Origin of the sequence: Streptomyces laurentii, assembly GCF_040635425.1 — a bacterium.
Taxonomy (GTDB): domain Bacteria; phylum Actinomycetota; class Actinomycetes; order Streptomycetales; family Streptomycetaceae; genus Streptomyces; species Streptomyces laurentii.
Genome location: NZ_JBEYHT010000007.1, coordinates 110068 through 165629, shown reverse-complemented (window position 1 = coordinate 165629; position 55562 = coordinate 110068). Strand labels below are relative to the sequence as shown.

Here is a 55562-nt window from a genome sequence, read left to right as displayed (position 1 = left end):
CGGTTCCGGCGGCGCGGAGTTCGTCGTGCTCGACGTACGTGGCGGGGGTGTCCGGGCCGAGGAGGGCGTGGACGGCGGGCGGCACGTCGTGTTCCTCGCCGTCCGTCGTGACCTCGGCCTCGACGGCCTGGCTCAGCCGGCGGACCTGGAAGAGTTCCGCCAGGTCGGCCGCCCGGTCCGGGGCGACCGGGAGGAGGGGCAGCCCGGCGGTGAGGGGCAGCAGGTCGGGGGCGTCGGCGACGAGGGCGTCCGCCGCGTCGACGACGACCAGGGTGCCGTCGACGACCGCGCGCAGCTCGTCGGGCAGGGTGACCTGCTCCGGGTCGAGGTCCGCCAGCGCGGTGTAGAGGGCGTGCAGTTGGGCGCCGGTGACCTCGCGGCCGGGGTCGGCGAGGCGGGCCAGGAGTTCGGCGGCGCCGCCCGGCTCGTCGAGGAGGGCGGCCACGGAGGTACGGACGCCGAGGGCCCGCAGCACCTGCTCGTCGTCAAAACCGGTGGCGTCGGCCGCGTCGTACAGGCCGGCGAGCAGCGGGTCCGTGCCGGCCGCGCGCAGTCCGGCGGGCCGGCGGCCGTCGAGGACCGGGTGGTCGCGCAGCCACCAGGCGGTGTACGACCGTACGGTCTCGGTCGTGCCGTCCGGCAGCAGGACCCGTACGGGCTGGGTCAGGGCGTCCCGCAGCGGCGGCCGGGCGAGCAGGGCGAGGGCCTGCGGCCAGGCGTCGTCGTCGACGAGGTCGAGGTCCCGTACGGCGACGATCTCCGTGGCGACCGGCGGCACCGGGGTGTCGGGCAGCCGGTCGAGCACGTCCTCGCACCACACGTCCACGGCGTCGAGCAGTCCGGCGTCGTCAGGCTCCGCGAAGTCGCCCTCACGGGGCTCCAGTTCGTCTGGGTCGAGGACCAGGTCGGCGGCGCGTACCAGCTGGAAGCCGGCGAGCACCCCGCAGGCGGCGAGCGGCTGTTCGCCCCACCGCTCGGCCAGTTCCGCCTCCACGAGCGGCAGTTCGTCCTCGCGCATCACGGAGGCGAACGCCGATCCGGGCATCACCAGTTCGCCCGCCGGGGCCAGTTCACCGTCCTCGTCGGGCAGCGCGAGGGCGCCAAGCCAGGGCTCTTCGCCGGGTGCGAGGTCCGCGTCCCGGACGAGGGCGAGGACGGTCTCGGCGAGTTCGTCCGCGTCGAGCGTGTCGGCGTCCTCGTCCCAGATCTCGCCCGCGTCGAGCGAGGCCGCGACCGCGGCCCGTACCTGCGGCGTGGTCAGCACGGCGCGCGGGGTCGCCGGGACGGCGCCCAGCTTCTCCAGGATCGGGTGGGCGGCGTCCGGGTGGGCGACCTTCAGGCCGAGCCGGGTCAGGTCGGCGGAGGTGTGGTCCTGCGGCAGCAGGACCTGGCGGGGGCCGATGGTGGTACGGATCCGGGCACCCATCGGCACCTCGGCGTCCCCCTCGATGGGATCGACGGCCGGTTCCGTCGCCGGCTCCTCCGCCGGGCCCTGCAGTGGCACGGGCAGGCCCGTCAGCCGCTCCGGGTCGACGCCCGCCAGCGAGTCGTACAGCCGCCACCACCACTCCGGCGCCCGGTGCACGCCCGTGAGCCGGTCCACGGCCTCCGTCAGCGGCAGCCGGCCCACGCCCAGCGTGCGCAGCTCCACGCGCCGCTCCAGACCGGCGGGCAGCAGCGTCGGGAACACCTCGGCGAGCACGGCTACCGTCTCGGCGCCCGCGCCCTCCACGACCTCGGCCTCGATCGGCCGCAGCGCGGGCAGTTCCTCGGAGGGGACGGCCGGGGCCAGGAACGCGATCCTCGGCAGCCGGTCCAGGATCGCCGCGCGCAGGGCCCCGTCGAGCGCGCCCTTGCCGAGCGGGCCGGGGACGAGGTCGAGGGTGCCGGTGGTCACCGGCTGCCAGTCCGCGAGCAGTTCGGCATATGCCTCACCGGCGCGGTCCACCAGGAAGTCGGTCAGCGGTCCCGGCGCCGGGTGGCGGCGCGCGGTGTCCAGCGGGAACGAGGCGATGAGCAGGCCGGGGATGCCCAGCGGCTCGTCGGTGGGGGTGGGGGCGTGCACCACCGGAGTGGTCTGCGGGTAGCGGGGCGCGCCGTCCTCGTCCACGGGGACGGCCCAGGTGACCGACCAGTGCGGGCGGAGGCGTTCCTCGACCGGCCGGTCCTTCAGGAGCGCCGGGTCGAGCGGGCCGCCGTGGCTGACGGTACGCCAGCGGTGGGCGCCGGTCGTGGAGTCCTGGATGTGGACGTATCCGTCGCGCTCGGCGCGGGCGAGGGTGCGGACGCCCTCGGCGGTCTCGACGACGACCTCGGTCAGGCCGGGCAGGGTGAGCAGCAGGGCGTCGTCGACGGCGGCGAGCAGCCGTTCGGCGAGATCCACGGCGGCGGCGTCGCGCAGCGGCAGGACGACGACCGTGTCGTAGCCGTCGGGCGCGGTGCCCTCGGCGGGCAACGGGAGGCGCAGCAGCGGTACGTGGCCCTCGCGGCGGCGCAGTTCGTCACCGAGGCCGGGGCTGTGCCGGGCGACGTCGGCGGTGAGCGCGCGGGCCTCGGCGAGGGACCAGCGGACGCCGCCGTGGCGGCCGAGGACGGCCGGTTCGTCGGAGACGGCGAGGACGGCGGCGAAGCCGACGCCGAAGCGGCCTACGGTGGCCGGGCCCGCGGCGGCGGTGTTGTCGCGCTCGGTGCGCTTGGCGGAGGCGCGCAGCGTCGACAGGGACTCGACGCCGGCGGCGTCGAGCGGGGCGCCGGTGTTGGCGGCGGCGAGGACGGCGGGACCGTCGGCGCCGGCCGGGTGCAGGGTGAGCCGGAGCCGGCCGGGGACGCCGGCGCGGCGGGCGGCGTCGGCCGCGTTCTGGGCGAGTTCGACGACGAGCCGGTCGCGGTAGCCGCCGAGAACCAGGTCCTCCTCGGCGTTGGCGTCCTCGCGGAACCGCGCCGGGCCGGCGGCCCACGCGTCGAGCACGCCTCTGCGAAGCCGTGCGGTACCGAAGGGGTCGGCTCCGTCGGTCGACGTCCTGACGCTGACGACGCTCACGTCTGACTCCACTCTGCGGGACGAGTCGGGGTGGGGGTGGAACGGGGCGGGCCGGCCCGGGTGCCGAGGTCCGGGGATCCGGATCCCGGTCACTGCCCTGGTCCGGCGGCCGGGCGGGGGCCCGGTGCCGATACCGGTGCCCGAAGGTACCGTGCCCGCGACCGCTCCGACGGCCGGGGCGCGTCCGCCCCTCAGGGGCGCACAAGGGCACGTACGCGCCCCTGACGGGAGAGACCTCGGCCGGGGCTCCGGAACGCGGGGACGTGGCGCCGAGAGGCGTACGGGGGCTGCGTCACGTACAGCAGTCCGGTGCACGTGTCCGGTACGCCCGTCCGGGACGTACGACCGCCCGCCCGCCCGGCACGAACGACGGCACGCCCCTCCGGCACGGACGCGGTGCGCGCTCCGGCGCGTGAGACGCCACGGCCCATGAGACGCCGCGGCCCGTACGACTCCTCAGGGTGTACGGGCCTGACGGCGGGGCGCCCCCTACGGGTTACGAGTGCCCCAGGTCCTCCGACGCGCCGTCCGGCTCCGTCGTCGAACCCGAGTCCTTGGCCGGGCGGAGCGGGAACACGTCGGCCGAGAACGAGTCGAGGACCGGCGCGGCCGGGCGCGGCGGCTTCGGCATGACGGCCGCCTCGGAGTGACCGCCGCAGCCGTACGCGAGCGACACGACGTGGCCGTCGGCCGGCGAGAACGCGTTGGCGCAGACGCCGAACGCCTGCTTCAGGGAGCCCGCCATCGGCACCAGGAAGGCGCAGGACACGCAGGTCGCCGGGGCGGCCTGGGCCATCGGCGTGTTCGGGCCGAAGGCCTCGTCCCAGCGGTCGGCCGCGAGGTGCAGCCCGTACCGGGACAGCACCCGGGCGCGGCGCATGCCCAGCTCGTCGGCGACGGCCGCGATGGCGCCGCGCGACGGCACGCGCCCGGTGATCTCGGCGTCCTCGGCGTCGAGGTGGTCCGCCATCTCCTCCGAGACGACGGAGTCCGGCGGCGGCACGTCCTCGCCCGAGTAGCCGGGATCCAGGCGCGGGTCGTCCTGCTCGGTCGGGAGCAGGTCGCCGGGGCCCATGTCGCCCGGGCGCAGCCGCTCGCTCCACGGCACCCACTCGGGGGCGAGGAGCGCGTCGGGGCCGGGCAGCAGGACGGCCTCGTCGAGGGTGACGTTCTTCGCGCGGGAGGCCCGGGTCACGGTGACGGCCCAGCGCCAGCCGCGGTAGCCCGGCTCCTTGGCCCGGAAGAAGTGCGTGACGACCCGGTCGCCCTCGGCGACGGCCTCCACGTGTTCTCCGACCACCCCGGGCGCGGCCGCCTCCTCGGCGGCCTCCCTGGCGAGGTCTACCGCCTCGGCGCAGAGGCGGTCCGGGGTACGCGCCGCTCGCGGGGTACGCGGGGCTCGCTGGGTACGGCTTCGCGTCGTCGCAGCACTCACAGGTCTCGCTTCTCTCCTACGCCGTCTCACGGGTGCGCCGGCCGAGGAGCGGGAGCGACGTTCCGGACAGTGGGCGGAGCGGACCTGAGGGCCGCATCGACGTCCACGCCCGGCGATCTCTCGCGTGTCTCGGGCACACCTATCGTCATCCATTCTGCGGGATGCCGAAGAGGCGCGCGGCCGAGCACATCCGCCGGTGGCGCGCTACGCACGCTACCCCGTTCGCCGCGCTCAGCCCACCTGCGCGCCTCAAGTAGCCCGCATGCCGGACGCTCCGCGGACCCCCGGAGCCCCTCCTGGGGCACTATGGCGACGTGGCAGCCGCACGGTCTCCCGCACGATCACACGATCATGCCGGACCGCTCAGCCGAGCGGGCCGGAGGGTCGGGCGCGCCTTGCACCGGCCACTCACCGGCACCGCGAAGGGCATTCGTCGCGCCACGCACGCGCACGGCGCGGGCGAGACCGGTCTGGGCAAACTGATCGAACTGCACGCCGTGAACGGCGCCGGCGACGTGATGATCACCGTCGCCCTCGCCTCCACCGTCTTCTTCGCCGTCCCGACGGACGAGGCGCGCGGCCGGGTCGCCCTCTACCTCGCCATCACGATGGCCCCGTTCACCCTTCTCGCGCCGGTGATCGGCCCGCTGCTGGACCGGCTTCCGCACGGCCGCCGCGCGGCCATGGCGGCGTCCATGCTGGCCCGGGCGATGCTCGCGGTCGCCCTGTCCGCCACGATCGCGCACGGCGGCATCCAGATGTATCCGGTGGCGCTGGGCGTGCTCGTCGCGTCGAAGGCGTACGGGGTGGTGCGCAGCGCCGTCGTGCCGCGGCTGCTGCCGCCGGACTTCTCACTGGTACGGGCGAACTCGCGGGTGACGCTCGCCGGCCTGCTCGCCACCGGAGCCGCCGCGCCGGTCGCGGCGGGGCTCCAGCTGGTGGGGCCGGGCTGGCCGCTGTACGGGGCGTGCGCCGTGTTCCTGCTCGGCGGGTACTGGGCGCTGCGGCTGCCGCCGGGCGTGGACTCGGCGAAGGGGGAACGGCGCGCGCTGCTGCTCGCGCCGGGAGCCGGAGCGTCGTCGGCCGGGGCGTCGTCAGCCGGGGCGTCGCCGAGCGGACCCGGCCGGGCACGCGGCGGGGGGACACGTGGCAGGGGGACGCGCGGCGAGCGCACAGCCCGCGAGCCGAAGCCGAATCTGCGGACGGTCGGCCCGGCCGTCCTGCACGGCCTCCAGGCGAACGCGGCCCAGCGCATGCTCGGCGGCTTCCTGATCTTCTTCCTGGCCTTCCTGCTGCGCGTGCACCCGCTGCCGGGCCAGACCGCGGCCGTGTCGCTCGGCATCGTGGGCGTGGCGGCGGGCGTCGGCAACGCCTGCGGCACGGCGATCGGCTCGCTCCTGCGCGGCCACCGCGGGCGCCCCGAGGTGATCATCGCCACCATGCTGTCGGCCGTACTGGCCACCACGGTCTGTGCGGCGGTGTTCTTCGGCGGCCTGATGGTCGCCGTGCTCGGCGCGATGGCCGGCCTGACCCAGGCCCTGTCCAAGCTGGGGCTCGACGCGCTGATCCAGCGGGACGTGCCGGAGTCGGTCCGTACGTCGGCGTTCGCCCGTTCGGAGACGGCGCTCCAGATGGCGTGGGTGGTGGGCGGCGGCATCGGGATCGCGCTGCCGCTGAACGGCACGCTGGGCATGTCGGTGGCCGCGGGCATCCTGGCCCTGGGCGCGCTGCTGTCCGTACGGGGACTGATCGCGGAGGCCCGGCGGCACGGGCCGCAGGGGAACACGAGACGGGCGCGGGTGGCGTAGCGCGGACCGTGTCGATCGGCCCGGCCGGGGATCCTCCGCGTACCTGCCGAGGTTTGTGCGGTACATGACGGTTCGTAGGGAAGAGTCGCCCGCGGTACGGCTGGAGGCGGCCTGCGCCGCGCCGACACGCGGGGAGCGCCGGGGCGCCGTCGAGCGGGGCGAGGCGGGGGTCTATAAGGCGGCACGCCGTACCCCCGCGTGTCGTGGACGCGGCGGCCCGATAGCCTTCGGGCCATGACCGTTGCGTTCCTCACCCCCAAGCGCCGCCGAGCCGCCGTGGCCCTCGGGGCCGTCTCCGCGGGGCTCCTCCTCCTGTCCGCCTGCGAAAAGCCGACCCCGCTCGCGACCGTGACGGTCGGGTCCTCGTCGGTGAACACCGAGGCTGCCTGCTACAACGACGGCAAGCCACTCCCGGACAAGGACATCCCGGGCTGCCTCAACAAGAAGCCGACCCAGTCCATCTCCGTGGACCCCGCCATGGACCAGATCCGCTTCGGCGTGGACCCGAAGATCGCCGAGCTCGGCTGGACGATCTTCCTCGGGGGCCGCAACGCGGAGCCGGAGCCCTTCAAGGGCACCTACCGGACCATCCCGGCCAGCGCCTTCTTCTCCAGCCAGATGGGCCCCGCCCCGGAGAAGACCCAGGTCACCATCGTCGCGAACTCCGGCAAGAACGTGGCCGGGATCTGGCACTTCGAGCTCAAGAAGAAGTCCTGACCCTGGCCCCTCGCATTCTGGTCGTGACGGCCGTGGCGGCGGAGGCGGACTCCGTCGCCACGGGCCTCGGCCACCCTGCGAACTCCGGGGATCTCGCGAACCCCGGGGACCCCGCACGCCCCGTAGGCTCCGCTGACACCGCGGATCCGGCCGAGGGCGCCGTCCGGCTGCCCGGTGGCCTGGTGGTACGCCGCCACACCGCCCCCGGATTCACCGTCGACATCCTCGCCGCCGGTGTGGGCCCCGCCGCAGCCGCCGCCGCGACCGCCACGGCTCTCGCCGTCGCCTCCGGCTCCAGGTCTGACTCCGCCTCCGGCCCCGCCTCCGGCTCCCCGGACGCTCTCTCCCCCGACGCGCCCGCCTCAGGCCGCCCGTACGACCTGGTGGTCTCCGCCGGGATCGCCGGCGGTTTCGCGCCGCGCGCGCCCCTCGGGAGTGTCGTCGTCGCGGACAGCGTCGTCGCGGCCGATCTGGGCGCCCAGACGCCCGACGGCTATCTCGCCGTCGAGGAACTCGGTTTCGGACGGTCCACGCACCCCGTCGCGCCCGCGCTCGCCACCCGGATCGCCCGCGCCCTCGCGGACGGCGGCCGGCCGGCCGTCGTCGGCCCGGTGCTCACCGTCTCGACCGTCACCGGCACCGCCGCACGCGCCGCCGAGCTGGCGGGACGTCATCCGGGCGCCGCGGCCGAGGCCATGGAGGGCTTCGGGGTGGCGGAGGCCGCCGCCGCGTACGGCGTGCCCGTCGCCGAGATCCGCGCGGTGTCCAACGCCGTCGGCCCTCGCGACCGCGCCGCCTGGCGGATCGGCGAGGCCCTGGCCGCGCTGCGCGACGCCTTCCGGCTGCTCGGCAGCACCGTATTCGTGGACCCCGAGGGAATCCCGCAGTGAACCTGAAGATCGCCTACTCGCCCTGCCCCAACGACACCTTCGTCTTCGACGCCTGGGCGCACGGCCGCGTCCCCGGCGCCCCGCACCTCGACGTCACCTTCGCCGACATCGACCTCACCAACGGGTGGGCGGAGCGCGGCGACGGGGCATATGACGTCCTGAAGGTCTCGTACGCCGTCCTGCCGTGGATCCTCGACGAGTACGCGCTGCTGCCCTGCGGCGGCGCCCTGGGCCGCGGCTGCGGGCCGCTCGTCCTCGCGCGCGAGGCGCACGACCCGGCGGAGCTGGCGGGCAAGACGGTCGCCGTGCCGAGCGAGCGGTCGACCGCGTACCTGCTGTTCCGGCTGTGGGCCGCCGACATGATCCCGGGCGGCGTCGGCGAGATCGTGGTGCTGCCGTTCCACGAGATCATGCCGGCGGTGCGGGACGGCAAGGTGGACGCCGGACTCGTCATCCACGAGGCCCGGTTCACCTATCAGGATTACGGGCTGCGCGCGCTGGCCGACATGGGCGAGCACTGGGAGCGCACCACCGGCCTGCCGATCCCGCTCGGCGCGATCGTGGCCCGGCGCTCGCTGGGCGAGGACACCCTGCGGCTGCTCGCCGACGCGGCGCGGGCTTCGGTCCGGATGGCCTGGGACGACCCGTCCGTCTCCCTGCCGTACGTACTGGAGAACGCGCAGGAGATGGACCCGAAGGTCGTCGATCAGCACATCGGCCTCTACGTCAACGAGTTCACCGCCGACCTGGGCGAGGACGGTTACGCGGCCGTCCGCGGGCTGCTCACGCGCGCGGCGGCCGAGGGCCTCGTCCCGGCGCTCGCCCCGGACTCGCTCCGATTCCCGTAGGGGACGGCGATACGGGACGGCAAAGGGGCGCGCACCCGTAGGTGCGCGCCCCTGACACCGTCGGAACGGCCGGTCAGCCGCTCACACGTCGAGCTGGTCGGCGACCGCCCGCAGCAGTCCGGCGATCTTCTTGCCGTGCGCCTTGTCGGGGTAGCGGCCCCGCTCCAGCATCGGCGTGATGTTCTCCAGGAGCGTGGTCAGGTCCTGGACGATGGACGCCAGTTCGTCGGGCTTACGGCGCTGCGCCGCGGCGACGGACGGGGCCGGGTCGAGGACGACCACGGAGAGCGCCTGGTCACCGCGCTGACCCGCGACGACACCGAATTCCACCCGCTGGCCCGGCTTCAGGGCGTCGACTCCGGCGGGGAGCACCGACGAGTGCACGAAGACGTCGCCGCCGTCGTCACGGGAGAGAAAGCCGAAGCCCTTCTCGCTGTTGAACCATTTGACCTTGCCGGTAGGCACGTCCGTCCTCGTCCTCGATGGGGGCGCCGGGAGCCCGGCTCTGCGGAAAAGCTCTGGTGAAAGACAGAGAGCGGGTCGCGAAACCGACCCGCCGGGTCCAAGGCTAGTGGGCTCCGGCCCGCTGACAAGACGCCACCGGCCCGTTCCACCCGGCCGGGGAACTACCCTGGCCGAATGCGTAGTGAAACCCCCTCGGCCCCGGCTCCGGCCCCGGCGGACGACAGTGCCGCCGGCGACGGTCTGATCCGCGCCGGTGTGATCGTCTTCATCGTGGGCGCGGTCGCGACCCTGGTCACGGTGGCGCCGCTGCTGCTCGGCACCGACCCGTTTCCGACGATCGCGTACCTCGTCTCCATGCTGATGGGCGTCGGTTTCCTGGTGGCCGCGGCCGGCGTGCTGCGCTCGGTCGCCGTGCAGCGCCGCCGGGCGCGGGCCGTCCAGACCGCCGCGGCTCAGCCCCGGTAGTCCTCCCACCAGGGACGGAAGTCCGTCAGGTCACTGAGCACGACATGCGCGCCGGCGGCCTGCAGTTCCTCGGCGGCGCACGGTCCGGTGGTCACCGCGACCGACAGCGCGCCGGCGGTCGCCGCGCCGCGCACGTCGCCGGTGTGGTCGCCCACGTACACCTTGGCGCCGTGCGCGCGCAGGGCCTCCGCCTTGCCCTCGGCCCACAGCCCGCCGACGACCTCGTCCGCCTCGATGCCGAGGTGGGTCAGGTGCAGACGCGCGTGGGGCGCGTTCTTGGCGGTGACGACTATCGTCCGGCCGCCCGCCTCGCGAACGGCTTGAATCGCATCCTTCGCGCCGGGCAGCGCGAGGCTCGCCTCGATGGCGTGCTCCGGGTAGAGCGCGCGGTAACGGTCCACCATCTCCGGCACCCGCTCGGCCGGGAACCAGTTGGCCATCTCCTGCTCCAGCGGCGGCCCGAGCCGGGAAACCACCAGGTCGGCGTCGATCGGGACGCCGGTCTCGGCGGCGATGGCGAGGTAGATCGCCTTGATGCCGGGGCGGGAGTCGATGAGCGTCATGTCGAGGTCGAAGCCGACGGTGGGTGCGGCGGGTGTGCTCTCCAGGGTGGTCATGGGGGCCATTGTGCCGGGGGGTTCAAGAGGGCGGGGGTCTAGACTTAGCCAAGCCTTACCAAACCTCGCCCCCGCGGCGACCCCCTCATGTCCGCCGTCCGCCGTCCGCCGTCCGCCGACCGTCGCACCGCCAGTCCCGCGGTCCCGAGCCTTTGATGGGTGTCCGTGCCCGCCATGCCCGCCACCTCCACCCCCGCCCCGCCCGCCCCGCCGCCCGTCATACGCACCCGGCGCGCGCCGCGGCGCGTCCTCGCGACCACGGCGGCGGTCGTCGCCCTGCTGCTCGCGGTCGTCCTCAGTCTCGCGGTGGGCGCCCGCGCCATCGCGCCCTCGACCGTGTTCGACGCCCTGACCCACGGCGGCGGTGCCGCGCTGAGCCCGGACGCCGAGGTCGTACGGCAGCTGCGGCTGCCCCGTACGCTCATCGGCCTGATGGTCGGCGCGGCCCTCGCGCTCGCCGGCACCGCGCTCCAGGGCATCACCCGCAACCCGATCGCCGACCCCGGCATCCTCGGCATCAGCCAGGGCGCGTCGGTCGGCGTCGTGCTCGCGATCGCCTTCGCCGGGGTGCACACCCTGACGGGGTACGTGTGGTTCGCCTTCGCGGGCGCCGCGCTCGCCTCCGTCGCCGTCTACGCCATCGCGGCCGCCGGGCGCGGCGGCGCCACGCCGGTGAAACTGGCGCTCGGCGGGGCGGCCGTCAACGCGCTCCTCCTTTCGGTGACGACCGGCGTCCTGACGACGAAGGCGTCCGCGCTGGACGAGTTCCGGTTCTGGCAGATCGGCTCGCTGGACGGCCGGGACGCCCAGATCGTCGGCCAGGTCTGGCCGTTCCTGCTGATCGGCGCGGTCCTGGTGATGTCGGTGGCGCGCGGGCTCGACGCGCTCGCGCTCGGCGAGGACGTCGCCCGCGGCCTCGGGCAGCGGGTCGCGACGGTGCGGATCGTGGGCGGGCTCGGCGCGACCGTGCTGACCGGCGCGGGGGTCGCGGCGGCCGGACCGATCGCGTTCGTCGGGCTCGCCGTCCCGCACATCGCGCGCGCGGTCGTCGGCTCCGACCACCGCTGGGTGCTGCCGATGGCGGCGCTCATCGGCCCGGTGATGCTGCTGGTGTCGGACGTCGTCGGCCGGGTCCTGTTCCCGCCGGGCGAGGTGCCGGCCGGCGTGATGACGGCGCTGATCGGCGTGCCGTTCCTGGTGACGCTGGTGCGGCGCAAGGCGGTGCCCGCGTGACCGCCACCGAACGGGCCGGGGTCCGGGTACGCCCCTCCGGGTACGCGCTGGTGCGCGCCGGCCGCGTCTCCTTCCTCCTCCACCGCCGCTCCGTCCTCGTCGTGGCGGGCCTGCTGCTCCTGCTGGCCGCCGCCTCGGTCGCGTACCTCTGCGTCGGCGAACGGTTCACCGCCCCCGCCGACGTGCTGCGGGTGCTGCTGACCGACGAACGGCTCCCCGCCCGCTTCGCCGTCGAGGAGCTGCGGCTGCCGCGGCTCGTGACCGGGCTGATGGCGGGCGCCGCGTTCGGGGTCGCGGGCGCACTCGTCCAGACCGTCGCCCGCAACCCGCTCGCCAGCCCCGACGTCATCGGCATCAGCCAGGGCGCGGGCGCGGTGACGGTCGCCGCGATGACCTTCGGGCTCGTGTCGTACGACCTGATCCCGTACGTGTCCATCGCGGGCGGGCTGCTCGCCGCCGCGCTCGTCTACGTGTTCGCGTGGCGCGGCGGGCTGCACGCCACCCGCTTCGTGCTCATCGGCATCGGCTTCGCGATCGCGCTGCGCTCGCTGATCCACCTGTTCATGACGAAGGGCGACTACCTCGTCGCCCAGCAGGCCCAGATCTGGATGACCGGCTCCCTCAACGGGCGCGGCTGGGACGAGGCGGCGCCGCTGCGCTGGACGCTGCTCGCGCTGCTCCCGGCCCTCGCGTGGGCGGCGCGGGCGCAGCGGACGGTGTCGCTGGACGACGACACGGCGACCGCGCTGGGCGTACGGCTCGGCCGGGTCCGGCTCGGGCTCGTGGCCGTCGGCGTGACGCTCGCGTCCGTCGCGACGGGAGTGGCCGGACCGGTCGACTTCGTGGCGCTCCTCGCCCCGCAGATCGCCCGCCGCGTCACCCGTACCGCGCAGATCCCGCTGTTCGCGTCGGCGGTGCTCGGCGCGCTGATCGTGGTCCTCGCCGACCTGCTGGGCCGGCGTCTGTTGTCCCCCACCGAACTGCCGGTGGGTGTTCTGACGGCGGCGGTCGGCGCCCCGTACCTGATCTGGCTGATCGTGCGCGGCCGTGGAGTGGGAGGCAGGTCATGAGCGTGTCGACGGCGGGGACCGCGGAGACGGGGACGACGAGCAGGCTGGCGGCACGCGGGCTGACGCTCGCGTACGAGGAGCGCACGGTCGTCGAGGAGCTGGACCTGGCGATACCCGACGGCCGGGTGACGGTGATCGTCGGCCCGAACGCGTGCGGCAAGTCGACCACCCTGCGCGCGCTGGGCCGGCTGCTCCGGCCGCAGGGCGGGGCCGTCCTCCTCGACGGGGAGGAACTGGCGAAGCTCCCGACGAAGCGGATCGCCCGGTCCATCGGTCTGCTGCCGCAGACCCCGGTCGCGCCGGAGGCGATCACCGTCGCCGACCTGGTGGCGCGCGGCCGGCAGCCGCACCAGGCGTGGTGGAAGCAGTGGTCGGAGGAGGACGAGCGGGCCGTCGTCGACGCGATGGAGCGCACGGACGTGACCGCCCTCGCCGACCGCTCGGTGGACGAACTGTCCGGCGGCCAGCGCCAGCGGGTGTGGATCGCGATGGCCCTCGCCCAGGAGACCGACCTGCTCCTTCTTGACGAGCCCACCACCTACCTGGACATCAGCCACCAGGTCGAGGTCCTGGACCTGGTCCGCCGCCTCAACCGCGTCCGGGGCCGCACGGTGGTCGTGGTCCTGCACGACCTCAACCAGGCCGCCCGGTACGCCGACCACCTGGTCGCCATGAAGGCGGGCCACGTCGTCGCGGAGGGCACGCCGTCCGAGGTCGTCACGGCGGAGCTGGTACGGGAGGTCTTCGGCCTGGAATCGGTCGTCGTCCCGGACCCGGTGACGGGCTCGCCGCTGGTGGTCCCGGGCGCGCCGTGGGCAGCCGAGGACGAGGGCGAGGCCTGATGCGCGGCCTTTCGGCGTCGGATGAAGGCCGCCAGGCATATGCCTGGCGGCCTTCGTCATGAAGGGCTGAGAGCCTGAGGGTCCGCGCTCCGGAAGGGCCTATGCCACCTTCAGGAGGAGCTTGCCCGTGCTGGTGCGGGAGCCCAGCAGGCGGTGGGCCTCAGCCGCGTCCGCGAGCGGGAACTCGGCGGTGACGGGGAGGACGACCGTACCGTCCACGACCTTGGCGAAGGCCGCTTCGGCGAGGGCGCGCAGGGCGTCCGGCGCGGTCTGGGAAAGGGTGAGGATCGAGAAGCCGGAGACGGAGATGCCGGTCGGGTAGAGCTCGGGCTGGCCGACCTGCCAGGGTGCGGCGGAGCTCGCGTTGCCGAAGGAGACCAGGCGGCCGAAGACCGCGAGGGAGGCGAGCCCGGCCTCGAACAGCGGGCCGCCGACCGGGTCCAGGACCAGGTCCACGCCGCGTCCGCCGGTCGCCGCGCGGACCGCCTTCTCCAGGGCGCCCGGGTCGTGCGCGAAGTCGCCGGTGAACAGCTCGTCGTAGCCGTGTTCGCGCGCGTAGGCGGCCTTGGCGGACGAGGACACCGTCCCGTACACCGCGCCCGCGCCCGCCGCCTTCGCGAGCCGGCCGACGACCGTGCCGATGCCGCCCGCGGCGCCGTGCACGAGGACGGTCTCGCCGGGCTGCAGCCGGCCGACCGCGTGGACCAGGGCCTGGGCGGTGGGCAGCACGGTGGGCAGGGTCGCGGCGGTCCGCAGGCCGAGGCCGACCGGGACCGGGAAGACGGTCGCCGCGTCGGCGACGGCCACTTCCGCGTACCCCCCGCCGCTGGTCAGGGCCGCCACCTCCTGGCCGACGGCGAGGCCGGTGACGCCCGCGCCGAGGGCGCGGACCCTGCCGGAGACCTCCAGGCCGAGGCGGGCGGGCAGCGCGTCGACGCGGTAGCCCTCGGCGCGGGCCTTGAGGTCGGCGAAGTTCACCCCCGCATATGCCACGTCGATGCTCACCTGCCCGGCGGCGGGCTCGGGAACGTCGACGTCCACCGCCTTCAGGACCTCCGGGCCGCCGTACTCCCCCAGCTCGATCGCGCGCACACCGCACCTCCGGTCTCCGGTCCGGCGGTGGGCAGGACGGAGCCCGACCGCCGTCCCAACTGTTCAATGGAAAGCGAACACCCGTGACTGTATGATCGCCATCGAACACTCCGCAACCCCCGCACCCCCGTAATCCCCGCACCCTCATCGACCCTCTTCGGTCACCTCGGTCACCTCGACCACCTCGACGCGCATGGGAGGACAGCGTGACGACGAGCAGTCACCGGGCCGCGCCCGAGCACACCCACCCCGACGACGTCCCGCTCCTCACCGCCCTCGCGGCGCTCGCCGACCCCGTACGGCTCACCCTCGTGCGCGCGCTCGCGGACTCGGAGGAGTGGACGCGGACCTGCGGCAGCTTCGACGTACCCGTCGGCAAGGCGGCACTCAGCCACCACTTCGGGGTGCTGCGCGCGGCGGGGCTCGTCGAACAGCGCGACCAGGGGGCCCGGCGGGTCAACCGGCTGCGACGCGCCGAGTTCGAGGCCCGGTTCCCGGGCCTGCTGCCCCTGGTCCTGCGCGACGAGGACCCCTCGGCTCCTCAGGCGTAGAACCTCGCCGCATCCCGCCGTACCCCGCCGCCCACCCCTTCAGCCCCGGCGGCGGGCCCGCCAGAGCAGGAACAGGCCCGAGGCGATCGCGGCGGCCCGCAGGATCCACGGCCAGGAGTCGCCGATCGCCGTGCTCAGCCCGGCGTCCCGCGCGTCGGCCGCGCCCTGGGCGAGCGGTTCGCCCCAGCGGCCCATCGCGCGGCCCCACAGCCAGACGAGGCCGGCGGTCACGACCACGCCGGGGACGACGAGGGCGGCGGCCTTGCGTTCGCGGGAGAGGTACGCGAGGACCCAGCCGGCGGCGAGCGGGATGAGCGAGCCGAGGGCGGCGCCCACCAGGAGCAGGGCGGCGGCGAAGAGCAGGAGCAGATTGCCCGGGGCGAAGCCGCGCCACGCGCGGCGGCGTTCCGGAGCCTCTACTTCCGTTTCCTCTGGGACCTCCTGCCCCTCGGCGGCCTCCGGGACCTCCGGAGCCTCCCGTCCGTCCTCCTCCGCCTCGTCCTCGGACGGCGGAGGCTTCAGCACGTCGGCGATCTCGATGCCGCCGACGAAGCCCGGCACCTCGCCCGTGTCCCGGGCCCCGAACATGGCGTCCTCACGCCACCACCCGCCCCCCGCCCGCTCCGCCGCGCGCGGCGGCGGAACGGACGCCGGCGGCGACGATGACGGCGCGGACGCGCCGGGAGGCGGCTCGGAGGCGCGCGGCCGGGGCAGCTCCACCGGGGGCGCCGCATCGGGCTCCGGCTCCGCGCTCCCCGGCCCCGTAACCGAGCCCCGCGCCGGGGCGACCCGCCCGACCACCGCGTCCGGTTCCCCCAGCGCGCGCAGGATGCGGGGCACCGCCTCGCCCTTCACCTCGCGCCGCCGCTCGATCTCGTCGCGCAGCCCGGACACGAGCTCGCGGCGCTCGGCCGCCGGCACCTGCCGCTGCTGCGCCACGTCGCCGACGCGGCTCAGATAGTCGAAGACCAACCGGTCGTTCTCGATCCCCTCGTTCCCCACGGCACGACGGTAGCGCCTGCGCAGGGGCTAACGTGGTGCGGATGGGGATCGGTGAGCTCGACCGGGAGGCGCACGTGCCCGAGGGAACAGACGGCGGTACGGGCGGGGGTACGGACCGGAGCCCGGGCGGGACTCGGGGGAGGACCCCGGGCGGGACTCCGGGCGGGACCCCGGGCGGGACTCCGGGCGGGACTCCGGGCGGCGCGCACCCGTCCGGCCAGGTCCCGCGCACCCTCGCGGAGTCCTTGCGCGCCGGAGGCGACGGCGCGCTCACAGCGCTGCTGCGCGCCCGCCCGGACCTCCTCGCGCCGGTCCCGAACGACCTGACCCAGCTGGCCACCCGGGCCGGCACGCGCGCGTCGGTCGTCCGCGCCCTCGAACGCCTCGACCGGTTCGCGCTGCAGACCGCCGAGGCGCTGGCGGTGGCGCCGGACCCCGCCCCGTACCCCGTCCTTCTCGCCCTCCTCACCGGCGACACGCCCGACCCCGCCATCGAACGGGCGTTGCCGCGCGCGGTCGGCGTGCTGCGCGCGCAGGCGCTGGTGTGGGGCGACGACGAGCGGCTGCGGCTGGTGCGGACCGCGCGCGAACTCCTCGCTCCCTCCCCGCAGCACCCCTCCCCCACCGGCCTCGGCCCGACGGTCGCGGAGGCCACGTCCGGCATGTCGCCGGGCCGGCTCCAGGAGATCATCGCGACGGCCGGGCTGCCCGCGACACACGATCCGGTGTCGGCGGTGGCGGGGCTGACGGAGCTGTTCACGGACCGTACGAGGATGGCGGCGCTGCTCGACACCGCGCCGCCCGAGGCGCTCGCGGTCCTCGACCGGCTGGTCTGGGGCCCGCCGTACGGCGAGGTCACGGCCTCTCCCACGCCGCCGGTGCGCTGGCTGCGCGACCGGGGTCTGCTGCTGCCCGCCTCGACCCGCACCGTGGTCCTGCCGCGCGAGGCGGCGCTGCATCTGCGCGGCGGACGGGCGCACCGGGTGCCGGAGCCGGCCGCGCCGAAGGTGGAGACGGCGCGCGAATACCGTCCACAGGTGGTGGACGACGCGGCGGCCGGGCAGGCATATGCGGCACTCGACACCGTCGCCGAGCTGCTGAAGTCCTGGGACCAGGGCGGTCCGCCGGTGCTGCGCGCGGGCGGTCTCGCGGTCCGCGACCTCAAGCGGACGGCGGCGGCGCTCGACGTGCCGGAGCGGTTCGCGTCGTTCTGGCTGGAGCTGGCGTACGGGGCGGGGCTGCTCGCCACGGACGGCGAGGCGGACGAAAAGTACGCGCCGACGCCCGCGTACGACTCCTGGCTCGACCAGCCGCCGGCCGAACGCTGGGCCGCGATCGCCGGCACCTGGCTGGCCGCCACCCGTACCGCCGCGCTGGTCGGCGGGCAGGACGCCAAGGGGCGGACGCTGGCCGCGCTGGGGCCGGGCCTGGACCGTTCGGCCGCGCCCGAGGTACGCCACCGGGTCCTCAGGCTCCTCGCCACCCTGCCGCCGGGGGCCGCCGCCGACCCGGAGACGGTGCTCGCGCGGCTGCGCTGGGACCGCCCGCCGAGGGCCGGGGTGGACGGCTCCCTCGACCCGCGGGAACAGCTCGCCCGCTGGACCCTGGAGGAGGCCGAACTCCTCGGCGTCACCGGCCGCGGCGCGCTCGCCGCGCCCGCCCGCGCGCTGCTCAACCTGCCGCTCGCCGAGGCCGCGCCCGATGTCGCCTCGGATGCCGCGCCGGACACCCTGACCGGCCTGACCGGCCCGGCCGGGCCGCACGCCTGCGAACCGTCCGTCGCCGCCTCGCGCGCCGCCACCCTCCTCGCGCCGCTCCTCCCGGAGGCCGTCGACCACGTCCTGCTCCAGGCGGACCTGACCGCCGTCGCGCCGGGGCCGCTGCTGCGCCCGCTCGCCGACCTGCTGTCCGTGCTCGCGGACGTCGAGTCCAAGGGCGGGGCGACCGTCTACCGCTTCACGCCCGGTTCCGTACGCCGTGCCCTCGACGCCGGCCGTACCGCCTCCGACCTGCACGCCTTCCTCACCACGCACTCCCGCACCCCGGTGCCGCAGCCGCTCTCGTACCTGATCGACGACGTCGCGCGGCGGCACGGCCATCTGCGGGTCGGCACCGCCTCGTCCTATGTCCGCTGCGACGACGACGCCGTGCTAGGCGAGATCCTGGCCGACCGGCGCGCGGCCCCGCTGCGGCTGCGCCGGCTCGCGCCGACGGTGCTCGCCGCGCAGGCGGACCCGACGGCGCTGCTCGACGGGCTGCGGGGGATGGGGTACGCGCCGGCGGCCGAGTCCGCCGAGGGCGACGTCCTGATCGCCCGCGCCGACGCCCGCCGCACCCCGCCCCGCACCGCCCCGGCCCCCGTCCCCGAGGGCCCGCCCACACCGGACGCGACGCTGCTGTCGGCGGCGGTACGGGCGATCCTCGCGGGCGACCGGGCCGCGACCGTCGCCCGCAAGGAGCCCACCGCACCCACGGACACGACCGGCCCGCGCACGAACGGCACCCTGCCCCGTACCTCCGCCGCCGAGACCCTGGCCACGGTCCAGGCGGCGGCGATGACGGGCTCGGCGGTCTGGATCGGCTACGTCAACGCGGAGGGCGCGGCCAGCCAGCGCGTGATCGCCCCGGTCCGGGTCGAGGGCGGCTTCGTGACGGGCTACGACCACACGGCCGACGAGGTCCGCACGTACCCCCTGCACCGCATCACGGGCGTGGCGGAACTGGCGGACGACGAGGTCTAGGGCAGGTCCGGCCGCTTGCGACGTGGGCTGACGAGCCGGCTCGGGTCGACCTTGAGCGGGAACGGCGCCTCGACGGCCGTCTCCCGCCCCGCCTCGGCCACCACGCGCTCGACGTACCGCCCACCGCTCAGCTCCGAGACGATCAGCGCGGGCACGGGTTCGAGCTCCAGGCGCCACAGGTGCTCGATGCCCGCTTCGGCGTAGTACGGCGGCTTGAGCAGCCGGTCGGTGCGGCGGCCGGAGGACGACGGCGAGACGATCTCGACGACGAGAAGGACCGCGTCGGAGTCGAAGGCGATGGGGTCCTCGGCGGCGGCCGATGCCTCGACCACCGCGATGTCGGGGATGAACAGCCCATCGGGGAGGATGACGTTCACCGCTTCGAGCACCTCGGCGGACGCCCCGGACTGCTGTACGGCGCTGTCCAGCAGCTGCCACAGCCGCGACGACGCCCGCTGGTGCTTCGCACCCGGAGCTGGTGACATCAAGAGCGCTTCCCCCATCAATTCACGACGCTGACCACGGTCCTCCTCCAGAGCAAGTACCTGCTCTATCGTCCAGGGCCCGTAGTGCGGATCGTGCGCGACGCTCATCTCGCCACCTCCCTCTCCGAGGTCTGTCACGTTCAGTCTGGCAGAGCTCACCGACATCGGATCGGTCATCGACCGACCCCGCCCCGCACTCGCCGCGCATCAGGCAAACTGGATGTTTGGCCGCGTTCGGCCGCGTGGAAGGGATGCACGACACGTGAACGGTCCACTCATCGTCCAGAGTGACAAAACGCTTCTGCTGGAGGTCGACCACGAGCGGTCGGCCGACTGCCGGCGTGCCATCGCCGCGTTCGCCGAGCTGGAGCGGGCGCCCGAGCACATCCACACGTACCGCGTGACGCCCCTCGGCCTGTGGAACGCGCGTGCCGCCGGGCACGACGCCGAGCAGGTCGTGGACGCGCTCGTGGAGTTCTCGCGCTACCCCGTCCCGCACGCGCTCCTCGTCGACATCGCCGAGACGATGGCGCGGTACGGGCGGCTCACCCTGTCCAAGCACCCCACCCACGGGCTCGTGCTGACGACCACCGACCGGCCCGTCCTGGAGGAGGTGCTCCGGTCGAAGAAGGTCCAGCCGCTGGTCGGCGAACGGATCGACCCGGACACCGTGGCCGTGCACCCGTCCGAGCGCGGGCAGATCAAGCAGACGCTGCTCAAGCTGGGCTGGCCGGCCGAGGACCTCGCCGGTTACGTGGACGGCGAGGCGCACCGTATCGACCTCGCCGAGGACGGCTGGTCCCTGCGCGCGTACCAGCAGCAGGCCGTCGAGGGCTTCTGGCACGGCGGCTCCGGTGTCGTCGTGCTGCCCTGTGGCGCGGGAAAGACGCTGGTCGGCGCGGGTGCGATGGCCAAGGCGAAGGCCACGACGCTGATCCTCGTCACCAACACCGTCTCCGCCCGGCAGTGGAAGCACGAGCTGGTGAAGCGGACGTCGCTGACCGAGGACGAGATCGGCGAGTACAGCGGCGCGAAGAAGGAGATCCGGCCGGTCACCATCGCCACGTACCAGGTCCTCACGACGAAGCGGAAGGGCGTCTACCCGCACCTGGAGCTGTTCGACTCCCGGGACTGGGGCCTGATCGTGTACGACGAGGTGCACCTGCTGCCCGCGCCCGTCTTCAAGTTCACCGCCGACCTCCAGGCCCGCCGCCGGCTCGGGCTGACCGCGACGCTCGTACGGGAGGACGGACGCGAGTCCGACGTCTTCTCGCTCATCGGGCCGAAGCGCTTCGACGCGCCGTGGAAGGAGATCGAGGCGCAGGGCTACATCGCGCCCGCCGACTGCGTCGAGGTGCGGGTCGACCTCACGGACGGGGAGCGGCTGGCGTACGCGACGGCCGAGGCGGAGGAGAAGTACCGGTTCTGCGCGACGACGGCGACCAAGCGCAAGGTCACCGAGGCGCTGGTGAAGAAGTTCGCCGGGCAGCAGATCCTGGTCATCGGGCAGTACATCGACCAGCTCGACGAACTCGGCGCGCACCTCGACGCCCCGGTGATCAAGGGCGAGACCTCGAACGCGCAGCGCGAGAAGCTGTTCGACGCCTTCCGCAGCGGTGAGATCAACGTCCTCGTCGTGTCGAAGGTCGCCAACTTCTCCATCGACCTGCCCGAGGCGACGGTCGCCATCCAGGTCTCCGGCACCTTCGGGTCCCGGCAGGAGGAGGCGCAGCGGCTCGGCCGGGTGCTGCGCCCCAAGGCCGACGGACACCAGGCGCACTTCTACTCGGTGGTCGCGCGCGACACCATCGACCAGGACTTCGCGGCCCACCGGCAGCGGTTCCTGGCCGAGCAGGGGTACGCGTACCGGATCGTCGACGCGAGCGAGCTGCTGAAGGGGGACGCCGCCCCCGAAACCCCGTAGGGGCCGTAGGGGTCCAGTCAGGCGGCTGCATACTCAACGTACAGAGGGCTGGCAACCATAGTCCGCACTATTGCCGAGCCCTCACCTGCGGAGAACGGTACCTCCAACCCGAATGTGACTCTTGCGTAGCCGGTGAAAAGGCCAGCAGCATGCGGCGGGAAACGTCCATCGAGCTGGTTCAGCAGATTGCCAAGCGCCTCCTCCAGCCTGGGATCCATGCCGAGCTGCATGCCGTACAGCAGGGACATGAAACCGAGGCCAAGACTAGGGGGAGCGGACAGGTCCGTGGGCCCGGAGGACGCGGCTGCTAAGCCCAGAAGATGCTCAGGGGAACCGTGGAGCACGAGTCGTGGCTTGGAGCTGGACCAGGGTTCCAACCGCGAGTGAGGCTCCCAGAACACGACAGCCTCCTGTCCAATCGGATGCTCCCTGAAGTGTTCTCCGTTGTCGTCCGAAGCGCGTATTGTCGGCCGCACAATCTGATAGTTCATGCGCGTCTTGAACTTCACCCACTGGCCAGCATCAGGTGACGCCTCGGAATACTCAGCAGGCTTCGGGGTCAAGGACTTGAGGTGCCGAAGTACTCGTTCCAGGTTCGGATGCCCTTGCGGGGCATCTGCCAATGTGAACTGCAGTTCCCCAAGCCCAAGGGGAGCAGTGGCCCCCAGTTCGCTGATACGCCGCCTCCATCGACGGCGGGGTCTTTCGTTCTCTCGGAACTGGGCCAGCTTGCTCTCGGACAAGTAGATCAGCTCACGCATGTCTTGAGACGTTACCCCCGGCGGCCAGGACTGACCATCCATTCATTTAAAGGGGCGTAAACGGTCCTTAAGGCCCCTACGGCCCGTAAGGGTTACGGAGAGGGCCGCCCGCCCCCGGTCCGCCCGGTCCGGCGGGGCTCAGTCCAGCAGGGCCAGCACCGGGGCGCCGAGCGCGAGGACGTACTGGGCGATCACCAGGCCCTTACGGGGCACGGCGAGGGCGGCCAGCCCGGCGACGCCGGACAGGGCCAGGGCCCAGAAGGCGGCGGTGGAGAAGCCGCTGCTGACGCCGTCGCCGCCGACGGCGTCGCCGAGTACGGCGGTCACGACGAAGAAGGCGCAGACGAGGAGGAGCGCGAGGCCGCAGCCGGCGACCATGCGCAGGCCCAGACGGTCGGCGGCGTCGGTCACGGTCTCGGGGGCTTCGGGCTCGGGCGTCGTCGTCATGCACTCATCACAGCAAGGTCGAACGAGTGCCCGAAGGCGTTGCCGTACTCAACCCGCACCCGCTCCCGTACTCAGCCTCTCCCGTTCCCTCTCCCGTTCCCTCCCCCTCCCCCCTCCCCCCTCACCCTCCAACTCGTTCGCCCGCACCCCCCACCCGGCGCTACACTCGCCAGCTTCCCCGCCTCCCGCCCGGTCCCGTTCGCGGACCGCCCGCGGAGCGCCGCCGTCCGGTCGGAAACCGGCGGCCACCTCGACGTGTCCGCACAGCCTGTACCCGTACTCCCGACCGGAGGCAGCACCCGTGTCCGTGTCCGTGTCCCCGACCGAATCCGACCCGCTTTCCGACCCGCTCGCCCGCGAGCGCGCCCATCTGTCCTCGTCCCGCTCCGCGCTGCGCGCGATGCGCGAGGAGGTGGAGTCGCTCGACATCCGCGACGTCAGCGCGAACTGGGTCAACTCGCTGATCCTCGGTCGCCAGATCGAGGACCGCATCAAGGCGCTCGCCGACCTCGCGGACACGCCGCTCTTCTTCGGCCGGCTCGACTATCTGCACACCACGCAGGAGGGGCAGCGCTTCTACATCGGCCGTCGCCATGTGCACGACGCGCAGGGCGACCCGATGGTGATCGACTGGCGTGCGCCGGTGTCGCAGCCGTTCTACCGGGCGTCGAAGAAGGACCCGCAGGACGTCGGGCTGCGCCGCCGGTTCGGTTACACGGGCGGCGACCTCACCGCGTACGAGGACGAGCATCTCTCCGACCCCGCCGAGCTGGAACAGACCAGCCGGCTGCTCCAGGCGGAGATCGAGCGGCCGCGTGTCGGTCCGATGCGCGACATCGTCGCCACGATCCAGCCCGAGCAGGACGAGATCGTCCGTTCCGACCTGTCGGGCACGGTGTGCGTGCAGGGTGGCCCCGGTACCGGAAAGACGGCCGTCGGCCTGCACCGTGTCGCGTTCCTCCTCTACGCGCACCGGGAGCGGCTGGCGCGGACGGGCACGCTCGTCATCGGGCCGAACCGTTCCTTCCTCCAGTACATCGAGCAGGTGCTGCCGGCGCTCGGCGAGCTGGAGGTGCGGCAGGCGACGGTGGACGACCTGGTCGCGCACGTCGAGGTGCGGGGCGCGGACGAGGCGGCGACCGCCGTCGTCAAGGGCGACGCCCGGATGGCGGAGGTGCTGCGGCGCGCGGTGTGGTCGCACGTGACGCCGCCCACGGAGCCGCTGATGGTGGTCCGCGGTTCGCGGCGCTGGCGCGTACCGGCGTACGAACTGGAGGAGATGGTCCGGGAGTTGACCGACCGCGACATCCGGTACGGGGCTGCCCGCGAGGCTCTGCCGCAGCGCATCGCGCACGCGGTCCTGGTCCGGATGGAGCAGGCGGGCGAGGCGCCCGACGACCGGGTGCAGAACGCGGTGGCCCGCAACACGGCGGTCAAGGCGGTCGTGAAGGAGTGCTGGCCGGCCGTCGATCCGGCGAAGCTGGTGCTGCGGCTGCTGAGCGAGCCCGCGTTCCTGGCCGAGCACGCGGACGGGATCCTCGAAGAGGACGAGCGGAAGGCGCTGCTGTGGGCGAAGCCCGCCCGCAGCGTGAAGACGGCCAAGTGGTCCGCCGCGGACGCCGTGTTGATCGACGAGGCGCGGGATCTGGTGGAGCGGACGCACTCGCTCGGCCATGTCGTCCTCGACGAGGCGCAGGACCTGTCGCCGATGCAGTACCGGGCGGTGGGCCGGCGCTGTTCGACGGGTTCGGCGACGGTCCTCGGCGACCTGGCGCAGGGCACCACCCCCTGGGCGACGGAGAGTTGGGCGCAGGCGCTGACGCATCTGGGCAAGCCGGAGGCGATCGTCGAGGAGCTGACGGCCGGTTTCCGTGTGCCGCGCGAGGTGATCGCGTACGCGTCGCGACTGCTGCCGCACATGTCGCCGGGGCTCGCGCCGGTGGAGTCGGTACGAGAGAACCCGGGCTCGCTGCTCGTACGGCGCGTCGACGCCGAGGAGCGGGACCGGGCGGTCGTGGCGGCGTGCGCCGAGGCACTGGAGCACGAGGGCTCGATCGGCCTGATCGCCGCCGACGCGCGGATCGCACCGCTCGCGGAGGCGCTGGAGGCGGCGGGGCACGCGTACCTCTCCCCCGGCGAGGAGACCACGGCCGAGTCGCGGCTCACGCTCGTACCGGCGTCGCTCGCGAAGGGCCTGGAGTACGACTACGTGGTCCTGGACGAGCCGGCGGCCGTCGTCGCCGGCGAACCGGACGAACGCACCGGCCTGCGCCGCCTGTACGTGGCCCTGACGCGAGCCGTGTCCGGCCTGACGATCCTCCATATGACCGATCTGCCCGAGCAGTTGGCGTAACCGCGCCTACCCTCTCAGCCCGCCGCCCGTGGCCCTGGCCGTGACCGTCTACCCGGCGGCGACGGTCACGGCGCGGGCTCTCCCGGCCAGTCGGCGCAGGTCGTGACCTCGAAGCCGCGGGCGGGGAAGACGGTGTCCATGAAGAAGTCGTGGACGGCCGGGTCGCCGTCGCCGCAGCCGTCGCGCAGGACGGTCACCCGGTAGTCGCGGTCCGCCGCGTCGTAGCAGGTCGCGGCCACCATGGCGCTGGTCGCGACGCCGGCGACGACGAGCGAGGTGACCCCGTTCGCCCGGAGTACGAGGTCGAGATCCGTACCGGCGAACGCGCTGGCCCGGCGCTTCGTCACGACGATGTCCTCGACCGCGACCGGCAGAGTGGGCTCCGTCCCGGGCGATCCCTCGTGGAAGGTGTCCCCGGCCGCGTGGAACATCCTGAACATCTCGTTGTCCGGCGGCAGATCGGCCCCGTTGCCCCGCAGCGCGAACCGCACGAACACGACCCGCACCCCCGCCACCCGGGCCCGCGGCAACAGCTCGGCGAGCGGCGCCACCACCCGATGCGCGAACGGGTAACTCCCCGTGATGCCCTGCTGGATGTCACCGATGATCAATGCCGTACTCACGTCGGACTCCCCTCCGGTCTCCCTTTCCCGCAGGCTACGGACCGCGCCCGCCCCCGTCACGTCTTTAGGCACCGTCCGGCAGATCATGCGATCACTAGGATCCAGCGGGGTTCGACCCCTGGTGGTAGCGCCGGGGGGGCTGGGGAATGGGGATCCGGTGCGTCCCGCAGCGGATGGCGAGTGGGGGGCCTGTGGGAAGTCGACGGCTGCACGGATGGGTCGGGGCGGCGGTGACTCTGCTTCTCGCGGTCTCCACCGCCGTGCTTCTGGGCAGGTCGTGGACCGCCTGTGACGTAGGTGTGAACAACGCCGCCAACAGCGGTTTCCTGCTGTGGCTGTTCATCCCGGCCCTCTGGACGGTCCTCCTGCTGGTCTGGGTCACGGTGGGAGCCCTTCTCGGGAATCGTCCCCTTCTTCATGCAGGGGGCCTCGCGGTCACGCTCCTCGGCGTTGTCTGGTGCGCCGTCTCCCTCTTCTGGGAGGGCTCTGCCACTCCACCGTGCCCCAGCGGCGCCCCGGAGTGGTGGCCGAGCCTCATTCCCGTCCCGGGATTCTGAGAGGCCGGCCCCGGTTCATCACGGCTCGGATGCCTCGTCCCCCCGACGGTCAGTAGGCGGCCTGGACGTTGTCGGCCGACGCCGTCCACTCGATGCCGTTCGCCGCGCGGATGTGCGCGACGCGCACAACCCTTCCGTCACTGTGTAGTTCGTGGGTGACGGCGGTCAGTTCGCCCTCGGCGCCGTTCGCGGTATCGCGGACCCGCGTACGGAGAAGCGGGTGCTGTTCGTAGCCGTCTGCCCCGACCGGGTAGGCCCCCTTCGCCCCGGCGTCGCGCATGAACCGCTCCCACCCGGCGGCGGCCCGCACCCGCAGCGCGCGGCTCGGCGTGCCCGGGGGCGGATCGAACCTGGTCATGGCATCGCTCCTCGTTCGGAAGGCCGGATTCGCACCGGCGGCAACGACCGGCGCGAGGATCACCTTGTCGGGCGGCGGGCGAGCGCATCCACCTCGCGGGCCTATAGAGCCGTCCTATATTTCGGGAATGGAGCCGGAGCCGAACGTCTGGGCACACCCCGAACTACGCGCCGCCGCCGCCGTCGAGGACTGGCCGCGCGTCCTGCGCATCTGGCGGACCCTGACCTGGAGCAGTCAGAGCAGACTCGGCGCGCTCGTCGGGCTGGCCCAGCCCGACGTGTCCGCGATCGAGAACCGGCGCCGGGCCGTGACCTCGGTCGAGGTACGGCAGCGAATCGTCGAGGGGCTGGGTGTCCCGGCCGATGTGCTCGGGCGGAACCGGCCCGAGCCGCCGCTGCCTTCCCTGGTACTCCCCGAGCTCGTCTCGGACGGCGCCGCGGACCGGCTGCGGCGGGTGCGGCAGGGCGGACTCCGGCTGGACACCGCCTCGTTGGACGAGATGGACCGCTTGCTGGCGGCGCACCGCCGCGCCGAGGACACTCTGGGCTCGCGGGTCATGAACGGTGTGGTCGCCGCGCAGTTCGACGCCGTCTACGGACTCTACGACCAGGCTCGCGGGCCGCTCGCCGACCGTCTGGTCCGACTGCTGGCCGAGTACGCGCAGTTCCTGGCGTGGATGTCCCACGACCAGGACAAGTCCCCGGCCGCACAGGGGTGGTTCGACCGTTCGTACGACTGGTCCCTGGAGGCTGGATACGGCGACATGGCGGCGACCACTCTCAGCATGCGGGCCCACACCGCCTGGTCGCACGGCCGGGGACGGCGCTGTGTCCGGCTCGCGGAGGCCGCCGCGACGACGCCGGGGGCGACCGCGACGACCAGGGCCATGGCGCTCCAGATGGCGGGGCGCGGTCATGCCCTCGAAGGGGACGCCCGGGCCGCGTACCACCGTCTCGACGAGGCCCAGCGCGTCATCACGACCGCCGTCGACGCCCCGCCCTGGCTCTACTTCTACGGCGAGTCCTGGTTCTCGGCCCAGCGCGGCATGGCCGACCTGCACCTGAACGCGTGGGAGCGGGCGGCGGAGAACCTGCGTGCCGGGCTCGCGGGCTTCGCCCCGTCGTACCGCCGGGACCGGGCCTGGTACGGGGCCTGCCTGGCGCACGCGTACGCGGGCACCGGGGAGCCCGGGGCGGCGCTGACGACGGCGCTGACCGTCGTCGGGGACGCCGCCGACGTCGGCAGACCGCACGCCTGGCACGAACTCCACAAGGTCGCCGGCCTCCTCCTGCGCCACCGGGCCGCCGAGGGGCGGGAGTTGTTCGACGCGCTGGCGACGCTCGACTGACACGGGGGAATGCGGGCTCCCGGGCGCGTGGGGGGGGCTACGTTGGGTCTGTTCGCACGCGACACCGGAGGTCACCGCATGGCAGACGACACCGCGTACGCCGAGGGCACAGCCGGCTTCATCTTCGAGATGGGCGTGCTCAAGAACGCCAAACGGACCGGATGGTGGTTCACCGGCAACAACAACCCCGAGTCGATCGCCGAGCATTCGTTCCGGGTCGGGGTCATCGGGGCCGTGCTGGCCATGATGGAAGGGGTGGATCCGGCGAAGGTCGCGCTGATGTGTCTGTTCCACGACACGCAGGAGACGCGGATCGGGGACATCCCGCACATCGGCCGCCGCTATCTCGACGCCGCCGCCAACGAGACCGTCACCGAGGATCAGGTGTCCGCCGCGCATCCGGCGGTGCGGGACGGGGTGCGGCGGGTGGTCGGGGAGTACGAGGCGAAGGAGACGCGCGAGTCGGTCGTCGCGCGGGACGCCGACAAGCTGGAGTGTCTGGTGCAGGCCGTGGAGTACCGGGCGCAGGGATACGCCCTGGTCCAGGACTGGATCGACACCTCGCTGAGCAGCCTGCGGACGGACTCCGCGCGGGAGTTGGCCGAGGCCGCTCTGACGATGTCGCCGCTGGAGTGGCGCAGGACTTTCCTGAATCGCTGAGCCCCGCCCCGGAGCGCACCAGGGGGCGCGCGAATACCGAGGAGGCGTGAAGGGTTGGCGTTCATGCGCTGAAGACCGCTTTCGCCGGTTGTGTGCGGGCCACCATCGGCGTCATGAAGAAGACTCTCACCGCTGTCTCCGCCGCCCTGGTCGCCCTGGGCCTGGCCGCACCCGCCGAGGCGGCCCCCCGGGACACCCCGGCGCTGATGTGTTCGCTGGGCACGGTCGACGTCCAGCACCCTCCGATCGGCTACGACGTCACCCCCATCTTCGAGTTGGCGCGACGGCTGGGCCTGGGCGATCCCGGTGCTGTCGGCCTGGGCTGCGACAAGGGCGTGCGGACCGACCCGTACTCCGAGGAGATCCAGCCCTACCCGGAGCGCGGGCCGGTCGTGCTCCGCTCCCAGGAACCGGGGAAGGGCTCGACCCAGCTGTACTGCACCGACTCGCGCGGCGGCTGGGGCAAGATGCACGGCCTGCCGGTGGAGGTGTTCTGGGTGGTCGGGACCGGCTGCGTCTCGGAAGCCAACCCGGTCGTCATTTAGCGGCGCAGGACGGGCACAGGGTCTCGTCGGCGGAGGGCCGAAACAGCATCGGCTGGGTGTGCCGACCGCTCTCGCATTCCCGCGCTCCGGCCAGCCGCGACGACAGGCGCGGGCCGGACGGGGGCGGCGGCGACGCGGGGTCCGTGGGCGGGACGTCGCGCAGCAGGTAGCGAACCAGGCCGCCCGGGCGGTGGACCGGGGTGCCGTTCTTGGGCAGGCCGCGCAGCAGGTGGGCGTGGATGTCGGCGGAACTGTGCCCAGCCGTCAGCCAGTCGGCGGCCAGCCGGGTCAGTTCGTCCCGCATGCCGGGCGGGATGTGGCGGAGCAGAGGCGAGAGCAGCGGCAGTGCGCCGACGAGGGCGCGGGCCGAGGCGCGTACGTCCGGCTCGGGGGCTTCCGCCACCGGCTCCCGCTCCGGCTCGGCCACCTGCTCCCGCTCCGGCTCCCGCTCCGGGGCGCCGTCCTCGGGCGGATGGTCGGAGGTGTCTACGACACGGTCTTGCTTTGGAGAACCGTCGGCCAGCGGACCCCTCGGCTCACCGACCGTCGGAATCCGGGGACCCGGCGCCGATGCGGCGACGACCACCGTCCCCGGCTCCCGGCCCATCAGCTTGGCCGCCTCCGCCTCGCTCAACGGCTGGTTGGAGAGCACGTGTTGGGTCGTCCACCGCCCCCGGGGACCTTGGCTCCGGCGCTCGTGGAGGAAGCCCTCCGCCAGCAGTTGACGCTTCGCCCGGGTGAACGCGCACGCCCCGATCCCGGCGCGTTCAGCCGTACGGGACAGCGACTCCTTCGCCCCCTCGGGGAGCGAGAGTTGCCAGGTCAGGATCCGCACCGCGTCCGAGTTGAGCCGCGGATGCCGGATGAGGCCGTGCGAGAACTGGGTGAAACCGCGCGCGGGCGCGATAAAGTGCCGATACATCACGGTGGAGCTCCGTCCACTAGTGGTCGAGGCCCTCGCCGATGGTTGCCGCCATCGCGGGGGCCGTTTTCACGCGCACCGTACCGCACATTCCGCGCCCGTCCGGACACGGTGCGTGAAAGTGACGGGACGTGGAGGCTCTCTGATCAGGTCGGGCAGCCGGCTGACCAACTGCCGCGCCCCACCTCGCCCGTCAGGCCCTCATCCCTTGCACGAGAGCTTGTCGATGAGTCCAGTGCTGGGCCGGTGCTCGTCCACCTTGTCCGGGTGTTCTTTCGCGAACGCGGGTAGCGACGCCCCGAAGTCCGTCGTCCATTGGCCGCCCCGGACGTAGTCTTTGACGATCTCCTTCAGGTCTTCGCAGTCTTTCTGATGACCCTTGGGCATGCCGATGCCATAGAACTGCGGCTCCCCGGCCTGGCCTGGGAAGATACGCAGGTCGACGCCGGGATTGGCCGCCTTGAATCCGTGGAGAATCATCTCGTCCATGAAGAAGGCATCCACCTCTTCGTCCAGCAGCTTCTTCATACACATGGAGGCATTCGCCACCTGTACGGGCTTGTTCAAGCCCCTGCCTTCCAGGTTTTCGACGGCGGTCGTGCTCGTCATGGTGCAGATGTTCTTCCCCACGAGCGCTTTCTCCGACCGGATCGGGTGGCCGGGGCCGGCCAGGACCATATAGCCCTGATTCGTCACGGCGTACGGGCCGACGAAGTCGACCTTGTCCTCGCGGTCCTCGGTGATCGAGTAGGTGGCGATCACCATGCCGGCCACACCATCGGTGATCTCGTTCTCGCGCACGTCGGAGGTGATCAGTTTGGGGATGTACTTGACCCCCAACCCCTTTGCGACATGGGCTCCTACGTACGCGTCGAAGCCCGAATACTTCGACCCATCCCAGAAGGAGGTGCCCGGCTGGTCGCCCTTGTGAGCGACCACGACCTGATCCCGGCCGAGGAACGTCGACCCTTCGCTGCACGCGGCAGCCGCCGCGAGAAGGGTCAGAACTCCGAGTCCCGCCGCCGCCCGCCTGGCAGTTCGCCACGCGCTCATCATGACTCCTCACCCGTACATGAGAACTTTGGTGACCCCGAGGTTCACCCGGCATCCGTTTTCCGTGTGAACGGTGAGCCGGACCCGGATCTCGCTTCCGCCGTCGAGCTGTAATACGGCGGTATTCCCGTCTCCGAGTTCCCTGTTGACGCGCTGCGCCCGCTCACCTTCGAGCGCCACACCGAGCCGAGTCGCCCTCGCGCAGGATCCTGCCTTCGAGTTGCGGTTCTTGATGGAGACCGTGACATTCATGCCGTCGCGCTCCATCCCGGCGGCGTCGACCACCAGGGTCGCCCCTTCGCCGTTCCCCACTTCGGTGGCATTCTCGATGCGGAAGTGCCGACCGGCGACATCCACTTCCCCGTGGTCCCGGAGATATTCCATCCACAGCAGTCCGGCCCCGGCGGCGACCAGGCACAACAATGCGGCGGGCAGCCTGAATCCGGACCGGAAGAAGTCGCCCCGGCCGGCCTGTTCTCCCGCGAGCATCGTCAGGAGTACGGATGCCAGCAGCGCGGCGCCCAGCAGCACGTACACCGGCGTGAACTGCCCTATGCGGCCTTCTGGTTGCCGTACCAGCGTGACGACGGCGATCAGCCCGACGAGCACCGTCGGGATGCTCCAGCCGGCGGCGCGCCCCCAGAAGTGCAGTGTGTAGACGCGGCTGTTGAAGTTGCTGCCGACGACGGTCCCGCTGATGGCCGTGCCGCCGTCATGCGCCCGCGCGGCGCCCGTCTCGGACGCGGATACCGTCGGGTCCTTGGGGTGGCCTTCGCCGTCGGTCACCGGATCAGACATCGGTGACTCCGGAGTTGGCGGTGCCGCCGCCCTCGGCGGTGGCGTCACCGGTCCGTTCGGCCCGCGCGGACGCGATGCCGCCCGCGTTCCCGCCCAGCCGTACACCGGTGTTCGCGGAGCTGCCGCCGTTCGCGACGGCTTTCCCGGTGTCGACGGCCTCAGCCCGCGGACCGGGGCGGTCCTGGCGGTCCGGCCGCCACAGCACGGGCAGGAGCAGCGCCGCGATTCCGGCCCCGGCCTGGACCGAGGCACCGACCAACTGTCCGGTGTCCGGATCACCCAGGAGCCAGAACAGCGGCGTCGAGACGGTGACCACCGACCCGGCCGTGACGAGCACAATCCTCTGCCAACGAGTCACGCCCTGCTCACACCCCCCCCATGAAGGATGGATGACAAGGCATCAGACATTAGCGCGCGGGAGCGGCCGCGGTCATGGCTTCGATCCAGCCGGTTGACGCCCGGTTGACGCCCGGCTGGCGCTCGAATGGGCCCCGGTTGACGCCCCGTTGGCACGTCGGCTCCCGCGCGTCGCTCCCTGCGCGTCGAGCACCTCCCCTACGCGTCGCTCCCTACGCGTCGATCGCCTCGCGCCACGTCCGTACCGACTTCTCCGCCACCGGTGCCGCCCAGCCGTTCGGGCGGGCCGCGCCGCCGATGTGGAAGGCGGTGAGGCCGGCCGCGCGCAGGCGCGGGAGGTGGTCGAGGCGGAGGCCGCCGCCGACCAGGATCGTCGGCTCGTAGCCCGGTTCGCCGGTCCGCGCGGCCTCGGCCGCGAGGACGTCCAGGCCGTCGTCGACCCCCGTGGCGGCGCCCGCTGTCAGGTACGTGTCGAGGCCCGGCATGTCCGCGAGCTGACGGCGCAGGTGGTCGCGGTCGGCGGCGCGGTCGATGGCGCGGTGGAAGGTCCAGTGGCAGCCGTCCAGGACGGCGATCAGGCGCTCGATCGCGACCAGGTCGGGCTGGCCATCCGGGGTGAGGAAGCCGAGCACGAACTCGTCGGCCCCGGCCGAGCGCAGCGCGACCGCGCGCCGTACGAGGTCGGCCACCTGCCGGGCGTCGCCCGCCGCGAAGCCGTCCGTCAGCCGGAGCATCACGCGCAGCGGGATGTCGACCGCCGCGCGGATCGCCGTGAAGGCGGCCTGGGACGGGGTGAGCCCGTCCGCCGCCATGTCGGTGACCAGTTCCAGGCGGTCCGCCCCACCGGCCTGGGCGGCGACCGCGTCCGCCTCGTCGAGCGCGATCACCTCCAGCACTGCACGGTCGCTCATCGAGCCCATTCCTCCACGGATCGCACGGCTACGGGTCTTACAGGTCTAGTCCAATGTCCCGTCACCAGACTAGCCGTGCGCGTGACCTCCCGCATCGTGCGAACGGCCCTCTTTACCGGGGCGGGGCGAGCCCGTCGCGATCCGGCCCGCCCAACATACCGACAGGGGTGTCGACAACATTGGATAAGATGCCGACACTTGAGTCGTCAACTTTAGGCAAAGCGCTGACGTGCTCGGTCGCCATGCCCCCATCACCCTCACCGCTCGGAGAATTCCGTGTTCCTCGCCCTACGCGATCTGCGCTTCGCCCGCGGTCGCTTCGCCCTGATGGGCGCGGTGGTCGCGCTCATCGCCGTGCTCGGCGTCCTGCTGTCGGGACTCGCCTCCGGCCTGGCGGACGCCGGAATCTCCGGTCTGCGCGCGCTGCCCGTGACCCATCTGGCCTTCGACGAGAAGGCGACCAGCGAGCAGTTCTCCCGCTCGACCGTGGACGAGGAGGACTGGCGGACGTGGGCCGGGGCCCCGGGGGTGGAGCGCGCGGAGCCCTTCGGGAACACCCTGGCCAACGCCCAGGTGACCCAGGGCGCCAAGAAGGGCGAGCAGGTCAACCTCGCCGTCTTCGGCATGGCCGCGGACTCCTCCCTGGCCCCGGCCCCCACCGAGGGCAGGAGCCTGAAGGAGGGCGGCGCGGGAGGCGTCGTGATCACCCGCGAGATCGCCGATCTCGGCGTGCGGATCGGCGACGTCCTGACCGCCGACCGGAGCGAGGTGCGGCTGAAGGTCGTGGGCCTGGTCGACGAGACCGTCTCCTACGGCCACATCGGCGTCGCCTACACCGACCTCGACACCTGGCGGCACCTGCACTACGGCCTCCCGGGGAACCTGCCGGAGGCAGCGAGCCGCGAGGCCACCGCCGTCGCCCTGACCCTGAAGCCGGGCGCCTCCGCCGCCGCGGTGGAGAAGGCGACCGGGACCCGCGCCGAGACCAGGGAAGCCACCTTCGACGCGTCCCCCGGCTATGCGGCCGAGTCGAGCACCATGGCCCTGATCAAGGGCTTCCTGTACGCCATCTCCGCCCTGGTCGTCGGCGCGTTCTTCACCGTCTGGACGGTCCAGCGCAAGGCCGAGATCGCCCTGCTGAAGGCGCTCGGCGCCCCCACCGGGTACATCCTGCGCGACGCGCTCGCCCAGGTCGTCGCCGTGCTCGTCGGCGCCACGGCGGCCGGCACCGCCGTCGGCCTGGCCCTGGGCAGCGTGATGATCGGCAAGGCTCCCTTCTCCCTCTCCGCCCCGGCCATCGCCACCTCCTCCGGCCTCCTCATCGCCCTCGGCACCGTGGGCGCCGTCGTCGCCGTCCGCCGCATCACCGCCGTCGACCCCCTGACCGCTCTGGGAGCCACCCGATGACCACCTCCGCCGCCTCCGCCGCCGGCCACCGGGCCGCCCCGGCCACCCCGGACGCCGCGGGCTCCGGCGGCCTGCGCCTGGACGACGTCACCCTCACCCTGGGGGACGGTGACGCCGCCGTCACCGCCCTCGACCACGTCAGCCTGCGCGTCGCCCCCGGCGAGTTCGTCGCCGTCGTCGGCCCCTCCGGATCCGGCAAGTCCAGCCTCCTCGCCGTCGCGGGCGGCCTCCAGCGCCCCACCTCCGGCGCCGTCCGGATCGCCGGCACCGAGCTGACCGCCCTGTCGGACAAGCAGCGCACCGAGGCCCGGCGCCACCACATCGGCTTCGTCTTCCAGCAGTCGAACCTGCTGGCCTCCCTCACCGTCCTGGAACAGCTCCTGCTCCCGCTGCACATCGACGGACGCCTCGACGCCGCAGCCCGCGTCCGGGCCGCCGAACTCATCGAAGCCGTCGGGCTCACCCACCGCACCGGCTCCCGGCCGCACCAGCTGTCCGGCGGCGAACGCCAGCGCGCGGGCCTGGCCCGCGCCCTGATGGCCTCCCCCGCCGTCCTGCTCGTGGACGAGCCCACCTCCGCGCTGGACCGGGTCCGCTCCGCCGAGGCGGTACGGCTGATCGCCGAGCAGACCCATGAACGCGGAACGGCGACGGTCATGGTCACTCACGACGCGGCGATAATGGACGCCGCAGACCGGGTGTACGAGATGGTCGACGGCCGCCTTTCCTGACCTTCGCCCGCACCCTCGCTCCCGGCCCCGTCCGCCACCCAGGAGTCCGCCCCGCATGCCGAAGATCAACGCCCCCACCGTCGCCGAGCATCGTGCCCAGCAACGCGAGGCGCTGATCGAGGCGGCGATCGACATCCTGGTCAACGAGGGCGCCACCGCCGTCACCCCCGCGGCGGTCGGCGCCCGCGCGGGCCTCGCCCGCTCCAGCGTGTACCAGTACTTCGACTCCTCCGCGGCCCTTCTGAGCACGATCACGGAGGAAGCCTTCCGGCGCTCCAATGAGGCGCTCGCCCGCGCCCTGGCCACCGCGGACAGCCCGCTGGAACGCGTCGAGGCGTTCTTCGGGGAAAGCCTCCGCCTCGGCGCCGAGGGGGCCCACCGGCCCGCCGCCGCCCTGATGGACGCCGGCCTTCCCCCCGCCTGCCTGCGACGGCTGAGGGAGCTCCATCTGGAGCAGGTCGAACCGTTCCGCGCCGCCGTCCGGCAGCTCGGCGTTCCCGAGCCCGCGCTCACGGCCGACCTGATCGCCGGAATGCTGCACACGGCCCTCTCCGCCGTCGAACAGGGCGCGCCCCTCGACACGGTCACCGAACGCGCTCTCGCGCTCGTACGCCGCTGCCTCACCCCGGCCGGCTCCACGGGGCGCGAAACGGGCCACGGCAGCGAAGCGGGATAGGGAACCGAAGCGGGGCAGGGCACCAGGCCTTACGACCCCGCGCGGACGGTGAACGCCGCCGTGCGCACCTTGCCCTCGTGCTGGAAGTCGAGGAAGAGGCGGTACGTGCCGGTGCTCGGCGCGGTCGCGGTGAAGGAGACGTCCGGGCCGGGGCCGCCCTCGTTCGGGTGGACGTGCAGGTAGGCGAGGTCGCCGTCGCGGAGCGCGACGAGGTGTCCGTACGCGCCGAGGTACGGCTCCAGGTCGGTGACGGGCTTGCCCGCCTTGCCGACGGTGAGTTTCAGCTCGCCCGCCTCGCCCGGGTCGAGCGTGCCGCCGAGGCGGACCTGGTAGCCGTCGACGCCGGCGGTGGTCGACACGGCCGGCATCGGCTTCGGGGTGTACGCGCCCGGCACCGAGAGGTCCGCGCCGAGGGTGATGTTCTTGGCGCCCGCGACGGCGGGCTTGAAGTCGGCGAACGCCTTGTACGCGCCGGCCGCCGGCAGGTCCGCGGCCGCCGTCCAGCTGCCGTCGGCGGCCTTCTCCGGGTGCAGGTGCTTGTACACGGTCAGGTCGCGGGAGGCGACGATGAAGTGCAGCTCCTTGTCGTGCTCCTTGGTGAAGGCGGTGACCTTCTTGCCGTCCGGGCCCTTGATCGAGAACTTCAGGGTGCTCTTGCCGGACTTCGCGGTCGGGGTGTCGAGCGCGAGGGTGTAGCCGTCCTCCGAGACCGTGAGGCCGCCGGCGGGATCGGCCGTGGCCTCCTCGTGCCCGGCGTGACCCGCGGAGGCGCCCGCGGGCTTCCCCGCCGTCTCGTGCCCCTCATGCCCGGCACCCGCGTTCGCGCCCGTGTCCGGCTTCTCCTCGCCCCCGGCCTTCGGCGCGTGGTTGCCGCCGTGCTCCGGCTTCGCGGGCTCGCCGATCGGGCCGACGCCCACGCCGACCCCGTACGCCGTCCCGAAGGTCGCGGCGAGCGCGGCGGCATAGGCAGTGATCTTCACTCCGGTGTTCATGGCTGCTCTCCCGTACTTGGACGCGTACGTGGACATATGGACGTACGTACCTGGGTGATGGCGCGGGCGCGCCGACCCTTCAGCGGCACTCCCGTTCCCTTCCTTGCACCTCACCATACCCCTGGGGGGTATCAAGTCAAGCCGGGTCCACACTTGCGTCCGATACCACCGGGGGGTATACATGGACTCGTAAGCCATACCCCCCGAGGGTATCTGACACGGAGGACGACATGGGTTCCTGCTGCACCCCCGACAACAGCTGCTCGACCAACGCCGAGGCCACCACGGCCACCGCGGTCGCCGACAGCACCAGCACCGTCTACGCGGTCACCGGCATGACCTGCGGTCACTGCCGCACCGCGATCACCAACTCCGTCAGCGCCCTTGACGGCGTCATCTCCGTGGACGTCGACGTGACCGCCGGCAAGGTGACCGTCGTCACCGGCGGCGAGCCCGACGACGCCGCGATCTCCGCGGCGGTCGACGACGCGGGTTACGAGCTGACCGGCCGCGCCTGACGGCCGGCCCGCACCATCCGGCCGCCGGGGCTCGCCCACACCACGCCCGGGCCCCGGCCCCCGCCCCCCGTCCGCACCCCGCTGCGGGCCGCTGAGGCACCGAGCCTCACAGAAAGAGGAGCAGTTTCATGACCACGACCACTCCGGGCACCGCCCAGGTCGAGCTCGCCATCGGCGGCATGACCTGCGCCTCGTGCGCGGCCCGTATCGAGAAGAAGCTCAACCGCATGGACGGGGTCGAGGCCACCGTCAACTACGCGACCGAGAAGGCGAAGGTCACCTTCTCCGCCGACATCCCGGTCGACGACCTGATCGCGACGGTCGAGGCCACCGGCTACACCGCCAAGGAGCCGCAGCCCGAGCGCCCGGCCGGCGCCGGCGGGGACGGCGGCGAGGGCCTGTCCGAGGAGGAAGAGGCGGACGCGGAGCTGCGCCCGCTGCGGCAGCGGCTGACCACCGCCGTCTGGCTGACCGTGCCGGTCATCGCCATGGCGATGGTGCCGCTCTTCCAGATCGACTACTGGCAGTGGCTGAGCCTCACGCTCGCCGCGCCGGTCGTCACGTACGCCGCCTGGCCGTTCCACAAGGCCGCGTGGACGAACCTCAAGCACGGCGCCGCCACGATGGACACGCTGATCTCGGTCGGCACCATCGCCGCGTTCCTGTGGTCGCTGTGGGCGCTGTTCCTCGGTACGGCCGGCACGCCCGGCATGACGCACCCCTTCGAGTTCACGATCGCCCGCACCGACGGCGCCGGGAACATCTACCTGGAGGCCGCGGCCGGCGTCACCACCTTCATCCTGGCCGGCCGCTACTTCGAGGCCCGCTCGAAGCGCAAGGCCGGTGCCGCGCTCAAGGCTCTGATGCAGCTGGGCGCCAAGGAGGTCACGGTCCTGCGGGACGGCCGCGAGGTCACCGTACCGACCGCCGAACTCCAGGTCGGCGACCGCTTCCTGGTCCGCCCGGGCGAGAAGATCGCGACCGACGGCACCGTCGTCGAGGGCTCCTCGGCCGTCGACGCCTCGATGCTCACCGGTGAGTCCGTGCCCGTCGAGGTCGGGGTCGGCGACTCCGTCACCGGCGCCACCCTGAACGCCGGCGGCCGCCTGGTCGTCGAGGCCACCCGCGTCGGCGCCGACACCCAGCTCGCCCGCATGGCCAAGCTCGTCGAGGACGCCCAGAACGGCAAGGCCGCCGCCCAGCGCCTGGCCGACAAGATCTCCGCCGTCTTCGTCCCCGTCGTCATCGCCCTCGCGCTCGGCACGCTCGGCTTCTGGCTCGGCTCCGGCGCCGGACTGACCGCCGCCTTCACCGCCGCCGTCGCCGTCCTGATCATCGCCTGCCCCTGCGCCCTGGGTCTGGCCACCCCGACCGCCCTCATGGTCGGCACCGGCCGCGGCGCCCAGCTCGGCATCCTCATCAAGGGCCCGGAGGTCCTGGAGACCACCCGCAAGGTCGACACCATCGTCCTGGACAAGACCGGCACCGTCACCACCGGCCGCATGACCCTGATCAAGGTGCACACCGCCGACGGTACGGACGAGACCGACGTCCTGCGCCTGGCCGGCGCCCTGGAGCACTCCTCCGAGCACCCGATCGCCCAGGCCGTCGCCACCGGCGCCGCCAACAAGGTCGGCACCCTGCCCACCCCCGAGGACTTCGCCAACATTCCCGGACTCGGTGTCCAGGGCATCGTCGAGGGCCACGCCGTCCTCGTCGGCCGCGAGAAGCTGCTCGAAGAGTGGGCGATGGAGCTGCCCGCCGGTCTCAAGGAGGCCAAGGCCACGGCCGAGAAGGCCGGCAAGACGGCCATCGCGGTCGCCTGGGACGGCAAGGCCCGCGCGGTCCTGGAGGTCGCCGACGCCATCAAGGAGACCAGCACCGAGGCCATCCGCCGGCTGCGCGCGCTCGGCCTGACCCCGATCCTGCTCACCGGTGACAACCAGGCGGTCGCCGAGTCCGTCGCCGCCGAGGTCGGCATCGACCAGGTCTTCGCCGAGGTCATGCCGCAGGACAAGGTCGACGTGGTCAAGCGCCTGCAGGCCGAGGGCCGTTCGGTCGCCATGGTCGGCGACGGTGTCAACGACGCCGCCGCGCTCGCCCAGGCCGACCTCGGTCTCGCGATGGGCACCGGTACGGACGCCGCCATCGAGGCCGGCGACCTGACCCTCGTACGAGGCGACCTGCGGGCCGCGGCGGACGCGATCCGGCTGTCCCGCAAGACGCTCGGCACCATCCGCTCGAACCTGTTCTGGGCCTTCGCCTACAACGTGGCCGCCCTGCCGCTCGCCGCGGCCGGACTGCTCAACCCGATGATCGCCGGTGCCGCGATGGCCTTCTCCTCGGTCTTCGTGGTCGGCAACAGCCTCCGCCTCCGCGGCTTCCAGGCCGCAGACAACAGCGCCAAGTAACCACCGCCACCGCCTGCTGTAACTGTTCCGACAAGGAGGCCGCCGTGGCCGGTTACGTACAGCACAAGGAAGACATCATCCGGCGTCTGCGCCGCATCGAGGGCCAGGTCCGGGGGGTGCAGCGGATGGTCGACGAGGACACCTACTGCATCGACGTCCTGACCCAGGTCTCGGCCATCAACGCGGCACTCCAGTCCTGTGCGGTGGCCCTCCTGGACGAGCATCTCAGCTGCTGCGTCACAGAGGCCATCGAGACCGGCGGAGACCAGGCCAAGGTCAAGGTCGGCGAAGCGTCCAAGGCGATCGCCCGCCTGATCAGAACCTGAACGACTCGACAACCGAACAACCGAACAACCGAACAGCCGGTAACCCCACCATAGTTGGAGACACCGGAACGCGAACGGGGCCGGGCCCTGACGGAACAGTCACCGTCAGGGCCCGGCCCCGATCCGGATCCGCCGCCGGATCCACCGCCGGATCCACCATCCGATCCGCCACCGGGCCGTCGAAGCGGCCGGGCGGCGGAACCCCGGACGGCTCCGGAGCCTCTCAAGCTCCGGAGCCGAAGATCCGACCGAACCGGACGAACAAACGAACAGAGTCTCAACGACCCTTGTGCGAGGGGCAGTCCGCCGCCAGCCTGACACTCAGCCGGAGACACAGGCCGAGCACCTGACGGAGGAGCACCAGCTCCACCGAACCGGGCAGACCGGGGACGCAGACCTTCGCACAAGGGCGTTGTTCCATGAGGGCCGTCATTCCCGGATCGTACCCCCAGGGGGTATACCTGGTCGGGTTCGGCGGCCCGTACGATGAGCCGCCCGTGAGCGGGAGCGGGGAGGGGATGCACGTGCGCCGGCTGGGAGACCTGGAGGCGGAGATCATGGACCGACTGTGGAGCTGGCAGCGGCCCGCCACAGTGCGGGAGGTCGTCGACGACATCAATCGGGGGCGCCGGGTGGCGTACACGACCGTGATGACCGTCGCCGACATCCTCCACCGCAAGGGCTGGCTGCGCCGCGAGAAGACCGGCCGGGCCTGGCTGTACGAACCGGTGCGCAGCCGCGAGGAGTACACCGCCGGGCTGATGCAGGACGCGCTCGGCGACAGCCTGGACCGGCCCGCGGCGCTGCTGCGGTTCGTGGAGACCATCTCCGACGAGGACATGGCCGCCCTCGACGCGGCCCTGCGCACCGCGCGGCGCGGCCCCGGCGGCGAGGAGCGATGAACCACCACGTCCTGCCCCCGCTCGCGCTCGCCCTGAGCACCGGATTCCTGGTGCCCTGGCTGCTCGTACGGGCCCGCTGGGCCCAGCAGGCGCCCCGCCTCGCGCTCACCGTGTGGGCCGCGAGCGGACTGCTGTTCGCCGGATCGGCGGCACTGCTCCCGGTGCAGCTGATCCTGCCGAGCGCGACCGGACACCGGCTGAGCGACGCGCTGTTCGCGCTTCGGTTCCCGCCACCCGGCACCGTCACGCAGCTCACCCCGCTGGAGGTGGTGGCGGCCTCGGTCGGGCTCGTCGCCCTGTGCGTGCCGGCGGCCGGCTTCGCCCGTACCCTCCTCAAGGCCCGCCGGAGCCGGCGCCGGCACGCGCGGACGCTCCATCTGGTCGGGCGGTACGACGTGAGGCTGCGCGCCACCGTCCTCGACCACGCGCGCCCGGCCGTCTACTGCCTGCCGGGCCGGGTGCGCCGGGTCGTCGTCTCCTCCGGCGCCCTCGACACGCTCACCGCACCGCAGTTGGACGCGGCGCTCGCGCACGAGCGGGCCCACATCACGGGGCGTCACCACGTACTCGTGGCCGCCGTCGAGTCGTTCGCGGCCATCTTCCCGCACCTGCCGCTCGCCCGGCACGGCCGGAACGCCGTGCCGTTGCTACTCGAAATGACCGCGGACGACCGGGCGTTGCGGCGTTGCTCGCGCGACGCCCTGGCGACCGCCCTCTACGCACTCGCCTCCGGGCGGGCGCCGACCGAGGCGTTCGGCGCGGGCGGACCCTCGGCGGCTTTGCGAATGCGCCGGATCCTCACCCCGCACAGCAACGGACATCCGGTCCTCTGGGGCCTGCTCACGATCTCGGCGGCGGCGCTCGCGGCGGCGCCACTGATCATCGCGTGCTGCGCCTTCCCGAATTAATACTAAGGGAATTCGTAGATTTCATAACGGTCACATCCGCCTGAATTCCCGGCTATTGTGGGTACGTTGACGTTCGGCTCGGCACGTCGAAGGGTACAAACCAATGCAGCTGGCTGACGTGCGGGCGGCAGAGGCCTCCGAAGCGACGAAGATATCCAGACTCCTCGCGGAGTCAATTCGGGACAGCTATACGGAAATACTCGGAGAAACCCCCACCCGGCGCCTGGTCTCCACACAATGCTCACTTCCCCGTATCAGGGCCGAAATTGAAATTCCCGGCGGCGCCCCCGGCTGGCTCGGCTGGCTGGTCGCCGCCGCCCCGGACGGCACCCTGCTCGGCGTGGCCGCCGGCGGCGTCCCCGTCCCCGGCGAGGGCGAGCTGTACGCCCTCGCGGTAACCCCGGAAGCCCGCTGCACCGGCGTCGGCGAAGCACTTCTCGCGGCGGCCACCGACCGCATGCGCGCCTTCGGCGCGACCGAACAGCGCGTCACCCTGGCCACTGAAAACGACCCGTCCCTCCCCTTCTACGTCCGCGCCGGCTTCGCCCCCTTGACCGGCACCCGCCTCGCCCGCGCGCTGTAGCGCCTCTCCGGCCACCCCGCACCCGCCCCCTCCCCCTGCCGATCGGGGGAGCGCCGTGGCGGGCCGCGCGCGCTCGGCCGCGTACGCACTCCCGCCCCGGAGGCCACCGCCCGGCCCGTCCGGCGCGCCCTGCTGATCACCGTCCCGGTCACCGCCGCCGCGCTCGCCGGCGTCCTCGCCTTCGGCGCGCTGACCCCCGGCACCGGACCGGACGGGGAGCCGGCTCCGGTGGAAGCGGCCGTCGTCCCGATCGAGGCGGGCAGCACCGTCCAGCTCGTCTCCACCGTCCAGCAGATCGCCACCGCCGCGACGAAGCAGCAGACCCCGGAGCCGAAGCCCGGCCAGTACATCTACGTCAAGAGCGAGGTCTCCTTCCAGTCCACCTCGAACAACGCCGACACCGGCGAGCGGAAGACCTGGGTGCAGCCGCTGCACCCGCGGCCGGTGAACGGCAAGGACATCCCCGGCAAGGCCCCGTCCCACCTGTCGTACGACTGGCTCAAGGCCCAGCCCACCAACCCCGGCGCGCTGCTGAAGTCGATCTACGCGACCACCGGGAACACGCGCGACCGCGACCAGCGGGCCTTCCAGGAGATCAAGTCGATCATCAACGAGCAGCTCGTCCCGGCCCGGACCGCCGCCGCGCTCTACCGCGCCGCCGCGAAGATCCCCGGCGTGGTCGTCGTCGAGAACTCCCAGGACGCCACGGGCCGCACCGGCCTGGCCCTCGCCCGCGTGGACGAGCGGTACGGCGAGCGCACCGAGCTGGTCTTCGACCGGACCACCTTCGCCTACCTCGGCAGCCGCGGCGTCCAGATCAAGGAGTACAACGGCGTCAAGCCCGGCACCGTCACCGAGCGCACCGCCATCCTGGAACGCGCCGTCGTCGACGCCCGGAAGACCCGCCCCACCACCCACGGCACCGCCTGACCCCACGCCTCTCCCCGCCCCTCGCGCACGATGGGCGGGGAGAGGCGCGCCCCACACCACCGCGCCCCACACCCGCGCACCCGCGCACCGCACAGCGCGACCCGCATCGCCCCGCGCCCCCCGCCGCCCCCCACGCGCCCCCGCGAGGCCCTGGCAGACACACGCCATCGCGTGTTCACGCCCCCGGATCCGCTGGAATCGCCCTTTACTCCCGGTCAGGATGGAGCACAGCGGCGCGGACCCGGCGGCACGGGTTCTCCCCGCTCGGACGGCATGGACCGGCGAGCCCCTGGAGGAGCGATGCACACATCGAGCGGCACGTCTCTGCCCGCCGTGCCCGCAGCGCTCGCGCCGGTCCTGCCGTCCCGATACGAACGTCCCCATTCCCCGGCGCACCCGCTGCGCCCGCCGCACCGCCCGGAACTCTCGGGCCACCTCGACCTGCCCGCCCCCGGCGCCGGCATCCGTCTCCGGTCCGACACCCTTCCGGGTCTGGAGACGGTCTCGCCCGGCGACGAGGACTCGGTCTGGCTGCACGACGCGCTCCTCGGCCCGCACAGCGCCGACATCGTCCGGTACCTCGGTCTCGCCCGGTCCACCGGCGGCCCCGTTCTCGATCTCGGCTCCGGCGCCGGACGGCTCGCCGTCCCCTTCGCCCGGCACGGCTACGCCGTGGAGGCCGTGGACCGGGACGGCCCTGCCCTGGAACGCCTCGAGAACTGGGCCCGGCGCATCGGCCCGCAGGTCGCCGAGCTGATCGTGACGCACCGGACCGACCTCACCGAGCTGCGGCTCGACGGCGACTACCGGCTCGCGCTGCTCGCGGGCGCGATGGTCTCCGCCGTTCCGCCCCACGCGCGGCCCCGGCTGCTGCGTGAGATCGCCTCGCACCTGGGGGCGGGCGGAGCGCTCGCGCTCGACTACACCTCGCATCTGCTGCCGGGGCTGATCGCCGAGCCGCAGCGGACCTGGGCGTTCCAGGTGCCGCGCTTCGACGGCATCGACGAATGGGTGGTGGCCCGGCAGGACTTCGACCTGCGGACGATGAGCGAGCGGATCACCTATTACGCGACGCGCACCGGGAAGCTGTCGACGGAACGCATCGTGCTGAGTACCGACAAATGGATCGTGGACGGCGAGCATCTGGCGGCGGAACTACATGCGGCCGGTCTCCATATCGAGGGCCGCAGGCGGCATCGGATCGACGAACGCACCGAGAGCGTCCTGCTCGTATGCCGGACGGACGACTGAAACACCCACTGACGGCCAGGACGGCCAAGAGGTACGATGCCCACAAAAGTTTGGGCCGACCAGGTGGCGGGCGGAGAAGATGGCAGTCGTGGAAGACCTGACGGGCCGCGAGGCGGTGATCCAGCGCCTGCGCGACGTCGGCCTGCGGGTCACCGGCCCGCGCCTGGAGGTTCTCGCGGTGCTCGCCGCCGGCGGCCATCTCGACGTCGAGGCGATCACCGCGACCGCCCGCGAACACCTGGGCACGCTGACCAGCCAGGCCGTCTACGAGATGCTCCGGCATTTCCAGGAGACCGGTCTCGTCAGCAAGTTCGACCGGCCGGGCCTCCCCGCCGTGTTCGAGATCTCCGGTCCGCCGCACCAGCACGCCCTCTGCCTGCACTGCGGCCGGGTGGAGAACGTGTCGGCGACCGCCCCCGCCCCACCCCGCGGCAGCCTGCCGAACTGGCGTGTCAGTGACGCCGAGGTGGTTTTCAAGGGCCTGTGCCCGGATTGCGACGACGAGACCCCCGCACGCTGAGACCATGTGAACACCGTGCGTCGCGTTCGAATATGTGGCAGGGTCTAGCGGGGCGTTTCAACGGGATCGACACGATCCGAGGGGAGTCTGCTGCGCCGTGTCCAAAACCTCCGCGGGTGCCCGCATGGGTGACGACCAGGCCCTCGCTCTCTACCAGGAACTACGGGGCACGCCGGGCGAGTCCTTCGACCGGGTCGCCGCCCGGCTGGAGCTGACGGAAGCCGAACGGGACAGCGCGCACGCCGAGTTGGTGGCGCTCGGCCTGATCGAGCCGGCCCCGGCCGCCGCGACCGCCACGGCCAGCGGGACGTCCACCACCGCCACCACCGCCGTCTGTCCGGACTCCGGTCGCGCGCCGGACTCCGCCTTCACGACATCCGGCACCACCGTGGTCGCCCCCGATGTCGCGCTGCTGCGGCTGCTCCAGCACGAACGCGACCGCCTGGAGAACCGGCTCGCCGAGACCAGCCGCGCCCAGACCACCCTGGAGACCCTGGCCGGCCCGTTCCTGCGCGCGGGTCTGGAGCCGGCCACCGACGTCGAGGTGGAGATCGTCGACGACGCGGACCGGATCCGCCGCGAACTGGCCGACGTGACGGCCTCCGTGCGCGGTTCCGTGCAGTCGATGCTGACCGGCTCGGTGCGCCGCGACGAGATGGCGGCGGCGCTGGAGCACGACCGCGAGCAGATCGCCCGCGGGGTCGCCGTCCAGGCCATGTACAGCCATCGGGTCGGTCAAGTCCCGGAGATGATCCAGTACTTGGCGGAGCGGGCGGCGCTCGGCGTGGAGATCCGGCTGTCGCCGGTGGTGCCGATGAACATGGTCCTCGCCGACGAGTGCTTCGCGCTGCTCCCGACCGACCCGCGCGACCCGGACTCGGCCGCGATCCTGGCCCGCGGGCCGGGCCTGGTCCGCTCGTACCGCGCGCTGTACGCGTACTGCTGGCAGGCGGCCACCCCGTATGGCCAGGAGGAGCCGCCCCAGAACGGCGGCGACGGGCTGACCGAGCAGCAGCGCGCCGCGCTGCGGATGCTGGCCTCCGGGGTCAAGGACGAGCAGGTCGCGCGCAATCTCGGGGTCTCGCTGCGCACGGTGAGCCGGCTGATCTCCGAGGTCATGCAGGAGCTCGGCGCCGCCAGCCGCTTCGAGGCGGGGGTGAAGGCCGCCCGGCTCGGCCTGCTCGACGGCGAGTCGCCCGACCAGCCGCCGGCCTGACCGCTCGCCCGCTCCCTTCCCAAGGCCCTTGGGCCGGCCCACGGTTCACATACCTCGGCGTACTCTGCGATCTCGACCACCAGGAACGGACCGATGACGAGGCGGGGGACATCGCCATGAGTACGACAGGTGAGGCCGGGGGGGCCGGCCGGGCGGACCACCGCCTGGTGCCCCTCTACCAGGAACTGCGCAGACGCGGGGTGTCGGACTTCGCGGAGGTGGTGGCCTCGTTCGGGTTCGCGCCCGAGGAGTACGAGGGCTGCCGCACCGAGCTGATCGCCCTCGGTCTGATCGTCCCCACCTCGGGCACCCACGCGGCCCAGGACGAACTCCAGGACGCCGCGTGGGTGCCGGACGGCAACACGGTCGCGTCGGTCGATCCGGAGATCGCGCTGCTGCGGGCCATCGACCGGGAGCGGGCCCGGCTGCGGGAGCATCTGGCCGAGGCGGACCGGACGTACAGCACACTGGAGACGCTGACGGCGACCCTGCTGCGGCCGGGCTCGCTGTCCGGCTCCGACGTCACCGTCGAGGCGATCACCGACTACCGCCGGATCCAGCAGGCCCTGGAGGACATCCTCGACGCCACGCAGGAGACCTCCTGCTCGATGTATCCGACCGGGCCGGCCCGGCAGAATCCCGAGCGGATCCTCCGGCGTGACCGCGGCAAGCTCGATCAGGGGATACGGATCCGCAGCCTCTACCGCAGCCAGGACGCCGGTGTTCCGGAGGCGGCGGAGGTCCTGCACATGCGCGCGGAGCTGGGTGTGGAGGTCCGCGTCGCGCCGGAGCTGCCGATCACGATGGTCATCGTCGACGACCAGTACGCGCTGCTGCCGCTGCGGCCGGACGCCCCGGGTGAGGGGGCGATCCTGGCCGGCGGTCCGCTGCTGGTCCGGGGCTTCCTGAGCCTGTACGAGCACTGCTGGCACACGGCGACGCCGTTCGGGGACGACATCGCGCCCGACCGGGGCGGCGACGGGCTCTCGGAGCAGCAGCGGAACGCGCTGCGGATGCTCGCCGACGGCATGAAGGACGAGAAGATCGCCCGCCACCTCGGCGTCTCGCTGCGCACGGTCAGCCGGCTGATCTCCGAGGTCATGCAGGAACTCGGCGCCACCAGCCGCTTCGAGGCGGGGGTGCGCGCGTTGCGGCTGGGCTGGCTCGACTGAACATCCGTCATGCGAACGGCATTTCAGAGTTCCGGATCACGGAATACAAAAGGACACGTGAATTCCCCGGGACCGTGGCAGGCCGGTCACGGGGAATTCACGCGTCGGAAGTCGGCGTCCGGGAAGGTCGGTCGACCGGGGAGACCGGGCGCGCGAGCGCGGTCGGGTCAGTTGACCGGGGAGACCGGCTTCATGATCGGAGCCGGCCAGTCGGTGGTCGTACCGGCCTGCTGCTGCGTCGCGGCGGTCGGGCCGTCGGTGGCGCTGACCAGGGCCGCACCGCCCGCGACGGCCAGACAGGCCACGAGCGCGAGGGCGAACTGGCGGACGGTCCGGCGGGTGGCCTGGGTCTGCTCAGCGGACATGATTCCTCCAGGAGTGGGGTGGGGACACACCTTCTTCCGGGGGCCCGTGCCGCCGGGCGCTCCCTGAAGACATCTCTATTCTGTCGGGGCTTCCCAAGCCGATCCAGGCATTCTCGGTGCGTGGACCCGCCATGGCGTGAGTGCGTCAATATGCCATCGGAATAGGGGAGTTGATAATTACGGGAAAGCGATCAAGGATGGGGCCGCGCCGCCGGGCCGGCGTCCCCCGGCCGCCTCGCGCGGGCTGCTCCTCGGCCAGGTTGACGCCGTAGCCTGTCGGTCCGGATCCGTCCGGGCGCGTTCCGGGCGGAAGGTCGATCGAGGACGAGGGGGTATCGCGCCATGAGCACGGCGGGCGGCGGCACACGAGACCGGGACGACGGCCGGCTGGTGGCCCTCTACCAGGAGTTGCGGGCGCGCGGGGTCTCGGGATTCGCCGAGGTCTGCGCGAAGTTGGAGATCGACCCGGCGGAGTACGAGAGGTGCCGGACGGAGCTGATATCCCTCGGGCTCATCGTGCCGACGGGCACCGCGCACGCCCCGATCACCGAACTGCGCGACGCGCGGTGGCAGCCGGACGGGGACACGGTGGCCGCCGTCGACCCGGAGATCGCCCTGCTCCGGCTGCTCGACCGGGAGCGGGAGCGGCTGCGCGCGCATCTGGCGGAGGCGGACCGGGCGTACGCGGCGCTCGAAACCCTGGCGGGCAGCTTCCTCAAGGGCGATGCGCTGCCCCGTTCCGAGGTCGCGTTCGAGGTGATCACCGACTACCGCCGGATCCAGCAGACACTGGAGGACTTCGCCGACATCACCCGGGAGCGTGCCTGCTCGATGTACCCGACCGGCCCCAGCCGGCAGGTGCCGGAACGGCTCCTGGAGCGGGACCGGCGCAGACGGGAGCACGGGGTCCAGATCCGGGTGATGTACCAGGCCGACAGCCTGGCGCAGCCGCGCACCGCCGACATCCTCAAGGGCCGGGCCGAGCTGGGGGTGGAGGTGCGGATCGCCCCGGCCATCCCGATGAACATGGTCATCGCCGACGATCAGTTCGCGCTCGTGCCGCTGCGTCCCGACAGTCCGCGCGAGGGCGCGATCCTGGCCCGCGGCCGGCATCTGGTGCGCTCGTTCCTCAACCTGTACGAGCACTGCTGGCACGCGGCGACCCCGTTCGGGGACGTGGTGGCGCCGGAGCGGGGCGGGGACGGGCTCTCGGAGCAGCAGCAGGCGGCGTTGCGCATGCTCGCCGACGGCATGAAGGACGAGAAGATCGCCCGCAGCCTCGGGGTGTCGCTGCGCACGGTGAGCCGTATGCTCTCCGAGCTCATGCAGGAGATGGGCGCGACGAGCCGCTTCGAGGCGGGGGTGCGGGCGGTCCGCATGGGCTGGGTGGACTGAACACGCCGCCGATCCGGGCGACATGCCGACCGAACGGTCGAATTGAATATGTCCGGACGGGTGTTACCGGATTCCGCGCGGACGAAAGAGCCCCGTGATCGCGGCAGTCGCGATCACGGGGCTCTTTCCTCGATTCTTCCGGCCCCTCCCCCGCGGTCGCGCGGAGAAAGCGGAACGGAGATCGGAAAGATCAGTTGGTGGGCGCGGGCGACTTGGTCGGGACCGGCCACTCGTCGCCGGCCACGGAGGGCTGGTGGCCCGCGGGGGCCGAGTCCTGGGCCGCGACCACCGCGGCGCCACCGGCGACGGCCAGGCAGGCGACCATGGCGAGGGCGAACTGGCGGACGGTCTTACGCGCACCCGTGACGGACTGGGCAGACATGATTCCTCCAGGATTTGGAATGTGGAATTCCTTGGCCTTCCGGGCCCCGTGCCGCCGGGGTGCTCCCTGAAGACATCTCTATTCTGTCCGCCCCCCTGAAGCGAATCCAGGGTTTCCCGCTGCGTGGACCCGCCATGGCGTGTGTGCGTCAATGCGCCACGGACCCAAGGGAATTGGGAACCATCCAGGCCCCCTCTAACCTTTGGTTGGACCAAAAGAGATGCTAGACTCGAACTACGGCCTTCTCGTTCCTCCAGGAGAGAGAGGCCGCCGGGGCAGGGGCGTGCCGCCGCCCTTGCCCCAACCCTTGCCCTGCCCCCCGCAGGGCCCGGTCTTCCCGCTCCGCCAGCGCGTTCTCGTAGACGTCGATCGTCCGCGCGGCGGAAGCCCGCCAGCTCATCCCCGACGCGTGCCGGACGGCCGCCGTCCCCATCGTCACCACCGCCTTCGGGTTCCGGGCCAGCCACAGCAGCCGGCGCGCGTAGTCCACCGGGTCGTGACCACGCACGAGCATCCCCGTCACCCCGTCCCACACCGCCGTCGGCAGCCCGCCCACCTCGGCCGCGAGCACCGGCGTCCCGCACGCCTGCGCCTCCAGCGCCACCAGGCCGAACGACTCCGAACGCGAGGGCACCACGAGCACATCCGCCGCCCGGTACCAGTCCGCGAGCCGGGCCTGCGGCACCGGCGGATACGGCCGCAGGACGTCGGTGACGTCCAGCTCCTCCGCGAGCTGCCACGCCGCGTCGGCCCGGCTCGCCCCCGAGTGGCCGCCCACCACCGGCACGATCAGCCGGCGGCGCAGGCCGGGCGCCATCCGCAGCAGCTCGGCGACCGCCCGCACCAGCACGTCGGGCCCCTTCAGCGGCTGGATGCGCCCCGCGTACAGCGGAATGAACGCGTCCTGCGGAAGGCCGAGCCGGGCCCGCGCCGCCGCCCGCCCGTCGGCCGGCGAGAAGGTGCCGAGCGCCACGCCCGGCCGCACCACCCGGGTGCGCGCCGTCTCCGCCCCGTACAGCGCGCCCAGCGCCTCCGCCTCGTCGGTGGTGTTGGCGATCAGCCGGTCCGCGTCGGCGGTCACCAGGCGCTCACCGCGTATCCGCGCCTCCGGCTCGGGGCGGTCGCCCGCCGCGAGGTGGGCGTTCTTCACCAGGGCGAGGGTGTGCGCGGTGTGCACCAGCGGGACGTCCCAGCCGAAGGCGGCGATCCGCCCCGCCTGCCCGGACAGCCAGTAGTGCGAGTGGACCAGGTCGTATCGGCGCCGCTCCTTGAGCAGGGCCAGCGAGAACTGCACCACGAGGTCGGGCATGGCCTCCTTGGGCAGCGCCTGGCGCGGACCCGCCGCGAGATGCCGGACCCGTACGCCGGGCTCCAGGTCGACCCGGTCCGGCAGGTCCTCGCCGCGGTGGCGGGTGAAGAGGTCGACCTCGACGCCGTGGGCGGCGAGGGCCCGGGAGAGTTCGACCATGTAGACGTTCATCCCGCCGGCGTCGCCGGTTCCGGGCTGGTGCAGCGGGGACGTGTGGACGCTCAGCATGGCGACGCGCAGCGGGTGCGGGCGGTGCGGGGAGCGCAGGGACACGGGGACTCCTGTGGGGAGGGCCGCGGGTCGCCGCGCGGAGCTGCGCGGACACGCGGCGGGGCTGGGGACCGGCGGCGGCGTGCGTACGGCGGAACAGGAGGTACGGGTGGTGCGCGGGCGGTACGGGCCTCCGGCACGGCTCCGGGCCGGAGGCTGTGAGCGGGCCCCGGGAGCACGGCCCCCGGGGCCCACTGTCGAACGGTCTGACGGTCGCAACATGGTCGTGCGGTGGATCGGGTCGGGCAGTGGAGCATCGCGCCGCAAAGTACGCGACTTCTTAGGGGCTTAGAAGTAGGCCGCCGCGTAAAGGGTCCGCTAGAACCCGAAAACCGGCCCCGACGGCGGCGCGAGCCGCGTTCCCGGCGCCGGCGCGGCCAGCGCCGTCATGTCCACCGGCCGCCCCGGCTCCACCTGGAGTGCCGCGGCCAGCCGGTCCGCGCCCTCCGGCATCACCGGCCGCGCCCAGGCCGCGAGGGCCGAGGCGACCGCCAACTGAGCGGCCAAAGCCGGGAGATGACGGCAGGCGGTGGTGGGCCGGCAGCGCTCGTGCGCGTTGACGTGCCCGAAGTCGGCCGCCGAGCGGACCATCTCGTCGAGCACCGCGACCGCGCGCCGCGGGTCGAACGCGTCCGGCCCGTACGCCTCGCGCAGATCGTCGAGCCCCCGGCGCAGCCGCCGCTCCAGCACGCTCCAGCCGGCGCCGCCGGGCAGCGCCTGCGGCACGAGCCCGTCACACTCCTCGCGGACGGCCGTGAAAAGCCGGGTGAGCCAGCTGTTCCAGCTCTCGTCGAGCTCCGTACGGGCCGAGGCGAGCCGGGCGCGCTGGAAGACGGTGCGCCGGCCGGTCGGCCGGGCCTGCAGGACGTGCCGGCGCAGGGTGTCGGAGCCGTACTCGGTGAGCAGGTCGAGCGCCCACACGTTGCCCTCGCCGACGCCTTCCTCCACCACGTACGACTCGTTGACGTTGAACTCCTGCGGCAGCTTGATGTCCTGCGCGAGCAGTAACACCGGCAGCAGCACGGCGTGGCAGAAGGCGTGCCCGAAGCCGCAGAAGTGGATCGCGCGGCGCGGCAGCGGGCCGGTGGTGTCGTAGTCGAAGAGGTGCATCGCCGCGGCCTCGAAGCACGCGTCGATCCGGTGGTCCGGGAAGCCCTCGACGGGCACCGGCAGGCCCCAGTGCGCCGGGTGGCCCACCGCGATGTCCGGCAGTCCGTCCTCCACCAGCGACTCGCACAACGCGGCGAGGCGGGGCGGGAGTTCGACCATGTCCCAGTAGCTGGACAGCTGGTCGCGGAACGGCTCCAGGGGTACGTAGAGCCGGCGGCAGCGCTTGGCGACGGCGGGGGTGTCGCACAGCGCGCAGCGCGGGGCGATCAGGTCGCCGCCGTCGTTGGGGCGGGCGCACTCGTGGCACATCCCGCCGTCGCTGACCGCGCCGCAGTGCGGACAGGTGCCGGTGACGTGGGCCCCGTACAGCCAGCGGTCGCACGGCTCGCAGAACGGCAGCAGGCGGGTGCGCGGGGCGATCACGCCCTGCGCGTACAGCCGGCTGAAGAGGTCCCGCACCCAGCGTCCGTAGCCGCGGTCCTTGCGCGGTCTGACGATGTGGTCGAACTCGACCCCGGAGCGCAGCCAGTCCGCGGTGATCGCCGCCCGGTAGCCCTCGGCGACCTCCTCGGGCTTGCGGTGGTGGCGCAGCGCGCGGACCTCGACCGAACTGGCGTGGTCGGCGGTGCCGGTGGTGAAGCGCACGGCCTCGCCCTCGGCGCGCAGGAATCGGGTCAGGACGTCGGCCGCGACGTACGGACCGGCCAGGTGGCCGATGTGCAGTTCGCCGTGGGTGGCCGGAGGGGTCGCGGTGATCCATACGGGAGTGTTCATGGGACCTCCTTGACGCTGGGGCGTGCGGTGGTGCTTCAGCGAGGTTCGAAGTGGAAGGAGCGGATGAAGCAGTCGCGGGGCTGCTCGACGGCGTAGACGATGCACTCGAAGAGCGCTTGAGTGGTCAGCTTCTCGTCGGCGGCCAGACCGTCCGTCCGCGCACCCTCCCATTCCGCGAATCGCGGATCGGAGGTGGAGAAATCGGGCGGGTAGAGCGAGAACACGCGGACGCCGCTCGGCCGCAGCCGGCGGGACAGGATGTCGGCGAAGCCCGCCTGGGCCGACTTCGCCGTCCAGAAGGCCTCGTGGGCGACGGACGCGGTGGCGGCGGACGCCCCTTCGGCGTCGCGCACCGCGACCATGTTGACGATGTCCGGCCGCAGCGAGCGGCGCAGCAGCGGCAGGAAGTGCTTGACCATGAGGACGGTGCCGCCGGCCGTCGACTCGATGGTCTCGACGATCGACTCGTCGCTGGCGGACTCCAGGTCCATGCCGTCGAGCCAGCGGGCGCCGTTGTTGACCAACAGGTCGACCCGGTCGGTGTGTTCGCCCACTCGGGCCGCGAATTCCCGGATCTCGGCCGGCCGGCTCAGATCACAGCCGAACGCGTGAATGCGGTCGCGGGCCGAACCCATGACTTCCGCACGGGTGCGTTCCGCCGCTTCGACGGTGCGCGCCGAGACATATACCTCGGCTCCGAGATGAGCGAATCCGACGGCGAGCGCACGGCCGAAATAGCGGGACGCCCCGGTGACGACGACACGCAGATTATCGAATTTCATGGGTGTCTGATCTCCCCCCACGGATCCCTGGATCCACGGATTCGGATACCGGATACCGGTCGTTGCCGTGGTCGCGTGGCGTCGCCGGTCGCATGTCAGCCTGACAGAGGACGGGGGTGGATCGCCCGGTCGGAGGGCTGCGCGTTCACGCCGTTGCGTGGATACGCCAGGGCAGGTCGAGGCGGGTGACCAGGCGTGCGCGTTTGTCGTGGACGCGCACGCGGTCGGGCGCGGCCGACACCCTGACCGGCCCTCCCGGCGTCCTCACGGCCCCCACGGGCCCCGGTACCACCGTCCCGTCCAGCGCGCCGGCGGCGGCGAGCGCGGCGGCCCCGGTGAGCGCGAGACGCGGATGCCAGCCGCCGACGGTGAGCGCGCGGACCGCCAGGCCGGAGGGGGTACGGGCGAACGCGGCGATCTTCGGCAGCGGCGAGTGCGGCGGATATCCGAGCATCCGGGCGGCGTGGGACCGGAGTCGGAGCATGCGGCCCATCGGGTCGGCGGCGGGGAGATGGCGGGCGTCGACGAACACGTACGGATTGCCATAGCGAACGACCGACACCGGCACGCCGTCGATCACGTCCACCGGGCGGCCGGTCGGGAGGGTGCCGGGCGCGGTGGGCGGGCGGAGGAATTCGAGGGTGTACGCGGTGCCGCGGGCGTCCTGCGGCGAGGCGTCCTGCGGGACATGGCTTTGCGGGAAGGCGTCTTGCGGCAGGCAGCGAATCGTTTCTCCGGTCGTCACGGCCCGTACGGTCACCGGCCCCGGGCGCCCGCCGTCCGCCACCACGCACGCGAGCAGTGAGTGCCCGCACCCGGTACGGAAGTCGAAGCGCCCGTCGGGCATCGCCTGCACGAACCGGTAGTCCAGATCAACACCGGGGCGCGCCGAACGCCCGTACACCGCGATCTTGTTGAGATCGCGGTACGGCGTGTCCGCGAGCGCCCGGCGCAGCTCGGTCAGCTCACCGGTCAGGGCCAGGGCGCCGGGCGGGAGGTGGTCGAGGGGCAGGACGAGAGTGGGGCCGGGGGCGTCGTCGGCGCGCACGACGTACGCGAGGACGCGGCCACGGGCGCGCACCGCCGCGACACCGGCGCCGGCCGGTCCGGTCTGTTCCATGAACCCGCCGATCACGTGCTGTCGTTGCCGGGAGAAGGGCCCGCGGGGTGGACACCATCGGGACACATCGAGCATGGCACGACATCACGCCGACAGGGCTCCCGTGTCCGGGTGTTGATGACCGAGATCACCATCCGGGCCGCCGGGAGCCCTGCCGTGTGCTGGTCGATCAGAAGCGGCAGGGGTGGGTGGACCCGCCGTTGCGCAGGTTGTTGTCCCAGATCCAGCCGTAACCGCGGATGTACGACCAGGTGTTGCCGAAGCTGTTCGTGACGTAGCAGTTCACCGACACCGATCCCCCGGAGGGGATGGTGCCGACCGAGCCGCACTCCCCGTACGGGCCCATGCGGACCGGGGCGTTGCCGCTGGCGTAGTCCGTCTGGCTGTACGGGTTCAGGTTGCTCGCCGGCGCGCCCTGGGTCCACGGGCAGGCGGCAGCGGCGGAGGGGGCGGCGTGCGCGGCCGGCGCGCCGAGCAGGCCGACAGCGGCGAGCGAGAGCGCCGCGACGGCCGTCCGTACCGGAGTGAGCGTCATTCGGGTCATGGGCTTCATGGCCAGTCCCTTTCGTTCGTCGAAGGTGGGTGGCGACGCCA

The 55562-nt window shown here is 72.8% G+C and carries 53 protein-coding genes and 1 pseudogene (1 of these 54 running past the window's edge); 30 read left to right on the top strand and 24 right to left on the bottom strand.

From position 1 onward, the window contains the following. Together ABZ693_RS07210 and ABZ693_RS07205 are read right to left on the bottom strand one after the other, a co-directional pair. Window positions 1-3052, bottom strand: partial view of a sacsin N-terminal ATP-binding-like domain-containing protein gene (locus ABZ693_RS07210; RefSeq protein WP_359874287.1) — the 5' portion only. 173 nt of this gene lie to the left of the window's left edge; 3052 of the gene's 3225 nt are visible here — the first part of the coding sequence; the start codon lies at window positions 3050-3052; its stop codon lies off the left edge, out of view. A gap of 484 nt (window positions 3053-3536) precedes the next feature. After that, complete coding sequence (locus ABZ693_RS07205) at window positions 3537-4475, bottom strand: DUF3027 domain-containing protein (protein ID WP_359874285.1); 939 nt, start codon at window positions 4473-4475, stop codon at window positions 3537-3539. 314 nt (window positions 4476-4789) lie between these two features. Between ABZ693_RS07205 and ABZ693_RS07200 the strand changes: the two genes are divergently transcribed. The 4 genes from ABZ693_RS07200 to ABZ693_RS07185 all read left to right on the top strand — a co-directional run bounded on the left by ABZ693_RS07200 (window position 4790) and on the right by ABZ693_RS07185 (window position 8738). Then, on the top strand, window positions 4790-6283 hold the full coding sequence (locus tag ABZ693_RS07200) for an MFS transporter (RefSeq protein WP_359874283.1): 1494 nt from the start codon (window positions 4790-4792) through the stop codon (window positions 6281-6283). A 234-nt stretch (window positions 6284-6517) separates the two neighbouring features. Beyond that, window positions 6518-7000 (top strand): DUF2771 domain-containing protein, encoded by a 483-nt coding sequence (locus ABZ693_RS07195; RefSeq protein WP_359874281.1) that lies wholly within the window; start codon window positions 6518-6520, stop codon window positions 6998-7000. Window positions 7001-7023: 23 nt separating this feature from the next. After that, window positions 7024-7890 (top strand): futalosine hydrolase, encoded by an 867-nt coding sequence (locus tag ABZ693_RS07190; protein WP_359874279.1) that lies wholly within the window; start codon window positions 7024-7026, stop codon window positions 7888-7890. After that, window positions 7887-8738: a 1,4-dihydroxy-6-naphtoate synthase gene (locus ABZ693_RS07185; protein ID WP_359874277.1), complete on the top strand. Its 852-nt coding sequence runs from the start codon at window positions 7887-7889 to the stop codon at window positions 8736-8738. Before ABZ693_RS07190 ends, ABZ693_RS07185 begins: the two co-directional genes overlap by 4 nt. Window positions 8739-8819: 81 nt before the next feature. Here the strand turns inward: ABZ693_RS07185 and ABZ693_RS07180 are convergent, their stop codons facing one another. Then, window positions 8820-9203, bottom strand: coding sequence for a cold-shock protein (locus tag ABZ693_RS07180; RefSeq protein WP_359874275.1), 384 nt, complete (start codon window positions 9201-9203; stop codon window positions 8820-8822). A gap of 174 nt (window positions 9204-9377) precedes the next feature. Between ABZ693_RS07180 and ABZ693_RS07175 the strand changes: the two genes are divergently transcribed. Continuing rightward, window positions 9378-9668 (top strand): hypothetical protein, encoded by a 291-nt coding sequence (locus tag ABZ693_RS07175; RefSeq protein ID WP_359874273.1) that lies wholly within the window; start codon window positions 9378-9380, stop codon window positions 9666-9668. Here ABZ693_RS07175 and ABZ693_RS07170 read toward each other — a convergent pair. After that, a complete protein-coding gene (locus tag ABZ693_RS07170; protein WP_359874271.1) occupies window positions 9656-10294 on the bottom strand; it encodes an HAD family hydrolase in 639 nt (212 codons plus the stop codon). The genes ABZ693_RS07175 and ABZ693_RS07170 overlap by 13 nt on opposite strands. Window positions 10295-10459: 165 nt before the next feature. Between ABZ693_RS07170 and ABZ693_RS07165 the strand changes: the two genes are divergently transcribed. From ABZ693_RS07165 to ABZ693_RS07155, 3 genes are read left to right on the top strand one after another with little or no spacing between them, the layout of a single operon-like run. Next, the gene (locus tag ABZ693_RS07165) at window positions 10460-11518 is read left to right on the top strand and encodes a FecCD family ABC transporter permease (protein WP_435842361.1); all 1059 of its coding nucleotides are present in this window, start codon (window positions 10460-10462) and stop codon (window positions 11516-11518) included. After that, on the top strand, window positions 11515-12588 hold the full coding sequence (locus ABZ693_RS07160) for a FecCD family ABC transporter permease (RefSeq protein ID WP_359874267.1): 1074 nt from the start codon (window positions 11515-11517) through the stop codon (window positions 12586-12588). Before ABZ693_RS07165 ends, ABZ693_RS07160 begins: the two co-directional genes overlap by 4 nt. Next, the gene (locus tag ABZ693_RS07155; RefSeq protein ID WP_359874266.1) at window positions 12585-13430 is read left to right on the top strand and encodes an ABC transporter ATP-binding protein; all 846 of its coding nucleotides are present in this window, start codon (window positions 12585-12587) and stop codon (window positions 13428-13430) included. Before ABZ693_RS07160 ends, ABZ693_RS07155 begins: the two co-directional genes overlap by 4 nt. Before the next feature lie 99 nt (window positions 13431-13529). Here ABZ693_RS07155 and ABZ693_RS07150 read toward each other — a convergent pair whose 3' ends face one another. After that, window positions 13530-14522, bottom strand: coding sequence for a quinone oxidoreductase family protein (locus tag ABZ693_RS07150; protein WP_359874264.1), 993 nt, complete (start codon window positions 14520-14522; stop codon window positions 13530-13532). 206 nt (window positions 14523-14728) lie between these two features. On the opposite strand from ABZ693_RS07150, the gene ABZ693_RS07145 reads away from it, so the two are divergent. Next, window positions 14729-15073: an ArsR/SmtB family transcription factor gene (locus ABZ693_RS07145; RefSeq protein ID WP_359874262.1), complete on the top strand. Its 345-nt coding sequence runs from the start codon at window positions 14729-14731 to the stop codon at window positions 15071-15073. A gap of 39 nt (window positions 15074-15112) precedes the next feature. Here the strand turns inward: ABZ693_RS07145 and ABZ693_RS07140 are convergent, their stop codons facing one another. After that, window positions 15113-16075 carry a hypothetical protein gene (locus tag ABZ693_RS07140; RefSeq protein ID WP_359874260.1) on the bottom strand — a complete coding sequence of 321 codons (963 nt, stop codon included), beginning with the start codon at window positions 16073-16075 and terminating at the stop codon, window positions 15113-15115. A gap of 41 nt (window positions 16076-16116) precedes the next feature. Between ABZ693_RS07140 and ABZ693_RS07135 the strand changes: the two genes are divergently transcribed. After that, the gene (locus ABZ693_RS07135; RefSeq protein ID WP_359874258.1) at window positions 16117-18816 is read left to right on the top strand and encodes a helicase-associated domain-containing protein; all 2700 of its coding nucleotides are present in this window, start codon (window positions 16117-16119) and stop codon (window positions 18814-18816) included. Here ABZ693_RS07135 and ABZ693_RS07130 read toward each other — a convergent pair. After that, window positions 18813-19409 carry a Uma2 family endonuclease gene (locus ABZ693_RS07130; RefSeq protein ID WP_359874256.1) on the bottom strand — a complete coding sequence of 199 codons (597 nt, stop codon included), beginning with the start codon at window positions 19407-19409 and terminating at the stop codon, window positions 18813-18815. The two genes, ABZ693_RS07135 and ABZ693_RS07130, sit on opposite strands and share 4 nt — an antisense overlap. Window positions 19410-19563: 154 nt before the next feature. Here ABZ693_RS07130 and ABZ693_RS07125 point away from each other — a divergent pair, with 154 nt between their 5' ends. Then, window positions 19564-21225 (top strand): DNA repair helicase XPB, encoded by a 1662-nt coding sequence (locus tag ABZ693_RS07125; protein WP_359874254.1) that lies wholly within the window; start codon window positions 19564-19566, stop codon window positions 21223-21225. 17 nt (window positions 21226-21242) lie between these two features. Here ABZ693_RS07125 and ABZ693_RS07120 read toward each other — a convergent pair whose 3' ends face one another. Together ABZ693_RS07120 and ABZ693_RS07115 are read right to left on the bottom strand one after the other, a co-directional pair. Beyond that, window positions 21243-21986 (bottom strand): SAVMC3_10250 family protein, encoded by a 744-nt coding sequence (locus ABZ693_RS07120; protein WP_359874252.1) that lies wholly within the window; start codon window positions 21984-21986, stop codon window positions 21243-21245. A gap of 138 nt (window positions 21987-22124) precedes the next feature. Further along, window positions 22125-22433, bottom strand: a complete 309-nt coding sequence (locus ABZ693_RS07115; RefSeq protein WP_359874250.1) for a hypothetical protein — start codon at window positions 22431-22433, stop codon at window positions 22125-22127. A gap of 307 nt (window positions 22434-22740) precedes the next feature. Here ABZ693_RS07115 and ABZ693_RS07110 point away from each other — a divergent pair, with 307 nt between their 5' ends. Then, entirely contained in the window at window positions 22741-24786 is a 2046-nt protein-coding gene (locus ABZ693_RS07110) for a HelD family protein (RefSeq protein ID WP_359874365.1), read from the top strand. Between the two features lie 65 nt (window positions 24787-24851). Here the strand turns inward: ABZ693_RS07110 and ABZ693_RS07105 are convergent, their stop codons facing one another. Next, complete coding sequence (locus ABZ693_RS07105) at window positions 24852-25409, bottom strand: cysteine hydrolase family protein (protein WP_359874248.1); 558 nt, start codon at window positions 25407-25409, stop codon at window positions 24852-24854. Window positions 25410-26015: 606 nt separating this feature from the next. After that, on the bottom strand, window positions 26016-26324 hold the full coding sequence (locus tag ABZ693_RS07100; protein ID WP_359874245.1) for a hypothetical protein: 309 nt from the start codon (window positions 26322-26324) through the stop codon (window positions 26016-26018). A 127-nt stretch (window positions 26325-26451) separates the two neighbouring features. On the opposite strand from ABZ693_RS07100, the gene ABZ693_RS07095 reads away from it, so the two are divergent. The 3 genes from ABZ693_RS07095 (at window position 26452) to ABZ693_RS07085 (ending at window position 28877) form a co-directional block, all read left to right on the top strand. After that, window positions 26452-27672, top strand: a complete 1221-nt coding sequence (locus tag ABZ693_RS07095; protein WP_359874244.1) for an NsdA family TPR-like regulatory protein — start codon at window positions 26452-26454, stop codon at window positions 27670-27672. A 78-nt stretch (window positions 27673-27750) separates the two neighbouring features. After that, window positions 27751-28332, top strand: coding sequence for an HD domain-containing protein (locus tag ABZ693_RS07090; RefSeq protein ID WP_359874242.1), 582 nt, complete (start codon window positions 27751-27753; stop codon window positions 28330-28332). A gap of 113 nt (window positions 28333-28445) precedes the next feature. Continuing rightward, window positions 28446-28877, top strand: coding sequence for a hypothetical protein (locus ABZ693_RS07085; RefSeq protein WP_359874240.1), 432 nt, complete (start codon window positions 28446-28448; stop codon window positions 28875-28877). Here the strand turns inward: ABZ693_RS07085 and ABZ693_RS07080 are convergent. From ABZ693_RS07080 to ABZ693_RS07060, 5 genes are all read right to left on the bottom strand, one after another. Next, window positions 28870-29799 carry a hypothetical protein gene (locus ABZ693_RS07080; protein ID WP_359874363.1) on the bottom strand — a complete coding sequence of 310 codons (930 nt, stop codon included), beginning with the start codon at window positions 29797-29799 and terminating at the stop codon, window positions 28870-28872. The two genes, ABZ693_RS07085 and ABZ693_RS07080, sit on opposite strands and share 8 nt — an antisense overlap. A 201-nt stretch (window positions 29800-30000) precedes the next feature. Next, complete coding sequence (locus tag ABZ693_RS07075) at window positions 30001-30855, bottom strand: transporter substrate-binding domain-containing protein (protein ID WP_359874238.1); 855 nt, start codon at window positions 30853-30855, stop codon at window positions 30001-30003. A gap of 6 nt (window positions 30856-30861) precedes the next feature. Beyond that, window positions 30862-31650, bottom strand: a complete 789-nt coding sequence (locus ABZ693_RS07070) for a hypothetical protein (protein ID WP_359874236.1) — start codon at window positions 31648-31650, stop codon at window positions 30862-30864. Then, entirely contained in the window at window positions 31643-32008 is a 366-nt protein-coding gene (locus tag ABZ693_RS07065; RefSeq protein WP_359874234.1) for a hypothetical protein, read from the bottom strand. The genes ABZ693_RS07070 and ABZ693_RS07065 overlap by 8 nt, the downstream gene beginning before the upstream one ends. A 211-nt stretch (window positions 32009-32219) precedes the next feature. Next, window positions 32220-32918: a copper homeostasis protein CutC gene (locus ABZ693_RS07060; protein ID WP_359874232.1), complete on the bottom strand. Its 699-nt coding sequence runs from the start codon at window positions 32916-32918 to the stop codon at window positions 32220-32222. Between the two features lie 276 nt (window positions 32919-33194). Here ABZ693_RS07060 and ABZ693_RS07055 point away from each other — a divergent pair, with 276 nt between their 5' ends. Genes ABZ693_RS07055 through ABZ693_RS07045 form a run of 3 tightly spaced genes read left to right on the top strand, consistent with a single transcriptional unit; the run spans window position 33195 to window position 35732 of the window. Beyond that, the gene (locus ABZ693_RS07055) at window positions 33195-34325 is read left to right on the top strand and encodes an ABC transporter permease (RefSeq protein WP_359874230.1); all 1131 of its coding nucleotides are present in this window, start codon (window positions 33195-33197) and stop codon (window positions 34323-34325) included. Further along, entirely contained in the window at window positions 34322-35056 is a 735-nt protein-coding gene (locus ABZ693_RS07050; RefSeq protein ID WP_359874228.1) for an ABC transporter ATP-binding protein, read from the top strand. Before ABZ693_RS07055 ends, ABZ693_RS07050 begins: the two co-directional genes overlap by 4 nt. A gap of 55 nt (window positions 35057-35111) precedes the next feature. Beyond that, complete coding sequence (locus tag ABZ693_RS07045) at window positions 35112-35732, top strand: TetR/AcrR family transcriptional regulator (protein WP_359874226.1); 621 nt, start codon at window positions 35112-35114, stop codon at window positions 35730-35732. Window positions 35733-35761: 29 nt separating this feature from the next. On the opposite strand, the gene ABZ693_RS07040 is transcribed toward ABZ693_RS07045, so the two are convergent. After that, a complete protein-coding gene (locus ABZ693_RS07040) occupies window positions 35762-36724 on the bottom strand; it encodes a DUF8832 domain-containing protein (RefSeq protein WP_359874224.1) in 963 nt (320 codons plus the stop codon). Window positions 36725-36954: 230 nt separating this feature from the next. Between ABZ693_RS07040 and ABZ693_RS07035 the strand changes: the two genes are divergently transcribed. The 11 genes and pseudogenes from ABZ693_RS07035 (at window position 36955) to ABZ693_RS06985 (ending at window position 47461) form a co-directional block, all read left to right on the top strand. After that, a complete protein-coding gene (locus ABZ693_RS07035; protein WP_359874222.1) occupies window positions 36955-37242 on the top strand; it encodes a heavy-metal-associated domain-containing protein in 288 nt (95 codons plus the stop codon). 128 nt (window positions 37243-37370) lie between these two features. Then, window positions 37371-39653: a heavy metal translocating P-type ATPase gene (locus tag ABZ693_RS07030; RefSeq protein ID WP_359874220.1), complete on the top strand. Its 2283-nt coding sequence runs from the start codon at window positions 37371-37373 to the stop codon at window positions 39651-39653. Between the two features lie 44 nt (window positions 39654-39697). Further along, window positions 39698-39979 (top strand): metal-sensitive transcriptional regulator, encoded by a 282-nt coding sequence (locus ABZ693_RS07025; RefSeq protein WP_359874218.1) that lies wholly within the window; start codon window positions 39698-39700, stop codon window positions 39977-39979. A gap of 524 nt (window positions 39980-40503) precedes the next feature. Further along, window positions 40504-40881 carry a BlaI/MecI/CopY family transcriptional regulator gene (locus tag ABZ693_RS07020; protein WP_359874361.1) on the top strand — a complete coding sequence of 126 codons (378 nt, stop codon included), beginning with the start codon at window positions 40504-40506 and terminating at the stop codon, window positions 40879-40881. Then, window positions 40878-41789 carry a M56 family metallopeptidase gene (locus ABZ693_RS07015; protein ID WP_359874216.1) on the top strand — a complete coding sequence of 304 codons (912 nt, stop codon included), beginning with the start codon at window positions 40878-40880 and terminating at the stop codon, window positions 41787-41789. The genes ABZ693_RS07020 and ABZ693_RS07015 overlap by 4 nt, the downstream gene beginning before the upstream one ends. Window positions 41790-41892: 103 nt before the next feature. Then, entirely contained in the window at window positions 41893-42372 is a 480-nt protein-coding gene (locus ABZ693_RS07010; protein WP_359874214.1) for a GNAT family N-acetyltransferase, read from the top strand. A gap of 78 nt (window positions 42373-42450) precedes the next feature. Next, window positions 42451-43302 (top strand): annotated as a pseudogene (locus ABZ693_RS07005) (CU044_5270 family protein); the annotation flags it as partial. A gap of 300 nt (window positions 43303-43602) precedes the next feature. Further along, entirely contained in the window at window positions 43603-44553 is a 951-nt protein-coding gene (locus tag ABZ693_RS07000; RefSeq protein ID WP_359874212.1) for an SAM-dependent methyltransferase, read from the top strand. A gap of 79 nt (window positions 44554-44632) precedes the next feature. Further along, window positions 44633-45073, top strand: coding sequence for a Fur family transcriptional regulator (locus tag ABZ693_RS06995; protein WP_359874210.1), 441 nt, complete (start codon window positions 44633-44635; stop codon window positions 45071-45073). Between the two features lie 124 nt (window positions 45074-45197). Beyond that, entirely contained in the window at window positions 45198-46289 is a 1092-nt protein-coding gene (locus tag ABZ693_RS06990) for a helix-turn-helix transcriptional regulator (RefSeq protein WP_359874208.1), read from the top strand. 116 nt (window positions 46290-46405) lie between these two features. Next, window positions 46406-47461 carry a helix-turn-helix transcriptional regulator gene (locus ABZ693_RS06985; protein WP_359874206.1) on the top strand — a complete coding sequence of 352 codons (1056 nt, stop codon included), beginning with the start codon at window positions 46406-46408 and terminating at the stop codon, window positions 47459-47461. 167 nt (window positions 47462-47628) lie between these two features. Here ABZ693_RS06985 and ABZ693_RS06980 read toward each other — a convergent pair whose 3' ends face one another. Then, the gene (locus tag ABZ693_RS06980; protein ID WP_359874204.1) at window positions 47629-47826 is read right to left on the bottom strand and encodes a hypothetical protein; all 198 of its coding nucleotides are present in this window, start codon (window positions 47824-47826) and stop codon (window positions 47629-47631) included. A 342-nt stretch (window positions 47827-48168) separates the two neighbouring features. Between ABZ693_RS06980 and ABZ693_RS06975 the strand changes: the two genes are divergently transcribed. Next, on the top strand, window positions 48169-49221 hold the full coding sequence (locus ABZ693_RS06975; RefSeq protein WP_359874202.1) for a helix-turn-helix transcriptional regulator: 1053 nt from the start codon (window positions 48169-48171) through the stop codon (window positions 49219-49221). 190 nt (window positions 49222-49411) lie between these two features. On the opposite strand, the gene ABZ693_RS06970 is transcribed toward ABZ693_RS06975, so the two are convergent. The 6 genes from ABZ693_RS06970 to ABZ693_RS06945 all read right to left on the bottom strand — a co-directional run bounded on the left by ABZ693_RS06970 (window position 49412) and on the right by ABZ693_RS06945 (window position 55521). Then, on the bottom strand, window positions 49412-49603 hold the full coding sequence (locus tag ABZ693_RS06970) for a hypothetical protein (protein WP_359874200.1): 192 nt from the start codon (window positions 49601-49603) through the stop codon (window positions 49412-49414). A 223-nt stretch (window positions 49604-49826) separates the two neighbouring features. Beyond that, window positions 49827-51140, bottom strand: coding sequence for a D-inositol-3-phosphate glycosyltransferase (gene mshA, locus ABZ693_RS06965; protein WP_359874359.1), 1314 nt, complete (start codon window positions 51138-51140; stop codon window positions 49827-49829). A gap of 360 nt (window positions 51141-51500) precedes the next feature. After that, entirely contained in the window at window positions 51501-53066 is a 1566-nt protein-coding gene (locus ABZ693_RS06960; protein ID WP_359874198.1) for a class I tRNA ligase family protein, read from the bottom strand. Window positions 53067-53101: 35 nt separating this feature from the next. Next, the gene (locus ABZ693_RS06955; protein WP_359874196.1) at window positions 53102-53848 is read right to left on the bottom strand and encodes an SDR family oxidoreductase; all 747 of its coding nucleotides are present in this window, start codon (window positions 53846-53848) and stop codon (window positions 53102-53104) included. A gap of 145 nt (window positions 53849-53993) precedes the next feature. Beyond that, complete coding sequence (locus tag ABZ693_RS06950; RefSeq protein ID WP_359874194.1) at window positions 53994-54968, bottom strand: 2-methylaconitate cis-trans isomerase PrpF family protein; 975 nt, start codon at window positions 54966-54968, stop codon at window positions 53994-53996. Between the two features lie 169 nt (window positions 54969-55137). Next, a complete protein-coding gene (locus ABZ693_RS06945) occupies window positions 55138-55521 on the bottom strand; it encodes a hypothetical protein (RefSeq protein ID WP_359874192.1) in 384 nt (127 codons plus the stop codon). Window positions 55522-55562: the final 41 nt, after the last annotated feature.

What these genes read in the sequence shown, in the direction of transcription:
- ABZ693_RS07000 (WP_359874212.1), top strand. Translation starts at nt 43,603, where the DNA reads ATGCACACATCGAGCGGCACGTCTCTGCCCGCCGTGCCCGCAGCGCTC.
- mshA (WP_359874359.1), bottom strand. Translation starts at nt 51,140, where the DNA reads ATGCTGAGCGTCCACACGTCCCCGCTGCACCAGCCCGGAACCGGCGAC.
- ABZ693_RS07195 (WP_359874281.1), top strand. Translation starts at nt 6,518, where the DNA reads ATGACCGTTGCGTTCCTCACCCCCAAGCGCCGCCGAGCCGCCGTGGCC.
- ABZ693_RS07175 (WP_359874273.1), top strand. Translation starts at nt 9,378, where the DNA reads ATGCGTAGTGAAACCCCCTCGGCCCCGGCTCCGGCCCCGGCGGACGAC.
- ABZ693_RS07070 (WP_359874236.1), bottom strand. Translation starts at nt 31,650, where the DNA reads ATGTCTGATCCGGTGACCGACGGCGAAGGCCACCCCAAGGACCCGACG.
- ABZ693_RS06975 (WP_359874202.1), top strand. Translation starts at nt 48,169, where the DNA reads ATGAGCACGGCGGGCGGCGGCACACGAGACCGGGACGACGGCCGGCTG.
- ABZ693_RS07075 (WP_359874238.1), bottom strand. Translation starts at nt 30,855, where the DNA reads ATGATGAGCGCGTGGCGAACTGCCAGGCGGGCGGCGGCGGGACTCGGA.
- ABZ693_RS06970 (WP_359874200.1), bottom strand. Translation starts at nt 49,603, where the DNA reads ATGTCTGCCCAGTCCGTCACGGGTGCGCGTAAGACCGTCCGCCAGTTC.
- ABZ693_RS07090 (WP_359874242.1), top strand. Translation starts at nt 27,751, where the DNA reads ATGGCAGACGACACCGCGTACGCCGAGGGCACAGCCGGCTTCATCTTC.
- ABZ693_RS07085 (WP_359874240.1), top strand. Translation starts at nt 28,446, where the DNA reads ATGAAGAAGACTCTCACCGCTGTCTCCGCCGCCCTGGTCGCCCTGGGC.
- ABZ693_RS07155 (WP_359874266.1), top strand. Translation starts at nt 12,585, where the DNA reads ATGAGCGTGTCGACGGCGGGGACCGCGGAGACGGGGACGACGAGCAGG.
- ABZ693_RS06995 (WP_359874210.1), top strand. Translation starts at nt 44,633, where the DNA reads ATGGCAGTCGTGGAAGACCTGACGGGCCGCGAGGCGGTGATCCAGCGC.
- ABZ693_RS07045 (WP_359874226.1), top strand. Translation starts at nt 35,112, where the DNA reads ATGCCGAAGATCAACGCCCCCACCGTCGCCGAGCATCGTGCCCAGCAA.
- ABZ693_RS07050 (WP_359874228.1), top strand. Translation starts at nt 34,322, where the DNA reads ATGACCACCTCCGCCGCCTCCGCCGCCGGCCACCGGGCCGCCCCGGCC.
- ABZ693_RS07135 (WP_359874258.1), top strand. Translation starts at nt 16,117, where the DNA reads ATGGGGATCGGTGAGCTCGACCGGGAGGCGCACGTGCCCGAGGGAACA.
- ABZ693_RS06950 (WP_359874194.1), bottom strand. Translation starts at nt 54,968, where the DNA reads ATGGAACAGACCGGACCGGCCGGCGCCGGTGTCGCGGCGGTGCGCGCC.
- ABZ693_RS07100 (WP_359874245.1), bottom strand. Translation starts at nt 26,324, where the DNA reads ATGACCAGGTTCGATCCGCCCCCGGGCACGCCGAGCCGCGCGCTGCGG.
- ABZ693_RS07010 (WP_359874214.1), top strand. Translation starts at nt 41,893, where the DNA reads ATGCAGCTGGCTGACGTGCGGGCGGCAGAGGCCTCCGAAGCGACGAAG.
- ABZ693_RS06985 (WP_359874206.1), top strand. Translation starts at nt 46,406, where the DNA reads ATGAGTACGACAGGTGAGGCCGGGGGGGCCGGCCGGGCGGACCACCGC.
- ABZ693_RS07115 (WP_359874250.1), bottom strand. Translation starts at nt 22,433, where the DNA reads ATGACGACGACGCCCGAGCCCGAAGCCCCCGAGACCGTGACCGACGCC.
- ABZ693_RS07170 (WP_359874271.1), bottom strand. Translation starts at nt 10,294, where the DNA reads ATGGCCCCCATGACCACCCTGGAGAGCACACCCGCCGCACCCACCGTC.
- ABZ693_RS06990 (WP_359874208.1), top strand. Translation starts at nt 45,198, where the DNA reads ATGGGTGACGACCAGGCCCTCGCTCTCTACCAGGAACTACGGGGCACG.
- ABZ693_RS06955 (WP_359874196.1), bottom strand. Translation starts at nt 53,848, where the DNA reads ATGAAATTCGATAATCTGCGTGTCGTCGTCACCGGGGCGTCCCGCTAT.
- ABZ693_RS06960 (WP_359874198.1), bottom strand. Translation starts at nt 53,066, where the DNA reads ATGAACACTCCCGTATGGATCACCGCGACCCCTCCGGCCACCCACGGC.
- ABZ693_RS07130 (WP_359874256.1), bottom strand. Translation starts at nt 19,409, where the DNA reads ATGAGCGTCGCGCACGATCCGCACTACGGGCCCTGGACGATAGAGCAG.
- ABZ693_RS07165 (WP_435842361.1), top strand. Translation starts at nt 10,460, where the DNA reads ATGCCCGCCACCTCCACCCCCGCCCCGCCCGCCCCGCCGCCCGTCATA.
- ABZ693_RS07080 (WP_359874363.1), bottom strand. Translation starts at nt 29,799, where the DNA reads ATGTATCGGCACTTTATCGCGCCCGCGCGCGGTTTCACCCAGTTCTCG.
- ABZ693_RS07015 (WP_359874216.1), top strand. Translation starts at nt 40,878, where the DNA reads ATGAACCACCACGTCCTGCCCCCGCTCGCGCTCGCCCTGAGCACCGGA.
- ABZ693_RS07030 (WP_359874220.1), top strand. Translation starts at nt 37,371, where the DNA reads ATGACCACGACCACTCCGGGCACCGCCCAGGTCGAGCTCGCCATCGGC.
- ABZ693_RS07040 (WP_359874224.1), bottom strand. Translation starts at nt 36,724, where the DNA reads ATGAACACCGGAGTGAAGATCACTGCCTATGCCGCCGCGCTCGCCGCG.
- ABZ693_RS07095 (WP_359874244.1), top strand. Translation starts at nt 26,452, where the DNA reads ATGGAGCCGGAGCCGAACGTCTGGGCACACCCCGAACTACGCGCCGCC.
- ABZ693_RS07120 (WP_359874252.1), bottom strand. Translation starts at nt 21,986, where the DNA reads ATGCGTGAGCTGATCTACTTGTCCGAGAGCAAGCTGGCCCAGTTCCGA.
- ABZ693_RS07060 (WP_359874232.1), bottom strand. Translation starts at nt 32,918, where the DNA reads ATGAGCGACCGTGCAGTGCTGGAGGTGATCGCGCTCGACGAGGCGGAC.
- ABZ693_RS06980 (WP_359874204.1), bottom strand. Translation starts at nt 47,826, where the DNA reads ATGTCCGCTGAGCAGACCCAGGCCACCCGCCGGACCGTCCGCCAGTTC.
- ABZ693_RS06945 (WP_359874192.1), bottom strand. Translation starts at nt 55,521, where the DNA reads ATGAAGCCCATGACCCGAATGACGCTCACTCCGGTACGGACGGCCGTC.
- ABZ693_RS07035 (WP_359874222.1), top strand. Translation starts at nt 36,955, where the DNA reads ATGGGTTCCTGCTGCACCCCCGACAACAGCTGCTCGACCAACGCCGAG.